At 65.0% G+C, this 55,433-nt stretch carries 57 protein-coding genes (2 of these 57 only partly in view); 34 read left to right on the top strand and 23 right to left on the bottom strand.

All coding sequences use genetic code 11. The features are described from left to right. Positions 1-112, top strand: the 3' end of a protein-coding gene (gene coaE, locus ABIA90_RS31605) for a dephospho-CoA kinase (protein ID WP_354119243.1). It extends 488 nt beyond the left edge of the window; 112 of the gene's 600 nt are visible here — the last part of the coding sequence; its start codon lies beyond the left edge, outside the window; its stop codon occupies positions 110-112. 27 nt (positions 113-139) lie between these two features. Continuing rightward, positions 140-856: a DNA polymerase III subunit epsilon gene (gene dnaQ / locus ABIA90_RS31600; RefSeq protein ID WP_354113559.1), complete on the top strand. Its 717-nt coding sequence runs from the start codon at positions 140-142 to the stop codon at positions 854-856. Here dnaQ and secB read toward each other — a convergent pair. Further along, positions 853-1,338: a protein-export chaperone SecB gene (gene secB / locus ABIA90_RS31595; protein ID WP_028150166.1), complete on the bottom strand. Its 486-nt coding sequence runs from the start codon at positions 1,336-1,338 to the stop codon at positions 853-855. The genes dnaQ and secB overlap by 4 nt on opposite strands. Positions 1,339-1,751: 413 nt before the next feature. On the opposite strand from secB, the gene ABIA90_RS31590 reads away from it, so the two are divergent. The 3 genes from ABIA90_RS31590 to ABIA90_RS31580 are packed head-to-tail and all read left to right on the top strand — an operon-like array spanning position 1,752 to position 4,577. Beyond that, on the top strand, positions 1,752-2,459 hold the full coding sequence (locus ABIA90_RS31590; RefSeq protein ID WP_063980275.1) for a Tim44/TimA family putative adaptor protein: 708 nt from the start codon (positions 1,752-1,754) through the stop codon (positions 2,457-2,459). Then, complete coding sequence (gene mltA, locus ABIA90_RS31585) at positions 2,437-3,990, top strand: murein transglycosylase A (RefSeq protein ID WP_354119221.1); 1,554 nt, start codon at positions 2,437-2,439, stop codon at positions 3,988-3,990. The genes ABIA90_RS31590 and mltA overlap by 23 nt, the downstream gene beginning before the upstream one ends. Continuing rightward, positions 3,987-4,577 (top strand): Smr/MutS family protein, encoded by a 591-nt coding sequence (locus tag ABIA90_RS31580; protein ID WP_354119220.1) that lies wholly within the window; start codon positions 3,987-3,989, stop codon positions 4,575-4,577. Before mltA ends, ABIA90_RS31580 begins: the two co-directional genes overlap by 4 nt. Here the strand turns inward: ABIA90_RS31580 and ABIA90_RS31575 are convergent. Beyond that, positions 4,574-5,707: a hypothetical protein gene (locus ABIA90_RS31575; RefSeq protein WP_354119219.1), complete on the bottom strand. Its 1,134-nt coding sequence runs from the start codon at positions 5,705-5,707 to the stop codon at positions 4,574-4,576. The genes ABIA90_RS31580 and ABIA90_RS31575 overlap by 4 nt on opposite strands. Before the next feature lie 279 nt (positions 5,708-5,986). On the opposite strand from ABIA90_RS31575, the gene ABIA90_RS31570 reads away from it, so the two are divergent. After that, a complete protein-coding gene (locus ABIA90_RS31570; RefSeq protein ID WP_166062285.1) occupies positions 5,987-6,292 on the top strand; it encodes a DUF3892 domain-containing protein in 306 nt (101 codons plus the stop codon). A 51-nt stretch (positions 6,293-6,343) separates the two neighbouring features. On the opposite strand, the gene hslU is transcribed toward ABIA90_RS31570, so the two are convergent. From hslU to hslV, 4 genes are read right to left on the bottom strand one after another with little or no spacing between them, the layout of a single operon-like run. Next, entirely contained in the window at positions 6,344-7,648 is a 1,305-nt protein-coding gene (hslU, locus tag ABIA90_RS31565) for an ATP-dependent protease ATPase subunit HslU (RefSeq protein WP_028150162.1), read from the bottom strand. A 49-nt stretch (positions 7,649-7,697) separates the two neighbouring features. Then, positions 7,698-8,315, bottom strand: coding sequence for a DUF2585 domain-containing protein (locus ABIA90_RS31560; RefSeq protein ID WP_354119218.1), 618 nt, complete (start codon positions 8,313-8,315; stop codon positions 7,698-7,700). Next, on the bottom strand, positions 8,312-8,797 hold the full coding sequence (locus ABIA90_RS31555; protein WP_354119217.1) for a GNAT family N-acetyltransferase: 486 nt from the start codon (positions 8,795-8,797) through the stop codon (positions 8,312-8,314). The genes ABIA90_RS31560 and ABIA90_RS31555 overlap by 4 nt, the downstream gene beginning before the upstream one ends. A 17-nt stretch (positions 8,798-8,814) precedes the next feature. Next, on the bottom strand, positions 8,815-9,375 hold the full coding sequence (hslV, locus tag ABIA90_RS31550) for an ATP-dependent protease subunit HslV (protein ID WP_028150159.1): 561 nt from the start codon (positions 9,373-9,375) through the stop codon (positions 8,815-8,817). A gap of 190 nt (positions 9,376-9,565) precedes the next feature. Here hslV and hisB point away from each other — a divergent pair, with 190 nt between their 5' ends. The 7 genes from hisB to coaA all read left to right on the top strand — a co-directional run bounded on the left by hisB (position 9,566) and on the right by coaA (position 14,299). Further along, complete coding sequence (hisB, locus tag ABIA90_RS31545) at positions 9,566-10,159, top strand: imidazoleglycerol-phosphate dehydratase HisB (RefSeq protein ID WP_028150158.1); 594 nt, start codon at positions 9,566-9,568, stop codon at positions 10,157-10,159. A 65-nt stretch (positions 10,160-10,224) separates the two neighbouring features. Beyond that, the gene (locus ABIA90_RS31540) at positions 10,225-10,755 is read left to right on the top strand and encodes a DUF2628 domain-containing protein (protein WP_028150157.1); all 531 of its coding nucleotides are present in this window, start codon (positions 10,225-10,227) and stop codon (positions 10,753-10,755) included. Further along, on the top strand, positions 10,752-11,402 hold the full coding sequence (gene hisH, locus ABIA90_RS31535; protein ID WP_354119216.1) for an imidazole glycerol phosphate synthase subunit HisH: 651 nt from the start codon (positions 10,752-10,754) through the stop codon (positions 11,400-11,402). The genes ABIA90_RS31540 and hisH overlap by 4 nt, the downstream gene beginning before the upstream one ends. Next, complete coding sequence (gene hisA, locus ABIA90_RS31530) at positions 11,399-12,133, top strand: 1-(5-phosphoribosyl)-5-[(5-phosphoribosylamino)methylideneamino]imidazole-4-carboxamide isomerase (RefSeq protein WP_354119242.1); 735 nt, start codon at positions 11,399-11,401, stop codon at positions 12,131-12,133. Before hisH ends, hisA begins: the two co-directional genes overlap by 4 nt. Before the next feature lie 10 nt (positions 12,134-12,143). Next, the gene (gene hisF, locus ABIA90_RS31525; RefSeq protein WP_028150154.1) at positions 12,144-12,917 is read left to right on the top strand and encodes an imidazole glycerol phosphate synthase subunit HisF; all 774 of its coding nucleotides are present in this window, start codon (positions 12,144-12,146) and stop codon (positions 12,915-12,917) included. Positions 12,918-12,996: 79 nt separating this feature from the next. Beyond that, positions 12,997-13,317 carry a phosphoribosyl-ATP diphosphatase gene (locus ABIA90_RS31520; RefSeq protein WP_354119241.1) on the top strand — a complete coding sequence of 107 codons (321 nt, stop codon included), beginning with the start codon at positions 12,997-12,999 and terminating at the stop codon, positions 13,315-13,317. Positions 13,318-13,342: 25 nt separating this feature from the next. Continuing rightward, complete coding sequence (gene coaA, locus ABIA90_RS31515) at positions 13,343-14,299, top strand: type I pantothenate kinase (protein WP_028150152.1); 957 nt, start codon at positions 13,343-13,345, stop codon at positions 14,297-14,299. Between the two features lie 119 nt (positions 14,300-14,418). Here coaA and ABIA90_RS31510 read toward each other — a convergent pair whose 3' ends face one another. The 3 genes from ABIA90_RS31510 to ABIA90_RS31500 form a co-directional block, all read right to left on the bottom strand. After that, on the bottom strand, positions 14,419-16,653 hold the full coding sequence (locus ABIA90_RS31510; protein WP_354119215.1) for a PAS domain-containing hybrid sensor histidine kinase/response regulator: 2,235 nt from the start codon (positions 16,651-16,653) through the stop codon (positions 14,419-14,421). A 119-nt stretch (positions 16,654-16,772) separates the two neighbouring features. Continuing rightward, positions 16,773-17,246 carry a hypothetical protein gene (locus ABIA90_RS31505; protein WP_085404962.1) on the bottom strand — a complete coding sequence of 158 codons (474 nt, stop codon included), beginning with the start codon at positions 17,244-17,246 and terminating at the stop codon, positions 16,773-16,775. A 109-nt stretch (positions 17,247-17,355) separates the two neighbouring features. After that, entirely contained in the window at positions 17,356-18,894 is a 1,539-nt protein-coding gene (locus ABIA90_RS31500) for a YifB family Mg chelatase-like AAA ATPase (protein WP_354119214.1), read from the bottom strand. Between the two features lie 225 nt (positions 18,895-19,119). Here ABIA90_RS31500 and ABIA90_RS31495 point away from each other — a divergent pair, with 225 nt between their 5' ends. Further along, complete coding sequence (locus tag ABIA90_RS31495) at positions 19,120-19,365, top strand: PilZ domain-containing protein (RefSeq protein WP_027534981.1); 246 nt, start codon at positions 19,120-19,122, stop codon at positions 19,363-19,365. Positions 19,366-19,444: 79 nt separating this feature from the next. Next, the gene (locus ABIA90_RS31490) at positions 19,445-20,218 is read left to right on the top strand and encodes a tetratricopeptide repeat protein (RefSeq protein ID WP_085404965.1); all 774 of its coding nucleotides are present in this window, start codon (positions 19,445-19,447) and stop codon (positions 20,216-20,218) included. Between the two features lie 30 nt (positions 20,219-20,248). Here ABIA90_RS31490 and ABIA90_RS31485 read toward each other — a convergent pair whose 3' ends face one another. The 7 genes from ABIA90_RS31485 to rsmI all read right to left on the bottom strand — a co-directional run bounded on the left by ABIA90_RS31485 (position 20,249) and on the right by rsmI (position 27,377). Then, positions 20,249-21,541 (bottom strand): CpaE/TadZ family protein, encoded by a 1,293-nt coding sequence (locus ABIA90_RS31485; RefSeq protein ID WP_063980258.1) that lies wholly within the window; start codon positions 21,539-21,541, stop codon positions 20,249-20,251. Beyond that, on the bottom strand, positions 21,538-22,272 hold the full coding sequence (locus ABIA90_RS31480; RefSeq protein WP_354119213.1) for a CpaD family pilus assembly protein: 735 nt from the start codon (positions 22,270-22,272) through the stop codon (positions 21,538-21,540). Before ABIA90_RS31480 ends, ABIA90_RS31485 begins: the two co-directional genes overlap by 4 nt. A gap of 52 nt (positions 22,273-22,324) precedes the next feature. After that, positions 22,325-23,842, bottom strand: a complete 1,518-nt coding sequence (locus ABIA90_RS31475; protein WP_247306389.1) for a type II and III secretion system protein family protein — start codon at positions 23,840-23,842, stop codon at positions 22,325-22,327. 13 nt (positions 23,843-23,855) lie between these two features. Next, entirely contained in the window at positions 23,856-24,671 is an 816-nt protein-coding gene (cpaB, locus tag ABIA90_RS31470; protein ID WP_063980255.1) for a Flp pilus assembly protein CpaB, read from the bottom strand. A 415-nt stretch (positions 24,672-25,086) separates the two neighbouring features. Continuing rightward, positions 25,087-26,031 (bottom strand): glutathione synthase, encoded by a 945-nt coding sequence (gene gshB, locus ABIA90_RS31465; RefSeq protein ID WP_071908791.1) that lies wholly within the window; start codon positions 26,029-26,031, stop codon positions 25,087-25,089. Between the two features lie 10 nt (positions 26,032-26,041). Beyond that, the gene (locus ABIA90_RS31460) at positions 26,042-26,440 is read right to left on the bottom strand and encodes a YraN family protein (RefSeq protein WP_028155515.1); all 399 of its coding nucleotides are present in this window, start codon (positions 26,438-26,440) and stop codon (positions 26,042-26,044) included. After that, entirely contained in the window at positions 26,427-27,377 is a 951-nt protein-coding gene (rsmI, locus tag ABIA90_RS31455) for a 16S rRNA (cytidine(1402)-2'-O)-methyltransferase (RefSeq protein WP_063980252.1), read from the bottom strand. The genes ABIA90_RS31460 and rsmI overlap by 14 nt, the downstream gene beginning before the upstream one ends. Positions 27,378-27,716: 339 nt before the next feature. On the opposite strand from rsmI, the gene ABIA90_RS31450 reads away from it, so the two are divergent. Further along, positions 27,717-28,952 (top strand): penicillin-binding protein activator, encoded by a 1,236-nt coding sequence (locus ABIA90_RS31450; RefSeq protein WP_354119212.1) that lies wholly within the window; start codon positions 27,717-27,719, stop codon positions 28,950-28,952. Positions 28,953-29,053: 101 nt separating this feature from the next. On the opposite strand, the gene hemW is transcribed toward ABIA90_RS31450, so the two are convergent. Genes hemW through rph form a run of 3 tightly spaced genes read right to left on the bottom strand, consistent with a single transcriptional unit; the run spans position 29,054 to position 31,555 of the window. Then, entirely contained in the window at positions 29,054-30,208 is a 1,155-nt protein-coding gene (gene hemW / locus ABIA90_RS31445; protein ID WP_354119211.1) for a radical SAM family heme chaperone HemW, read from the bottom strand. Further along, positions 30,195-30,830 (bottom strand): RdgB/HAM1 family non-canonical purine NTP pyrophosphatase, encoded by a 636-nt coding sequence (rdgB, locus tag ABIA90_RS31440; RefSeq protein WP_354119210.1) that lies wholly within the window; start codon positions 30,828-30,830, stop codon positions 30,195-30,197. The genes hemW and rdgB overlap by 14 nt, the downstream gene beginning before the upstream one ends. A gap of 11 nt (positions 30,831-30,841) precedes the next feature. After that, the gene (gene rph, locus ABIA90_RS31435; RefSeq protein ID WP_014490830.1) at positions 30,842-31,555 is read right to left on the bottom strand and encodes a ribonuclease PH; all 714 of its coding nucleotides are present in this window, start codon (positions 31,553-31,555) and stop codon (positions 30,842-30,844) included. 168 nt (positions 31,556-31,723) lie between these two features. On the opposite strand from rph, the gene hrcA reads away from it, so the two are divergent. Then, positions 31,724-32,812 (top strand): heat-inducible transcriptional repressor HrcA, encoded by a 1,089-nt coding sequence (gene hrcA, locus ABIA90_RS31430; RefSeq protein WP_063980248.1) that lies wholly within the window; start codon positions 31,724-31,726, stop codon positions 32,810-32,812. A gap of 96 nt (positions 32,813-32,908) precedes the next feature. Next, positions 32,909-33,514 (top strand): nucleotide exchange factor GrpE, encoded by a 606-nt coding sequence (grpE, locus tag ABIA90_RS31425; RefSeq protein WP_259260363.1) that lies wholly within the window; start codon positions 32,909-32,911, stop codon positions 33,512-33,514. A gap of 152 nt (positions 33,515-33,666) precedes the next feature. On the opposite strand, the gene pncA is transcribed toward grpE, so the two are convergent. Together pncA and ABIA90_RS31415 are read right to left on the bottom strand one after the other, a co-directional pair. Beyond that, a complete protein-coding gene (pncA, locus tag ABIA90_RS31420) occupies positions 33,667-34,389 on the bottom strand; it encodes a bifunctional nicotinamidase/pyrazinamidase (protein WP_259260364.1) in 723 nt (240 codons plus the stop codon). A 125-nt stretch (positions 34,390-34,514) separates the two neighbouring features. Then, positions 34,515-35,456 (bottom strand): hypothetical protein, encoded by a 942-nt coding sequence (locus ABIA90_RS31415; protein ID WP_259260367.1) that lies wholly within the window; start codon positions 35,454-35,456, stop codon positions 34,515-34,517. A 395-nt stretch (positions 35,457-35,851) separates the two neighbouring features. On the opposite strand from ABIA90_RS31415, the gene dnaK reads away from it, so the two are divergent. From dnaK to ABIA90_RS31350, 13 genes are all read left to right on the top strand, one after another. After that, a complete protein-coding gene (dnaK, locus tag ABIA90_RS31410; RefSeq protein WP_028148797.1) occupies positions 35,852-37,753 on the top strand; it encodes a molecular chaperone DnaK in 1,902 nt (633 codons plus the stop codon). A 245-nt stretch (positions 37,754-37,998) separates the two neighbouring features. Next, entirely contained in the window at positions 37,999-39,126 is a 1,128-nt protein-coding gene (gene dnaJ / locus ABIA90_RS31405; RefSeq protein WP_063980245.1) for a molecular chaperone DnaJ, read from the top strand. Positions 39,127-39,214: 88 nt separating this feature from the next. Beyond that, the gene (locus tag ABIA90_RS31400; RefSeq protein WP_028148799.1) at positions 39,215-39,814 is read left to right on the top strand and encodes a class I SAM-dependent methyltransferase; all 600 of its coding nucleotides are present in this window, start codon (positions 39,215-39,217) and stop codon (positions 39,812-39,814) included. Between the two features lie 57 nt (positions 39,815-39,871). Further along, entirely contained in the window at positions 39,872-40,450 is a 579-nt protein-coding gene (locus ABIA90_RS31395) for an NADPH-dependent FMN reductase (RefSeq protein ID WP_354119209.1), read from the top strand. A 6-nt stretch (positions 40,451-40,456) separates the two neighbouring features. Then, positions 40,457-41,170, top strand: a complete 714-nt coding sequence (gene pyrF / locus ABIA90_RS31390) for an orotidine-5'-phosphate decarboxylase (RefSeq protein ID WP_354119208.1) — start codon at positions 40,457-40,459, stop codon at positions 41,168-41,170. A gap of 73 nt (positions 41,171-41,243) precedes the next feature. Continuing rightward, entirely contained in the window at positions 41,244-41,546 is a 303-nt protein-coding gene (locus ABIA90_RS31385; RefSeq protein ID WP_063980243.1) for a DUF1330 domain-containing protein, read from the top strand. Between the two features lie 408 nt (positions 41,547-41,954). Beyond that, positions 41,955-43,256: a calcium-binding protein gene (locus tag ABIA90_RS31380; RefSeq protein WP_247306365.1), complete on the top strand. Its 1,302-nt coding sequence runs from the start codon at positions 41,955-41,957 to the stop codon at positions 43,254-43,256. Between the two features lie 122 nt (positions 43,257-43,378). Next, entirely contained in the window at positions 43,379-45,094 is a 1,716-nt protein-coding gene (locus ABIA90_RS31375; RefSeq protein ID WP_354119207.1) for a type I secretion system permease/ATPase, read from the top strand. Beyond that, entirely contained in the window at positions 45,091-46,452 is a 1,362-nt protein-coding gene (locus ABIA90_RS31370; RefSeq protein WP_354119206.1) for an HlyD family type I secretion periplasmic adaptor subunit, read from the top strand. The genes ABIA90_RS31375 and ABIA90_RS31370 overlap by 4 nt, the downstream gene beginning before the upstream one ends. A 178-nt stretch (positions 46,453-46,630) precedes the next feature. After that, positions 46,631-47,713 carry a helix-turn-helix transcriptional regulator gene (locus ABIA90_RS31365; protein ID WP_224580537.1) on the top strand — a complete coding sequence of 361 codons (1,083 nt, stop codon included), beginning with the start codon at positions 46,631-46,633 and terminating at the stop codon, positions 47,711-47,713. Between the two features lie 29 nt (positions 47,714-47,742). Next, the gene (locus tag ABIA90_RS31360) at positions 47,743-48,741 is read left to right on the top strand and encodes a M23 family metallopeptidase (RefSeq protein WP_166347197.1); all 999 of its coding nucleotides are present in this window, start codon (positions 47,743-47,745) and stop codon (positions 48,739-48,741) included. A 103-nt stretch (positions 48,742-48,844) separates the two neighbouring features. Beyond that, positions 48,845-49,660, top strand: coding sequence for a 4-hydroxy-tetrahydrodipicolinate reductase (gene dapB, locus ABIA90_RS31355; protein WP_028148808.1), 816 nt, complete (start codon positions 48,845-48,847; stop codon positions 49,658-49,660). A gap of 106 nt (positions 49,661-49,766) precedes the next feature. Then, positions 49,767-50,390, top strand: coding sequence for a 2,3-bisphosphoglycerate-dependent phosphoglycerate mutase (locus ABIA90_RS31350; RefSeq protein WP_014490847.1), 624 nt, complete (start codon positions 49,767-49,769; stop codon positions 50,388-50,390). Positions 50,391-50,513: 123 nt separating this feature from the next. On the opposite strand, the gene ABIA90_RS31345 is transcribed toward ABIA90_RS31350, so the two are convergent. Both ABIA90_RS31345 and ABIA90_RS31340 read right to left on the bottom strand, forming a co-directional pair. Then, on the bottom strand, positions 50,514-51,410 hold the full coding sequence (locus ABIA90_RS31345; RefSeq protein WP_038932694.1) for a methylated-DNA--[protein]-cysteine S-methyltransferase: 897 nt from the start codon (positions 51,408-51,410) through the stop codon (positions 50,514-50,516). 55 nt (positions 51,411-51,465) lie between these two features. Then, a complete protein-coding gene (locus ABIA90_RS31340; RefSeq protein WP_071908819.1) occupies positions 51,466-51,999 on the bottom strand; it encodes a DUF2244 domain-containing protein in 534 nt (177 codons plus the stop codon). 22 nt (positions 52,000-52,021) lie between these two features. On the opposite strand from ABIA90_RS31340, the gene nth reads away from it, so the two are divergent. The 3 genes in view from nth to ABIA90_RS31325 are tightly spaced (at most 56 nt apart) and all read left to right on the top strand, a layout consistent with a single transcriptional unit that may run on beyond the window. Further along, positions 52,022-52,789 carry an endonuclease III gene (gene nth, locus ABIA90_RS31335; RefSeq protein ID WP_354119205.1) on the top strand — a complete coding sequence of 256 codons (768 nt, stop codon included), beginning with the start codon at positions 52,022-52,024 and terminating at the stop codon, positions 52,787-52,789. Positions 52,790-52,845: 56 nt separating this feature from the next. Beyond that, positions 52,846-53,988, top strand: coding sequence for an HlyD family secretion protein (locus ABIA90_RS31330; RefSeq protein WP_354119204.1), 1,143 nt, complete (start codon positions 52,846-52,848; stop codon positions 53,986-53,988). Then, positions 53,975-55,433 carry the 5' portion of an MFS transporter gene (locus tag ABIA90_RS31325; protein WP_354119203.1) on the top strand. It continues 170 nt past the right edge of the window, so only the first 1,459 of its 1,629 coding nucleotides appear in the window; it begins with the start codon at positions 53,975-53,977; the stop codon falls past the right edge of the window. The genes ABIA90_RS31330 and ABIA90_RS31325 overlap by 14 nt, the downstream gene beginning before the upstream one ends.

Here is a 55,433-nt window from a genome sequence, read left to right as displayed (position 1 = left end):
GCGCAAGCGAGCCGATTTCGTAGTGGATACGTCACACGGACTTGAACCCGTGCGCGCCCAAATCACGCACATTCTGGCCGAGGTCGTTAAGATGCCGCAGCGGCGAGCCTGATTCGCCCGTTCACACGGCCTCTTGATCATGCGTGAAATCGTTCTCGACACCGAAACCACTGGCCTCGATCCGCTCCGCGGCGATCGCCTGGTCGAAATCGGCTGCGTCGAGATTTTCAACCGCATGCCGACGGGCCAGACGTATCACGTCTATATCAATCCAGAACGGGACATGCCGGCGGAAGCCTTTGCGGTGCACGGGCTGTCGGCCGAGTTCCTGTCGACCAAGCCGCTGTTCCACGAGGTCGTCGATGCGTTTCTGGAGTTCATCGGCGATGCGCCGCTGGTGATCCACAACGCTTCGTTCGACATCGGCTTCATCAACGCCGAGCTCGACAAGGTCAAACGTGTCGCGATCCCGCGCGAGCGGCTGGTCGATACGCTGCTGTTGGCGCGGCGCAAGCATCCGGGCGTGTCGAACCGGCTCGACGATCTCTGCTCGCGCTATTCGATCGACAATTCACACCGCACCAAGCACGGCGCGCTGCTCGACGCCGAACTCTTGGCCGAAGTTTATGTCGATCTGGTCGGGGCGCGGCAATCGCAATTGCTCCTCGCTTCGGAAGGCGAGGACATTCGCGCCAATGCGGCTGGCGATGTGCCGCGGCGGCAGCGGACCGTGCCGCTCGCGCCGCGGATTTCCGATGCCGAGCGCGAGGCCCATCGGGCCTTCATCGCAACGCTCGGCGACAAGGCGATCTGGAACGAGTTCCTGCCCGCTCCAGCCGCCCCTCCGGCTGTTTAGGCCTGACCGCTCGTCTGCTGAGCGGCCATTTGCCGCTCCATGTTCTGACGATAGAGACCGACGAAGTCGACCGGATCCAGCATCAGGGGCGGGAACCCGCCGTCGCGCACGGCGGTTGCGATGATCTCGCGGGCGAACGGGAACAGCAGACGCGGGCATTCGATCATGACCAGCGGATGCAAATTCTCCTTCGGCACGTTGGTGATGCGGAACACGCCGGCATAGGCGAGCTCGAACGAGAACATGATCTTACCGGCGGTCTCGGCCTTGCCCTCGACCGACAGCGTCACCTCGAACTCGGTTTCGCTGAGATTGATGGCGCTGACATTGATCTGGATGTTGATCTGGGGCGGCTGGCCCTGCTGCTGGAGCGAGGTCGGCGCGTTCGGATTCTCGAACGAAAGGTCCTTGATATACTGCGCCAGAACGTTGAGCTGGGCAGCCTGGGCCGCCTCGGGAGGGGTGCCGTTGCCGTTGGTCATGAGAGTCTCTCCTTACCCGATTTGGGCTGAATTTCGCGGCGGTTGGCTAACATAGGGCCGCCTCACTCCACAAGGACGAACGGCCCCGGATCGGGTATCCGCGCCGCCCCCGCAATTGTGACGTTCACCCGGCCCTCCTGACGAAATCGCGCGTTAAACGATTGAAGATGCGCGATTTCCGGGCAGGATCGGGTTTCCCCTTAAGCATAAAACGCGCTACACTCGGCGCTGTGCCAAAAGGCGCCATTGGCCGGGCAAGATTTCGTGCCTACATCCCCAGGACCAGACGCGCGGACCTAAAATGGTGATGTAGACTTGCCGTTCCCGTATGGAACGGTCTACTGGCCGGATTGATTTTCCCGGCGACGACCCGAGACGGCCCCTTTCAGCGAAGACCAGAAAGCGAATACGACGTGGACATCTACACCATCATCTTCCTGGCGCTGGCGGTCTTCATCTTTCTGAGGCTGCGCAGCGTGCTGGGACAGCGGACGGGTAACGAGCGGCCGCCGTTTGACCGCACCGCCGCCCGCAATGCGCTGGGGGGTGCCCAGGACAAGAACGTCGTGACCATGCCGGGCAAGGTGATCGATCAGGCCCCGCTGGCGCCGACCGCCGAGCCGGCCCCGCCCTCCGATCGCTGGAAGGGCCTGACCGAGCCGGGCACCGCGCTCGCCCAGGGTCTCGACGCCATCGTCGACAAGGATTCCACCTTCGATCCGCGCCATTTCATCTCCGGCGCCCGCGGCGCTTATGAGATGATCGTGCTGGCCTTTGCCAATGGCGACCGCCGCGCGTTGCGCGACCTGCTGTCGTCGGAGGTCTATGACAGCTTCGACGCCGCCATCAAGGAACGCGAGAAGTATGAGCAGAAGACCGAGACGCGTTTCGTCTCGATCGACAAGGCCGAGCTCGTCGGCGCCGAGCTGCGGGACCGCACGGCTCAGCTCACCATACGATTCGTCTCGCAGATGATCTCGGCCACCCGCGACAAGAGCGGCAATATCGTCGACGGTAGTGCGGACACGGTCGCCGACATCACCGACATCTGGACCTTCGCCCGCGATATCACCTCTCGCGATCCAAACTGGAAGCTGGTTGGCACCGGAAGCGCGAATTAAGAATTTCTTCAAGAACAGCGCGACGGCGCTTTGCGCAGGTGCCGTCGTGCTGTCGTCGTTTTCGCTCGGCGCCGAGGCGGCGCGGCGTCACTATCGCAGCCATCACCATCATCTCCCGGCACTTGCCGCCGCACCACCGCGCGCCTTGCCCTATCCGCAGCTCCCTTTGCCGTTCGAAATCCCCGGTGCGCAATATCTGCCGCTGACCTGGACGGACGTGAAAGGCTGGAGCGACGACGACCATCTGGCCGCCTACAAGACGTTCCGCGCGAGCTGCCGGACGATCAACGCGCAGACCGGTGCGGCCGAACCGAAGGCGCTTGGCGGCTCGCTGAGCGAGCCCTGCCGGGCCGCCAAGTCGCTCGAGCTCACCGACGACGGCAAAGCCAGGACTTTCTTCGAGGAGAATTTTGCGCCGCTGCGGATCTCGCGCCTCGGCGAGCCCGACGGCTTCGTCACCGGCTATTACGAGCCGGTGCTGGAGGGATCGCGGACGCAGACCGAAATCTTCAACGTGCCGGTCTATCGTCGCCCGTCGAACCTGTTCGTGCGCGGCTACAAGCAGGACTCGGTCAGCCTGCCCAACAAGGGCCCGGTCTATCGCAAGATCGGCCGCCGCAAGCTGGTGCCCTATTACGATCGCGGCGAGATCGAGGACGGCAAGATCGCCGGCCGCGGGCTGGAGATCGCCTGGCTGAAGGACCCGACCGATCTGCTGTTCGCCCAGATCCAGGGCTCGGCGCGGATCAAGTTCGACGACGGCGGCACGGTCCGGCTGAATTACGACGCCTATAACGGCTATCCCTACACGGCCGTCGGTCGTGTCCTGATCGAGCGCGGCATCATTCCGAAGGAGGAGATGTCGATGCAGAAGATCAGGGAGTGGATGGCGCAGAACCCCGACGGCGCCAAGGATCTGCGCCGCCAGAACCGCTCCTACATCTTCTTCCGCGAGGTCAACCTGTCCGACAAGGAAGAAGCAGTAGGTGCGCAGGGCATTCCGCTGACCGCCGGCCGCTCGATCGCGGTCGACAAGGCGCTGCACGTCTACGGCACGCCGTTCTTCATCGAGGGCGAGCTGCCGATCGATTCCGAACGCTCCAAGACGCCGTTCCACCGGCTGATGATCGCGCAGGACACCGGCTCGGCCATCATCGGCCCCGCGCGCGCCGATCTCTATTTCGGCGCCGGCGCGGATGCCGGCCGCGTCTCGGGACGGCTGCGCCATCCCATGCACTTCGTCATGTTGGTGCCGAAGGGCCTCGATCCCACGGTGCGCGCCGCGAAGTTGCCGGTGCCGGATCCGCGTCCCTCGGAGAAGATCGCAAAGCTGTTTCCGCAGACCGATCCTGCCAAGGATTCGACCAAGGATCAGACCAAGCCGGCGGCTCCGGCCGCAGCCGTGGCACAAGGTAAGGGTGAGACAGTCGCCGTTGCCAATCCGGTCCCGTTGCCGGTGCCGCGCCCCGTGATAGAGCCCGTTCAGGAGCCGCGGCGGCCGGTCAAGAATCGTCCCCATCGGCAGCAATGAAGCGATCGTCCCGTCCGCCCGTGCTGGAGCCTCGTCCCTCGCCGCGCCGCCGTGCGTTGAGCGAGGAGGAGCGTGCGCTGTGGGATGCGGTCGCAAAACAGGTCAAGCCGCTGCGGAAGCATCGCGTGGCAAAGACACACGCCCCGCCGCGCACTGAGCCTTCACCGGCAGCGCCGGCCACGCGATCTACGCCATCGCCACGGCCGATCGCTGCTGCGCCGGCTGTGCGCGTGGCAAAGCCGGCCATGCCGCCGCTGGCACCGCTGGGCAAGCGCGAGCGCACAAAATTGTCGCGCGGCCGCAGCGAGATCGAGGCGCGGCTCGATCTGCACGGCATGACCCAGATACGCGCCCACCGGGCCCTGACCGGCTTCCTACACCGCGCCCATCACGACGGCCTGACCTTCGTGCTCGTCATCACCGGCAAGGGACGGAGCGGCGGCGAAAGCGGTGTGCTCCGCCGCCAGGTGCCGGAATGGCTGAGCCTGCCGGAATTCCGCGGCTTCGTCGTCGGCTTCGAGGAGGCGCATATCGGCCATGGCGGCGAGGGTGCGCTCTATGTGCGGATACGCCGGGCGAGGTATTAGAACGGCCGGACGATTCCGACGCGCGGGATCAGCGTGAGGATCAGGCCGAAGATATTTGTCCTCTGATCCTCCGACGCGATCGGCGGTGCATTGTATTTGGCCGGCAGCATCTTCACCGCATGCAGGATCAGGAACAGGCAGACGGCCCAGTTCGAGATCCAGCGCGAATAGTCGAACACCATCGCGAACATCACGAGATAGGCGAGGCTGATGCCGATCAGCGCCGCGACGACGAGGCGCCGGTGCATGTCATCCGCGAGCGCGCCGATCAGGTCGGCAAAATAGCGCCAGAGTGGCGTGTGCAGCCAGATCAGCAGGGCAAACACCGGCACGCCGAGGATGTTGTGCGGCAGGCGGCCCCAGGTATCCGAAACCTCCTTCGCCAGCGGCTGGTACCAGATGTAGGCGAACTGCAGCAGGTCGGTCCGCGCCGGATCGGCCATCCGGGTCTTCAGGTAGGCAACGAAATCCGCTTCCGGGATCGGCATCGTTCCCAGGAACTGCGCCGCGAAGAACAGCGCGCTCACGCAAAGCAGCGCGACAAAGCCGAACACGACATTCGTCCTGGTGACGCCATGCGCGAGATAGTGCCTGATCACGACGATGGTGACGATCGTCGGTACATACATCAGCAGATGAATGTGGTGGATCAGCACGAGGACGATCGCGAACAGCGCGGCCGTTGCGACGAACAGCAGCGAGCCCGCCGGCATCAGCAGCAGGATGATCGCCAGCGCACAGCCATAGATGTCGAAATGGCCGAGCGTGTGCATGAAGTTCTTGAGAAAGAACGGCGAGCCCGCGATGAAGACGAACAGCGGCAGCGTCCTCGCGGTGAAGCCGAACGTTTTCTGGAAAAGCCTGACGTACAGCCCAAGCGTCACCAGCCACGTCGCTCCGGCGAGCGCGAACACCAGCCACACCGGCACCTTGTCCGTGAACAGCGCGACGATGGCGCCGATCAGTGCCCGCTTGATGAAACCGAAATGGTAGTCGACGAGGAGGTGGATGTAGGGGACGTAAGGCGGCAGCTGGATCTTGTGGACGAACACGCCGACGATGACCGCCGCGTTGATCGCGAGCAGGAGACGCCAGGGATTCTGGCGCAGGTTTGCAAGAACCGCGCTCAAGTGGCGCTCCGAGGGAATCGGCGCGATCGGACTCCGAAAGGGTTTGGAGTCAATATGTGGTTCACAGGATTCTTTTCACCACTACATATTGACGATACGGCGCTCACCGATACCATTCCCGCGACCCTCAGAAGCGGCGAAGCCGTCGGGTGGCTAGACCCAACGGCTTCAAAGCTTCTGACCCGCATCCCGAGCTGGGCGCGGAACAGGCTGTCTAAGCACTTCATGGAATCATGGGTGGAGTCGGTGGTCAAGCCCAGCTCTCGATAGGAGAGAAGAATGACCAGTCCGCAAACCAGACCCCAGACGGCGCAAATCCGCTGTGTGAATAAACGCGATCGCCCGAATCCGTTCGAGCGGATCACCCACGTTGGTGGCTACGGCTCAAGCCAGTGGAAGATCACACAAGAGCAGGCGATCGCTATGATCGAGCGCAGAGAGTGGAGCTTTTACGTTTCGCTTCCTGGTTCGACAAAGGCTGTTTTGGTCGAAGTCGGTGTCAGCCGGTTCGGCAACAAGTATTTGCGCACCGAAGGCGATGACGACACGCGCAACAATCTCTTGAGCCTGCCTGAGTGTCCCTGACGCTCTGTCTGTAACAACGAAAGGCCCGACAGAAGTGCCGGGCCTTTCTGCTTACAAAATGAACCGGCTCAAATCCGCGTTCTTGGCGAGGTCGCCGACGTGCTTCTGGACGAAATCCGCATCGACCTTGACGGTCTCGCCGCTGCGGTCGGGGGCGGTGAAGGAGATTTCGTCCAGCACCCGTTCCATCACGGTCTGAAGTCGCCGCGCGCCGATGTTCTCGACCGTCGAATTGACGGCGACCGCGACGTCGGCGAGCGCGTCGACGGCGTCGGCGGTGATGTCGAGCGTCACGCCCTCGGTCTGCAGCAACGCGATATATTGCTTGATCAGCGAGGCCTCGGGCTCGGTCAGGATGCGGCGCATGTCGTCGCGGGTCAGGGCCTGCAGTTCGACGCGGATCGGCAGGCGGCCCTGCAATTCCGGCAACAGGTCGGACGGCTTAGCGACGTGGAAGGCGCCGGACGCAATGAACAGGATGTGATCGGTCTTCACCGCGCCGTGCTTGGTCGAGACCGTGGTGCCTTCGATCAGCGGCAACAGGTCACGCTGCACGCCCTCGCGCGAGACGTCGCCGCCGACCCGGCCGTCGCGTGCGCAGATCTTGTCGATCTCGTCCAGGAACACGATGCCGTTGTTCTCGACCGCGCTGATCGCCTCCAGCGTGAGCTGGTCGGTATCCAGCAGCTTGTCGGACTCTTCATTGACGAGGATCTCGTGCGAGTTCTCCACCGTCAGGCGCCGCGTCTTGCTGCGGCCACCCAGCTTGCCGAAGATGTCGCCGAGCGACACCGCGCCCATCTGTGCGCCCGGCATGCCCGGGATCTCGAACATCGGCATGCCGCCGCCCGAGGACTGCGTCTCGATCTCGATTTCCTTGTCGTTGAGCTCGCCGGCGCGCAGTTTCTTGCGGAACGATTCGCGCGTTGCCTGGCTGGAATTGGCGCCGACCAGCGCGTCGAGCACACGCTCCTCGGCGGCGAGCTGCGCGCGGGCCTGCACGTCCTTGCGCTTGCGCTCACGCACCTGGGCGATCGCGACCTCGACGAGATCGCGCACGATCTGCTCGACGTCGCGGCCGACATAGCCGACCTCGGTGAATTTCGTCGCTTCCACCTTCAGGAACGGCGCATTTGCGAGCTTGGCGAGCCGTCGCGCGATCTCCGTCTTGCCGACGCCGGTGGGGCCGATCATCAAGATGTTCTTCGGGAGTACCTCTTCGCGCAAGGAGCCGGAGAGCTGCTGCCGCCGCCAGCGGTTGCGCAGCGCGATCGAGACCGCGCGCTTGGCATCGGCCTGGCCGACGATGAAACGGTCGAGTTCGGAGACGATTTCGCGGGGAGAGAAGTCTGTCATGGGACCTTAGCTAGGATCAGATGCGGGTCGGGACAAGCCGCATTTTACGTCAGATGATGGGCGGACCCGATTGCCACTGTTTCACGGCGTCGATCGGATGGATCAGCATCAGGATATTGAGCGTCAGATTGTCGCGAATGTGAAGCGCGAGCATGATCTCGAAGGCGAGCCCGAGCAGGACGGTCACCGAGACTGGCAGCACGCGCGCGGCGAGGAACCCCATCATCATGGCCAGATTGTCAGAAATCGAATTGACGATGCTGTCGCCGTAATAATCCAGCGAGATCGTGCCGGCGCGGTAGCGCTCGATGATGAAGGGCGAGTTCTCGACGATCTCCCAGGCGCCTTCGATCAGCATGGCGACGATCAGCCGTGCCGGCCAGGACAGTTGCAGGAAGGGCAGGCGCGCGAACAGCAGCCAGGTCAAGCCGTAGAACAGGAAGCCATGCAGGATGTGAGAGAAGGTGTACCAGTCGGTGATGTGCTGCGAATTTTCGGAGCTGTTCACCACGCCGTGCCAGAGCTTTACATAGCCGCAGGTGCAGATCGGCACCCGCCCCATCGCGAACAGGATCGAGGCCTGCAGCGCCAGCAGCAGCAGGGCGATGCCGACCCAGGCGAACGGCGGTACGGCGACCTTGCTCTCGTGCGTGCTGGTCAGCGTCACGGCTCGCGCACCATCAGCAGCGCCGTCCCGTCCGGCGTCTCGACCATGCGGTCGCGGACGAAGCCGGCCTTCTCATAGGCGCGCACGGCGCGTGCGTTGAGCGGATCGGGATCGGTGACGATGCGTGGCAGGCCCTGCCGCAACTGGCCGTCGACGAACTGGCGGATGAACGCAGAGCCGTGGCCGCGCGCGATCATGTCGCTTTCGCCGATGAACTGGTCGATCCCACGGGTGCCCTCCGGTTGCGGCCCAAAGCCGGTATTCCAGGCTGTCAGGCGATAGCATTGAAGATAGCCGAACGCGTGGGTGCCAGCCAACACGATGAACTGGTCCATCGCCGGCTCATCGAGATCGCCGCCTACGAGCGCAAACTGCTCGTCCGGATCGCCCCACCATTCCCGCACATGCGCCTCGCCCAGCCACCGCCGGATCAGCGGCAAATCGGCCGTGCTCATCGGGCGGAAGGTGTAGGCGGGCGCCATGTCCTGTTCGGTCTGGCCTAGCCGGTCGCCAGGCTTTCGATGGTCAGATTGCGGTTGGTGTAGACGCAGATGTCGGCGGCGATATCGAGGGAGCGGCGGACGATGGTCTCGGCATCCTTGTCGGTGTCGATCAAGGCCCGCGCGGCGGCCAGGGCGTAATTGCCGCCGGAGCCGATCGCCATGACCCCGGCCTCGGGCTCCAGCACGTCGCCGGTGCCTGTTAGCACCAGGGAGACGTCCTTGTCGGCCACGATCATCATGGCCTCCAGGCGGCGCAGATAGCGGTCGGTCCGCCAGTCCTTGGCGAGCTCCACCGCGGCCCGGGTCAGCTGCCCCGGATACTGCTCGAGCTTGGATTCGAGCCGCTCAAACAGCGTGAAGGCGTCAGCCGTGGCGCCGGCAAAGCCGCCGATGACGTCGCCCTTGCCGAGTTTTCGCACCTTCTTGGCGTTGGACTTGATCACGGTCTGGCCGATCGAGACCTGGCCGTCGCCGCCGATCACCACCTTGCCGCCCTTGCGGACCGTCAAAATCGTGGTGCCGTGCCAGCCCGGTGCGCTGTTCTGGGAGTCCTGCATCAAATACCTCGTTGTCGGACCTGATTTAGGCGGTCGGGACCGACCATACAACGGGCCGCTCCGGGCCCATTTCGCTCACCATAGGCAGAAGTAGAGGCCCGGCCAGCCGTTCCCGCAGTAGCGAAGGCGTCATTTGACTGTTAAAAGACCGCCGTTTTCGGTCCAAAACCAGAATGGAAACCGCTTTTCAATGCGCACCGCGACGATCAAGCGCAAGACCAAGGAAACCGACATCGAGGTCACCGTGAACCTCGATGGCACCGGCGTGTCCAATATCGCGACCGGCATCGGCTTTTTCGACCATATGCTCGATCTCCTCGCCCGCCATTCCCGCATCGACCTCACGGTCAAGGCGGTTGGCGATTTGCACATTGATCATCACCATACCACCGAAGACACCGGCATCGCGCTCGGCCAGGCGGTCAAGCAGGCGCTCGGCAACATGGCGGGCATCACCCGCTATGCCGGCGTGCACATGCCCATGGACGAGACGCTGTCGCGCGTGGTCATCGACATCTCGGGCCGTCCGTTCCTGGTGTTCAAGGCCGACTTCCCCCGCGACAAGATCGGCGAGTTCGATACCGAGCTGGTGCGCGAGTGGTTCCAGGCCTTCGCCATGAACGCCGGCGTGACTCTCCACGTCGAGACCCTATATGGCGATAACAGCCACCATATCGCCGAGTCCTGCTTCAAGGGCCTGGCGCGGGCGCTGCGCACTGCCGTCGCGATCGATCCGAAGGCCGTGGGCGAAATCCCGTCCACCAAGGGTTCGCTCGGCGGCTGACGTCTTTCGGCCCGCGGCACGCGCGGCTTGCGGTATCACTGAATTCCTAGGAACGGGGCATCACCATGCCTGTCTACACAGTTCATGCTCCCTCCCCTGCCGGAGCCGATCTGCGCGCGACCGACAAGTTCGTGTTCGTGCGCGACGGTTTTCATTTCTGGGCGATGGTTCTCGGCCCGTTCTGGCTGCTCTGGAACAGGCTCTGGCTGGCGCTGATCGGCTGGGTGATTTTCCTGGCTGCATTCGATGCAGGGCTGCATAGCCTCGGCGTTGGCCGCAGCTCGATCTTCCTGGCCAATATGATCATCGCGGTGCTGATGGGTTTCGAGGCCTCGAGCCTGCGCCGCTGGACGCTGTCGCGCGGCAAGTGGCGCCAGCTCGACGTCGTCATCTCCGACGACGAGGACACCGCCGAGCGGCGGTTCTTCGAGCGCTGGAGCCAGAAGCAGCGCGGCATCGTCAACGATCAATGGGCCGTCGATCGCGGCGGCCCGCCGCCAACCCGCAACGTGCCGGGTCAGCAATTCTCAAATCCGCCACCGCTGCCGTCGGGCGGCATCATTGGATTGTTTCCGGAACCGGGAGGGTCAAGATGAGCGTCGCGATCATCGATTACGGTTCAGGCAATCTGCATTCCGCCGCCAAGGCATTCGAGCGCGCCGCACGCAGCCTGGAGATTCCGCAAAAGGTCTTCGTCACCAGCGATCCGGATCAGGCCTACGGCGCCGACCGTCTGGTGCTGCCCGGTGTCGGCGCCTTCGCCGATTGCCGGCGCGGGCTCGATGCCGTCAACGGCATGGTCGAGGCGATCACCGAAGCGGTGCGCGTCAAGGCACGGCCCTTCTTTGGTATTTGCGTCGGCATGCAGCTGATGGCGAGCCGCGGCAAGGAACACGTCATCACCGAGGGCCTGAACTGGGTCGGCGGCGACGTCGAGAAGATCATGCCGCGCGACGAGAGCCTGAAGATCCCGCACATGGGATGGAACACGCTCGACATGCTGCGCGAGCATCCGGTGCTGGATAGGCTGCCGCTTGGCCCCAAGGGCCAGCACGCCTATTTCGTGCACTCCTACCACCTCAACGCCGCCAACGAGGCGGACGTGCTCGCGCGCGCCGATTACGGTGGACCCGTCACCGCGATCGTCGCGAAGGACACCGCCATCGGCACCCAATTCCACCCCGAGAAGAGCCAGCGTTTCGGCTTGGCCCTGATCTCGAACTTTTTGCGATGGAAACCGTGATTCTCTTTCCCGCGATCGACCTCAAGAACGGTCAGTGCGTGCGCCTCGAGCAAGGCGACATGGCGCGCGCGACCGTGTTCAACCTCAATCCCGCAGCGCAGGCGCAGAGCTTTGTCGAACAGGGCTTCGAGTATCTCCACGTCGTCGATCTCGACGGCGCCTTCGCCGGCAAGCCGGTGAATGCGCAGGCGGTCGAGGCGATGCTCAAGACGATCAAGATCCCGGTGCAGCTCGGCGGCGGCATTCGTGATCTCGCAACCGTCGAAGCCTGGCTCGACAAGGGCATCACCCGTGTCATCATCGGCACCGCCGCGGTACGCGACCCCGAACTGGTGAAGGCGGCTGCAAGGAAATACCCCGGCCGCGTCGCGGTCGGGCTCGATGCCCGCGACGGCAAGGTCGCCGTCGAAGGCTGGGCCGAGACCTCGCAGGTGACGGTTCTGGAAATCGCGCAGCGTTTCGAGGATGCAGGCGTCGCTGCCATCATCTTCACCGACATCGCGCGCGATGGCCTGCTCAAGGGCCTGAATCTCGATGCGACCATCGCGCTGGCGGATGCGATCTCGATTCCCGTGATCGCCTCCGGCGGCCTCGCCTCGATCGAGGACGTCAAGGCGATGCTGACACCGCGCGCCAGGAAGCTCGCCGGCGCGATCGCCGGACGCGCGCTTTACGACGGCCGGCTCGATCCCGCCGCCGCCCTCACCCTGATCCGCAACGCGCGCGCCTAGGAGAGCAAAAATGTTCAAGGTGCGCGTGATCCCTTGCCTCGACGTCAAGGACGGGCGGGTCGTCAAGGGCGTCAACTTCGTCGACCTGCGCGATGCCGGCGATCCGGTCGAAGCCGCAATCGCCTATGACGCCGCCGGTGCCGACGAGCTCACCTTCCTCGACATCACCGCGACCCACGAGAACCGCGGCATCATGCTGGACGTGGTCCGGCGTACGGCGGAGGCCTGCTTCATGCCCGTGACCGTCGGTGGCGGCGTGCGCAAGGTTGACGACATCAAGACGCTCCTGCGCGCCGGCGCCGACAAGGTCTCGATCAACAGCGCCGCGGTGTCGCGGCGCGAGTTCGTCAAGGAAGCCGCCGAGAAATTCGGCGAACAGTGCGTGGTGGTCGCGATCGACGCCAAGCGGGTCAAGCGTCCGGGCGGCGATCGCTGGGAGATCTTCACCCATGGCGGGCGCAACTCGACCGGCATCGATGCCATCGAATATGCCCAGGAAGTGGTCTCGCTCGGTGCTGGTGAAATCCTGCTTACCTCCATGGACCGCGACGGCACCCGGCAGGGCTTCGACATCCCGCTGACCCGGGCGATCGCCGACAGCGTTCCCGTTCCCGTGATCGCCTCGGGCGGCGTCGGCAATCTCGATCATCTCGTCGACGGTATCCGCGACGGCCACGCCACGGCCGTGCTGGCCGCCTCGATCTTCCATTTCGGGGAATTCACCATCCGCGAAGCCAAGGAGCACATGGCCCGGCGCGGACTGGCCATGCGCCTCGATGCCTGACGACTCCCGATCATAAAAATGCTACATAGGCCTGCGGGGAATGGCCTCCGTGGCCTTGTGTGTTTTTCGAGTAATTCCGATGTCGCGTTTCACGATCCACGATCTGGCCGACACCATCGACGCCCGCGCGGCGGCCGGCGGCGAGGCGTCCTATACCCGCAAGCTCCTGGACAAGGGCGCCGAGCATTGCGCCAAGAAGTTCGGCGAGGAGGCAGTCGAAACCGTAATCGCAGCAGTCGAAAACGATCGCGCGCATCTGATCGTTGAAAGTGCCGACCTGCTCTATCACTTCCTTGTGCTGCTCAAGGCCCGCGGCGTAAAGCTGGAGGAGGTCGAGGCCGCGCTGGACAAGCGGACGAATATGTCCGGATTGGAAGAAAAGGCGTCCCGCAAGGGTTAGTAGATCCCAACGGAAAGGTCGCGTCATGGATATCCGCGCACCCGAGCAGCAGTATAATCCGTACCGCGTCTATACGCGCGAGCAGTGGTCGCGACTGCGCGACGACACGCCGATGACGCTGGAGCCCGGCGAGTTCGACCGGCTGCGCTCACTGCACGATCGCCTGGACTTGCAGGAGGTCGAGGACATCTACCTGCCGCTGTCGCGCCTTCTGTCGATCTATGTCGATGCGATGCAGCGCCTGTATTACGCAGAGCGCCAGTTCCTCAACATCCGCGACCGCAAGATGCCCTACATCATCGGCGTCGCCGGTTCGGTCGCGGTCGGAAAATCCACCACGGCCCGCGTGCTCCAGGCCCTGCTGGCGCGCTGGTCGCCGCGTCCGAAGGTCGAACTGATCACCACCGACGGATTTCTGTATCCCAACGCCGTGCTGGAGCGGCAGGGCATCATGCAGAAGAAGGGTTTTCCGGAGAGCTACGACCTGCCGCTGCTGCTCAGCTTCCTCTCCGACATCAAGGCCGGCCGCCGCCACGTGCGCGCGCCGGTCTATTCGCATCTGACCTACGACATCGTGCCGAACCAGTGGGCCGAGATCGACCAGCCCGACATCCTGATCGTCGAGGGCGTCAACGTGCTGCAGACCGGCAAGCTGCCGCGCGACGGCAAGGCGGTGCCCGTCGTCTCCGACTTCTTCGACTTCTCGGTCTATATCGACGCCGACGAGGCGGCGCTGCGGCAATGGTACATCAAGCGCTTCCTGGCGCTGCGTGACACCGCGTTCACCAATCCAAAATCCTACTTCAACCGCTACGCGCTGTTGTCGGACGAGGAAGCCACCGCCACCGCGATCGCGATCTGGGAACGCACCAACCTCGCCAATCTCGAGGATAACATCCTGCCGACCCGCCCCCGCGCGACGCTGATCCTGAAGAAGGGCGCCGACCACACCGTGGCGAGCGTGGCGCTGCGACGGCTATAGGCCGCGGTGCCGTAGGGTGGGCAAAGGCGCAAAGCGCCGTGCCCACCATCCATCGGCACTGTCGGACATGATGGTGGGCACGCTACGCTTTGCCCACCCTACCGCAGCGTCGACTGTCGCTACACCGCCAGATGCCGCGCCGCCGCCAGCCCGGCCAACGCCTCGTCCAGCTTGTCACGGTCGAGCGGCTTGATCAGAAACCCGTTCATGCCCGCCTCGAAACAGGCATAGCGATCCTCCACCAACGTATTGGCGGTGAGCGCGAGGATCGGCGTGTGGTGGCCGCCTTTGGCTGCCTCATGCGTGCGGATGCGTTTTGTCGCCTCGATGCCGTCGAGCTGCGGCATCTGGATATCCATCAGCACGAGATCGTAGGGCGTGCCGGCGGATGACGCGGCGAGCCAGGATTCCAGCGCCGCCTCGCCATGAACGGCGATGACGACGCGGTGGCCGAGCTTGGTCAGCAGCGAGCGCATCAGCAGCGCGTTGATCTCGTTGTCTTCGGCGACGAGGATCGACAGGCCCGTTGCCGTTACGACGCCGGCGGGGGAGGCGGCCGGCGGCTCCGGCGCCAGTTCGGGCGATGCGACCTCCGGCGTCAGCGCGAGACGTGCCGCGAGCGAAGCCGCGCGCAGCGGCTTGATCAGGAAGCCGGTGAAGGAAGCTGAAAATGTCTCGTGACGCGAGCTCGACGTCAGCAGCACCAGCCGCTGCGTCGCATGCTTGCGCGCGACCTCGCCGAGATGGTCGGCAATGGCGGCGCCGATCGCACGATCGACCAGCACCGCATGCCATGAGCGCTCCGGCAGCAGCGCCTCTGCGACGGCTCCATCCGAGACGAGGCAGATCTGTCCGCCCCAGCGCTCCAGCCGCCGCGCGATCAGCGAGGCCTCGATGCCGTCGGCGATCAGAAGGATCGACTTGCCGGTGAGATCAGGGCTTGGGAACGCCGTCTGTCCCGCGCCGGATTGCGATGGCGCAAGCGGAATCGCGACCTCGAAGGTCGAGCCCTTGCCCGGCTCGCTCTCCAGGGTGATGCGGCCGCCCATGCGCTTGACGATGCGCTCGCTGATGGCAAGGCCGAGCCCGGTGCCGCCATAGGTGCGGGCGACGCGCTCGTCGGCCTGCTCGAACTCGCGGAAGATGCGCGTTCGCGCCTCGGGGGCGATGCCGATGCCGGTGTCGCGCACCAGAAAACTGATCTCGTTCGGCCTGATGCCGGGTTCGACGATCAGCGCGACACCGCCGGTCGCGGTGAATTTGATGGCGTTGCCGGCGAGGTTGAGCAGCACCTGGCGCAAACGCGCGGCATCGCCGACGACCTCGAGCGGCAGGCGCTCGTCGACATAGGCGGCGATCTCGAGCGTCTTTGCCTGCGCGCGCGGCGCGAGCAGCTCGGTGATCTCCTCGATCATGGTCGAGAGCGCGAACGGGCGCTGGTCGAGATCGAGCTTGCCGGCCTCGATCTTGGAATAGTCGAGCAGTTCCTCGATCAGCGCCATCAAGGCTTCGCCGGAGGTTTTCACCGCCCTGGCATAGGTCGTCTGCTCCGGCGTCAGCGTGGTGTCGAGCAACAGGCCGCCCATGCCGATGATGCCGTTGAGCGGCGTGCGGATCTCATGCGAGGCCATCGCCAGGAAGCGCGACTTGGCGCGGTTGGCGGCATCGGCCTGGTCGCGCGCGTCCGACAGCGCGCGCTCGGTCTCGGTGCGGTCGGTGACGTCGCGTCCGACGCTCTGCAGTTCGGCGGGCTGGCCGGCATCGAGACGGACATAGCCCTCGCGCCAGGCGATCCAGCGCGCGCCGTGCGGGGTGGTGATCCTCTGGTCGTGAATGCGCGTGCCGTTGCTTTCGCGGGCGCTGTCGCCCTGCTCGAGCACGTCGAAATCGAAACGCGTGCCGACCAGCACGTTGCGCGCCTGTCCTGCGAGCGCGCAATAGGCGTCGTTGGCGAAGGTGATGCGGCCCTGGTGGTCGCGCAGCACGATCAGGTCGCCCTGCTGTTCGAACAGGCTGCGCGCGCGTTCTTCCGCCTCTTTCAGTTCCCAATTGCGGTCGATCAGCGTCTCGTTGTGGGCGGCCAGCTTACGCATCCGCTTGTTGACGAAGCGTAGCCGCATGCTGAGCGTGGCAAGGCCGAGGCAGGCGAGCGCGAACAGGAAGCTTGCTCCGACCGCAAACGTATTGGGGTCGTAGCCGGAGTTCTCGGAGCGGCTGCCGGAGACGAAGCCATAGGCGCCGCCGAACGTCGCCGAGAAGATTATGAAGGAGCGGATCGCGAACGCGATGCGGGGATGCTGTCGCCTGAAGCGGCGCATGCGCACCTTGATCCGGAACGTCCGATCCATCGCCATCGACCCCGACTCTTGCTCCGAAACTCCGCGTCGCCAATTGCGACGATGTCTCGCCGACCTTGCGAACAGCTTGAGGCTTTGGTTCGGCCTCCAAACAGGGTTGACGAGGTGTTAACGCTTCAGAGCGAGGCGGCCTGGAGCGGGAGCGGGCGGTGGCCGCCATTGGCGCCGACGATCAGCGCCGCGGCCTCGCGCTGCGAAAAGGTCTTCGAACGCACATAGATGCGGTAATCGGCCGGCCCGTCGGTTGACAGGTAAATCACCGGGCCGCCGTCGACCGGCTCCGTGGCAATCGTGACGAGGCGCGTCGCCGGATTGGCCTGACAGGAATCCGTTTCGGAACCGAGACCGTCGTCCACGACCGCGAAGTCCGCCGCGTCCGGATCGTCGGTGATCTGAACCCGCACCGTGGCCCGCGACAGATCGTCGGTGAAGGCGACGTGGACGCCGGCCGTCCAGAACAGGGATGTCAGCTCGACTGAAGTCTCGCCCAGCGCGATGCAGGGATGCGAGACCGATCCGATCTCGCCGCGGGCGAACACCGCGGCCGCCAGCAGGGGAACAACCGAGGCCAGGATCTTGAAACGCAACATGACACTCTACTCGCCCGGCCCTGTGTGGAACTCATACGGGAACGGTTGGGCCTTATGGTTTGCAGAGCGTAAAGGAAAGTCGTTACCGCCGGGTTGATGCGCGGAATGATCAGGCCATCTGCCGCACATCCTCCGCGAGTGCGCGGTAGGACAGCGCCTCGGCGAGATGCAGCCGGCCGATCTTGTCGGCGCCATCGAGGTCGGCGAGCGTGCGCGCCACCCGCAGCACGCGATGATAGCCGCGCGCCGACAGCCGCATGGTCTCGGCGGCGTCGCGCAGCAACTTGGCGCCTTGCGCATCGGGCTTGGCGATGTCCTCCAACACCGAGGCCGGCGCCTCGGCATTGGTGCGAACATGCGGCAGGCCCGCATCCGCGTAACGCGCGAGCTGGATGTCGCGCGCGGCTGCGACGCGCGCGGCGACTTCCGCCGAGCCCTCGGCCGGCGGCGGCAGGATCAGATCCGCGGCGGTCACCGCGGGAACCTCGATGCGCAAATCGATGCGGTCCATCAGCGGACCGGAGATGCGCGCCTGGTAGTCGCCGGTGCAGCGGTCGATGCGGCCGCGCTTGCAGGCATAGCCGGGCTCGAACGCATGGCCGCAGCGGCATGGATTCATCGCCGCGACCAGCATGAAGCGCGCAGGATAAGTCACGCGATGATTGGCGCGGGAGACGGAGACCTCGCCGTTCTCCAGCGGCTGGCGCAGCGAATCCAGCACGCGCGGATCGAATTCGGGCAGCTCGTCGAGGAACAGCACGCCCTGATGCGCAAGCGAGATCTCGCCGGGTTTTGCGCGGATGCCGCCGCCGGTGAGTGCGGCCATGCTGGCGGAATGATGCGGCGAGCGGAACGGCCGCCGCGCGGTCAGCGCGCCACCCTCGATCTCGCCGGCGACGGAAGCGATCATGGAGACTTCGAGCAATTCGCCCGGCGACAGCGGCGGCAGGATCGAGGGCAGGCGCGCCGCCAGCATCGACTTGCCGGCACCGGGCGCGCCGATCATGAGCAGGTGATGTCCGCCGGCGGCCGCGATCTCCAGCGCGCGCTTCGCGCTCTCCTGGCCCTTGATGTCGCGCAGGTCGAGCGGGGAGGCGGCGACCTCGTGCACGCGCGGCGTGGGCCGCGACAGCACCTGCGTGCCCTTGAAATGGTTGGCGATCTGGATCAGCGATTGTGCCGCGATGATCTGGATGTCCGGGCTCGCCCACGCCGCTTCCGAGCCGCAGGCCGCCGGACAGATCAAGCCTTCTTCGCGCACATTGGCGCCGATCGCGGCGGGAAGCACGCCGGCCACCGGCGCGATCGAGCCGTCGAGGCCGAGCTCGCCGAGAACGGTAAAACCGGTCAGCGCATCCGGCGGGATCGCGCCGATCGCGGCCATCAGCCCGAGCGCGATCGGCAGGTCGTAATGGCTGCCCTCCTTGGGCAGGTCTGCGGGCGCCAGATTGACGATGATCCGCCGCGCCGGCAGCGCCAGCCCCGAGGCAATCAGCGCCGAGCGAACGCGCTCCCGTGCCTCCGACACCGCCTTGTCGGGCAGGCCGACGATCGCGAAAGCCGGCAGGCCGGGCGCGACCTGCACCTGCACGTCGACCGCGCGGGCCTCGATCCCCTCAAAGGCGACGGTAGAAACCCGCTGAACCATGCCCGAACCAGCCTGCCCTCTCGTACAATTAGGGGTAGCAGAGCCCGATCATTCTTGCAAGAACAATACGAGAACAGCCGAGGGCCCGGAAAACCCTAACCGGTCGTAAACATCACGCAGACACTACGCCTCGAATGCGAGCGGCTCTCATCAGCACATCCCAACGAATGTTCGCTACTCCTAGAGCTGCGGGATGGGCCGTGATCTAACGGGTGAACAATTCAAATGCTTGCAAATCGCCGCAGAAGCGAACGACGGGTGTGCACTCGGCTCGCCAAGATTCACTTTGGCGCGGGCTCGCTGCCGAGGGATTGCACGATCACGGATATCTCGGATGGGGGCGTGAAAGTGGTGGCGGAGTTTCTGGAAGTGCCGCCGCAATTCACCATCATCTTCGCGCCCGATTATTCCCGCCAATGCCGCCTGCGCTGGCGCATCGGCTGCGAATTCGGCGCCGAGTTCACCGATTGAGCCGGACCGGCCAGGTTCCTTAACTGGACTTTAGCGTTAATCGGTAAGCATCACTGATCAGTCGCCGAGTGATCAGAGTATGCCCAAGCGTTCGTCCCTTGCCTCTCCGCCGGCGAGATTCCTGCTTTCCGCGCTCGTGATGCTTGCCCTCGGCGGCTGCCAGACCACGAGTCTGGAGGACATCACCGGCGCGCTCGGTGGCAAGTCGGAAACGGCTGGCAGGGCCGATCCGAAGCCGGACATGGACGCGCTTCGCGAACGCTATCGCGCCAAGCCTTCCGATCCCAACGTCGCGCTCGAATATGGCATGGCGCTGCGCGAGACCGGCCAGCGCGCCCAGGCCGTGGCGGTGATGGAGCAGGCCGTGCTCGCCCATCCGAGCAACAAGGCGCTGCTCGCCGGCTACGGCCGCGCGCTCGCCGACAGCGGCAATTTCCAGCAGGCTTTCGATGTGCTCAGCCGCGCGCATACGCCTGAGGATCCCGACTGGCGCATCCTGTCGGCGCAAGGCGCGGCGCTCGATCAGCTCGGCCGGAACGAAGAGGCGCAGCAATATTATTCGGCGGCGCTGAAGATCGTGCCCGAGGAGCCGCAGGTTCTGTCCAATCTCGGCCTGTCCTACATGCTCCAGAACAATCTGCCGCGGGCCGAGGAAACGTTGCGCCGCGCCTATGAGCGCAATCGCGCCGATTCCCGCGTGCGCGCCAATCTGGCGCTCGTCGTGGGACTGCAGGGAAAGCAGGCCGAGGCCGAGACCATCGTGAAGGCCGACCTGCCGCCGGATCAGGCCGCGGCAAAGGTCACGGCGCTACGGCAGTTGCTGGCGAAGAAGCAGCAGCGGGCGGACAAGTAGCCCGCCCTCGTTTCTCGTTCGCGTTGGTGCTTACGACACCTTGCGATGCGGGGCTGACCCGCGACCCGCCCTGCCCTTGAGCCTCTTGAGGAGCGGCCCGAGCAGCGAGCGCTTCGGCTTCTTCACCTCGCCACGCCCGGCGAGGCGGTTCGCCATGTTCTGGAACAGAAGGGTGGTGCGGTGGTTCTTGGAGACCTCCGCGATCATCTGGCCGTTATTGGCCGCGGTCGAGAACAATTTCGAGTCGAACGGGATCGCCGCGATCGGCTGGCTCTCCATGGTCTTGGCGAACGCCTTGACGTCGATCTCCGCGCGCTTGTGCATGCCGACCTGGTTGATGCAGTACAGCGGCGGACGGTCGTTGGGCCGTGCCGCCTTGAGCACGCTCAGCATGTTCCTGGTGTTGCGCAAATTGGCGAGATCTGGCTCGGCCACGATCACGATGTCGTCGGCATTGACGAGCGCGCGGCGCGTCCAGCCCGACCATTGGTGGGGAACGTCGAGCACGATGCAGGGTGTGGTCATGCGCAGCGTGTCGAAGATCGCATCAAAAGCTTCGGCGCCGAAATCGTAGACGCGGTCGAGCGTCGCGGGCGCCGCGAGGAGGCTGAGGCGCTCGGTGCATTTGGCGAGCAGACGCTCCATCAGCGCCGTGTCCGGCCGGTCCTGCGAGAGCACCGCGTTGGCGATGCCCTGCGCCGGGTCCTGGTTGTAGTCGAGGCCGGCGGTGCCGAAGGCGAGGTCGAGATCGATCACGACGGAATCAAGTGCGAGGTCGCGCGCGATGGTCCAGGCCACGTTGTGCGCGACCGTGGACGCACCGACGCCGCCCTTGGCGCCAACCACCGCGATGACGCGGCCGGTGATGATGGCTTCCGACGCCGAGAACAGGCTGCAGATCGAACGGACGACGTCGAGGGTTTCGACCGGTCCCACCACGTAGTCGTTGACACCGCGGCGGACCAGCTCGCGATAGGGCGCGGTGTCGTTGGGGTTGCCGATCACGACCACGCGGGTGCCGGGATCACAGACGCCGGCGAGATCGTCGAGGCCCTCGAGGATATCGCGTGTGCCGTCGGATTCGATCACGATGACGTTCGGCGTCGGCATCGTGTCATAGACTTCGATGGCCGCGGCAAGGCCGCCGCCTTTGGCGGTGAGATGCGCCTTGGCGAGACGGCGATCCTGCCCGGCCGCGGTGATCGCGGCGAGCGTCTGCTCGGTCTCGCAAAAGGCCTGTACCGAGATGCGAGGAACCGGCGCAATGTGGTCCTCGGGGTGCCGCGGGTCGTCCGCTTCTTCGTCGTCGTGAAAACTTGTCATTTGCCGGTGTCGCTGAGTTTGGCCTTTTCGGCCTCGGGATACATGGTCGTGGTCGCCATGCCCTTGCGGTAGCGCTCGAAGGCGATCTCGCGCCGTGCGGTGTAGGCAGGCGTCTCCGCCCTCGGCTGCTCGAGGTCGGCGGGGTTGTCGATCATGGCCGCGAGGTTGCGCTGGCTGGCGCAGCCCAGATTGAAGTACGGCCGGTTCTCGTTGTAGCCGGGGTCGAGGATGTTCGGACCGACGTCTTCCGGCCACAGCCCGCAGGGGCCGGCGACCGCGGCGATCTTCGAATAGCTCAGGCGGATGGTTGGCAGCAGTCCGGGATCCTCGGGGCGATAAGGATGCTGGACGATGGCACGCGACGGCACGCCGCCGGATGTGAGCACCGACCGGATTTCGTGATAGGTCGCCGCCGCGGCGCGCGAATTCGCAGCGTCGCTCGGCACGTCGACGATCACTGAACCGGTGCCTTCGCGGACCCAGTCCCTGGCAATGCCCGCGACGTCCGCGTGCTGCGCGGTGGAGAGGCCCCCGCGCGCCTTGCCGACGAAGATCACGATCGACTTCTTGGCTTCCTGCACCGCGATCGGGTGGCGCTGGCGATAGTCGGTCGGCACCGTCTGGGTGACGATGTCACCGGTGGTGTTGCAGGCGCCGAGCATGACGGAAAGCCCCGTCAGCGCCAGCGCGATCCGCAGCTTGCGACGTCGATCGGCAATCGTCTTCGTCATCGCTTTGTCCCCTCTTGCCCCGTTTCCTGTCCCGGTCCCCAAACCGTCCGTCTCAGTCGATGATGAAGCCGAAATCGCCGCGGCTGCCTTCGATCGGATCGACGCTGCGCGCGATGCCATAGAGGCGGTTCATGCGGCCGAGCAGCGCCGTCTGCGCGTCCGAGGCCGGCGCAAAGCCGTCGTCGGGCCGCGACAATTCCTTCTGGGCGACCGCGCGCACCACATAGGGCGTCACGATCACCATCAGCTCGGTCTCGTTGTTGACGAAGTCCTGGCTGCGGAACAGCGCGCCGATGATCGGCACCTGGTCGACGCCGGGCAGGCCGTTGATCGCCTGCTTGGTCTTCTGCTGGATCAGGCCGGCCATCGCCATCGAGCCCCCGGAGGGAATTTCCAGCGTGGTCTCGGCGCGGCGGGTCTGGACCGAGGGGATGGTGATCGAGTTGCTCGAGGTCGAGGACACCGCCTGCGTCAGCGTGATCGCGTTCGTGTTCGACAGCTCGGAGACCTCGGTCATCACGCGCAGGCTGATACGGCCTTCGCTGAGCACGAGCGGGGTGAAGTTCAGCGAGATGCCGAACTTCTTATAGGTGACCTGGGTGGTACAGACGTGGGTGACCGGATCGCAGGAATAGCCTGCAGGGATCGGGAATTCACCGCCGGCGATGAAGGTGGCGGATTCGCCCGAGATCGCGGTCAGGCTCGGTTCGGCCAGCGTGCGCATGACGCCGGCGCTTTCCATCGCGCGCATCGTGGCGCTGACGGTGGCGACACCCTTGGCGAGGCCGGCCACGCCGAGCCCGTTGCTGCCGACGATCGGTCCGCCGCTGACCGAGAACGGGTTGGAATTGTTGAAGTTCACGACCGCGGTGCCGGCATTCAGGCTGGCGCTGAGGTCGACGCCCAGCTGCTTGACGATGTCGCGGCGGACTTCGCCGACGACGACCTTGAGCATCACCTGGTCGCGGCCGCGCACGACGATGTTGTTGACGACCTTGTCCGCGCCGCCAACGAGTTTTGCGGCGACGTCGCCGGCCTGCTGGGCCTCGATCGGGCTCGACACCGAGCCGGTCAGCATCACGCTGTCGCCGACGCCTTCGATCTGCACGCCCGGCAGCGATTGGCGCAGCGCCGTGCGCATGCCGTTGAGATCGCGCTTCACCGCGATGTCGTAGGCGGCAACCTGCTGGCCGTCGGCGGTGAAGAACACGACGTTGGTCTGGCCGACCTGGCCGCCGATGATATAGGCGCGCTGCGACGAGCGGATTACTGCATTGGCGATCTTGGGATCGGCCACCAGCACGTCCTTGACCTCGCGCGGCAGATCGATGACGACGGACTTGCCGACGCCGAGCGACAGCGAGCGCGTGCGTGCAGGCGCGATGGTCGAAACCGGCGACACGCCGAGATCCGGCGCCTGCATCGGCGCCTGGTCGCCGACCGGCGCATCCGCCGCGCTGACGAAGTCGGGGGCTGCGATCAGCCCCAGCATCAGCACCGCCCCCGTCCAGAACGAGCGCGCGCGCTTCCCCCGAATGCGCAGGCCCGTCCGATCATCCCCGTAGTTCATGGTGTCCCCATCATCACTTCTGTGACGTCAGTTGCCGTGCCTGCACCCCGTAGCGGATCACGTTCACGCCGCCGGGCCGCTTGGCCGTCAGGTCTTCGATCGAAATCTCCGACGCGTTGGCATCGGCGATGCTTCGCAACGCGAGCGTCAGCGTGCCGCCCTGGCGCGAGGCCGACAGCGTCGCAACCTGGTCCGGCTTGAGCTCGAGCGTGACGGTCTTGCCGAGCACGGCGTTCTGGCCGTCTTTTTCTTTCGGCGCCTGGTCGATCGCGAGCACGCGGATGTTGCTCAGGATGACCTCGGACAGGATCAGGTCGTTGCCGCCGGTCGCGCCGTTGGCGCCATCGGGATTCTTCAGGCGCCGCGTCAGAACGATGTCGACGCGGTCGTTCGGCAGGATGAAGCCGCCGGCGCCGGTCTCGGCTGAAATCTCGGTGGAGACGGCCCGCATGCCGGAGGGCAGGATCGCGGCCATGAAGCCCGAGCCCTCGGCCCGCACCAGCTTCTGCTCGCGGATCGGCTCGCCCTGCATCAACGGCACGCGCGCGATCGAGCCTGCGATCTGGGTCTGGGCGTCGGGCCTGCTGTCGCGGCGGATGAAGGCGCTGCTCGCGGTCGCCGCCGGCCAGGACTGCCATTGCAGATCCTCGGGCTTGACGGCCTGGCCGAGCTGAATGTCGTTCTTCGCGATCAGCACCTCGACCGTCGGCAGCTTCTCGGCGACGGGAAGGGCGGGCGCGGGCTTGTTGTCAAAGCCGCTCGCCAGATACGCAGCGACGCCGCCGGCGCCCAGCGCGATGACGAGAACGACAATGCGTGCGGTGTTCATACGCTTCTACTCTTACGCGGGGCACTCGAACCGCACGTGGCGGGTTCCCCTGCGTCGATGAGTAGGGAGTAAAGGTATAAGGGGTGTTGCGAGGCCGAGTGTGATGGCCCGTGACGATGCGCGTTCTGGGCAGATGGTGAACGTCGCGTTATCCGCTCGGCCAATGGCCCCGTAGATTCACGCAGGGCGGGACGTTCGTTCGAACGATGCGCGCGGCGTCATGGTGAATGGGTGGTTTAGTCATGGGCGCTTCGCGCAGCGTGCGCGGTCGTCGCTCCTCTGGGTGAGGAGCGTACTTCCTCGTGTTTCAATTGATGTCCGTAGCCCGGATGGAGCGAAGCGCAATCCGGGCTCGTGCAGCGCGTTGTGAGATCCCGGATTTCGCTGCGCTCCATCCGGGCTACGAGTGAGCGCCCTACTTCGCCCGCTTCTGCTCGATCGTGTCCCAGACCTTCGCCGCGACATCAGGTCCGCCGAGCCGCGCGATGGCGCGGATGCCCGTCGGTGATGTCACGTTGATCTCGGTGAGGTTGCCGTTGATGACGTCGATGCCGACGAACAGCAGGCCGTGCTCGCGCAGCGCCGGGCCGACCGTCGCGCAGATCTCGCGCTCGCGTGGCGTGAGCTCGGTCTCCTGCGCGGCGCCGCCACGCACCATGTTGGAGCGGAGGTCGTCGGCGGCCGGCACGCGGTTCACCGCGCCGGCGAACTCGCCGTTGACCAGGATGATGCGCTTGTCGCCGTGCTTCACCTCGGGGATGAACTGCTGGATCACCCAGGGCTCCTTGAACGTCACCGAGAACATGTCGAATAGCGAGCCGAAATTCATGTCCTGCGGCATCACGCGGAACACCGCCGCGCCGCCATGGCCGTGCAGCGGCTTCATGACGACGGCGCCGTGCTTATCCCGGAACGCGTTGATCTCGTCGAGGTCGCGCGAGATCAGCGTCGGCGGCATCAGCTGCGGAAAGTTCATCACGAACAGCTTTTCCGGCGCGTTGCGCACCGAGGCCGGATCGTTGACCACCAGCGTCTTCGGATGGATGCGCTCAAGAAAGTGCGTCGAGGTGATGTAGGCGAGATCGAACGGCGGATCCTGGCGCAGCAGCACCACGTCGAAGCCGTTGAGCACTTCGCGCCTGGGCTCGCCCAGCGTGAAGTGATTGCCGGGCTCGTCGCGCACGGTCAGGAGTTGGATGGGCGCGACAATCTCCTCGCCGACCATCGAGAGCTTGTCGGGCGTGTAATAAGACAGGCCGTGGCCGCGCTTCTGCGCCTCCAGGAGCAGTGCAAAGGTGGAATCGCCCTTGATGTTGATACGGGCGATGGGGTCCATCTGGACGGCGACGTTCAGTTTCATGGTCTGCCTTTCAGGTCGAGGCGTCGAATGCCGCCAACACATGGCGCGGAAGTGAGCGCGGCGCAATCAGCATGGCGTCGAATCGCAGTTCGAATTCGGCATGCTCGGGATGCGCCACGAGCCAGCCTTGCGCGGCGTCGATGATGCGCTGCTGCTGGCGCGGGGTCACGGCGAAGGCGGCGTCATCCAGCGTCGCGCGGGCCTTGACCTCGACGAAGGCGATCAGGTTGCGGCGGCGCGCCACGATGTCGATCTCGCCATGTGGGGTGCGGTAGCGCCTGGCGAGGATGCGGTAGCCCTTGGCCATGAGATAGGCGGCGGCGCGGCTCTCCGCGGAGATGCCGGTGCGGAACGCGGCGACGCGCTCGGGCGAGGCGACCTTCGGTTCCGCGCCCTCAGTCTTCGCCATCGCCGTCCCTCAGGTCCTTTGCGAGCTCGAGCGCGCGGGCATAGACCTCGCGGCGTGGCCGGCCCGAGAGCGCGACCGCATGCGCGACGGCATCCTTGACGCTGTGCGCGGCGAGCTGCTCGCGCAGCAGTCCGTCGAGCGCATCCGAGGTCAGCAGCTCCGCGTCCGCCGCAGGCGGCGCGATCACCAGCACGAATTCGCCGCGCGTCTCCAGCGTGTCCGCCCCGCGTGCCAGCTCCTGCAGCGGCGCGCGCGAAATCTCCTCGTGCAGTTTCGTCAATTCGCGGCAGATCGCGGCTTCGCGCGTCCCCATGATCTCGGCAAGCTCGGCGAGAGTGTCCTGGACGCGGTTGCCGGAGTCGAACATCACCAGCGTCGCATCGATGCGGGCGAGCTCCGCAAGGCGCGACTTTCGCGCGGCGGATTTCGCCGGCAGAAAGCCCTCGAAGAAGAAGCGGTCGGTCGGCAATGCGGCGACCGACAGCGCGGCCAGCACCGAGGACGGGCCGGGCAGCGCGTAGACCGCATGGCCGGCTGCGCAGACCTCGCGCACCAGCTTGAAACCGGGGTCGGAGATCAGCGGCGTGCCGGCATCCGACACCAGCGCGATCGAGCCGCCCTGCCCCAGCGCCTCCAGAATCCTCGGACGCGCCGCTTCCGCGTTGTGCTCGTGATATTGCTTGAGCTGCGCCGTGATCGCGTAGCGCTCGGTCAGGCGCCGCGTGATGCGGGTGTCCTCGCAGGCGATGACGTCGACGCCGGCGAGCGTCTGAAGCGCGCGCAGCGTGATGTCGCCGAGATTGCCGATGGGGGTGGCGACCAGATGGAGGCCCGGCGCCGCCTTCGGCGCCGTCAGCCGATGGGCGTCGATGGAGAAACCGCGCGAGGCGGGATCCGTCGCTTCAGGTGTATTTATCGGGCTCGGCTTTACGCGCATAATGAATCGAACTTAGGCATGATCCCGGGGGCTGGGAACCGGTCCTCGGAAAAAGATCGCGCCAGGTCAGGGGTGAGGAAGGACTGGAATGTGATCCATCCGGCATCACATTGCAGAGGGAATGAAGCGTCGGCGCCATATTCGCGGCGGAAACGCCGCCTTGATGCGGGTGACGAATGGTGGACAGTTAGCCAAGGCTTGAGGTGCGGCCGCGTTAAGTGGTCATTATCCTTTTGTTTTAGTTAACTATTTGCCGACAATATGCCTGAATCCGCGACTTGTGTCGTGGAAAGAATGTTGTGACCGGCCGGCCGACGGCCGATCAGAAGAGAAGTTGTGATGCTGGGCCCGCGCGATCCAAAATCTCCCGTTCAGGGCTCCCGATTATCGGGGGCGACCCGGCGGAGCGCACTCGGCCTGTTGCTCGGCGCCCCCTTGCTGTCGGCCTGCGCCGGCGTGCAGCAGAGTCTCAGCCAGTTTTCCAACCCGTTCAGCAGCTCCTCCCCGGCCCCGGCTCAGCCGGCCGGCCCGCCGCAACAGGCCACCACCGCCGGCAGCGGCGGGGTGAAGGTTGCCGTGATCCTGCCGCTCTCGGCCGCCGGCAATGCCGGCCTTGCCGCGCAGTCGATGCGCAACGCCGCCGAGATGGCTCTGGCCGAGTTCCAGAATCCCAACATCCAGCTCCTGATCAAGGACGACAACGGCAGCCCGCAAGGCGCGCAGGCGGGCGCGCAGCAGGCGGTCGACGAAGGCGCCGAGATCATCCTGGGCCCGCTGTTCGCGCAGTCGGTGCCGGCGGTGGCGCAGGTCGCGCGTACGCGCGGCATCTCGGTGATGGCGTTCTCGACCGATTCCAGCATCGCCGGCCGCGGCGTCTTTCTGCTGAGCTTCCTGCCGGAGTCCGACGTCAACCGCATCGTCGAATATTCCGCCAGCATCGGAAAGCGCTCCATTGCCGTGCTGGTGCCCGACAATGCCTATGGCAATGTCGTCGAGGCCGCGGTGAAGGCGGCGGTGCCGCGGCGCGGCGGCCGCATTGTCGCCTTCGAGAAATACGGCGCCGATCGCGCGACGCCGGCACGCACCGTGGCGCAGCAGCTCGGCAGCGCGGATGCGCTGTTCATCGCCGATGACGGCGATGCCGTCGTCGCGGTGGCCGACGCGATGACGGCCGCGGGCGCGAATTTGCGCAACATCCAGCTGCTCGGCACCGGCCTGTGGGACAATCCGCGCGTCTATGCCAATTCGAACTTGCAAGGCGGTCTCTACGCCGCGCCGGACCCGGCCGGCTTCCGCGCCTTCTCCGGCCGCTACCGCACCAAATACGGCGCCGAGCCGATCCGCACCGCGACGCTCGCCTATGACGCGGTCGCCCTCGTCGCCGCGCTCGCGCGCACGCAAGGCCCGACGCGCTTCTCGCCGGATGTGCTCACCAACCCTTCCGGCTTCGCCGGCATCGACGGCCTGTTCCGCTTCCGCGCCGATGGGACCAACGAGCGCGGCCTCGCCGTGATGAAGGTGACGACGGGTGGCGGTGTGGCGGTCGCGGGCTCGCCGAAGAGTTTTGGGGCTTGATGGCTTCGTAGCCCGGATGGAGCGCAGCGCAATCCGGGTTCTATCCGAGTGGCGAAAGCGTCCCGGATTACGCTGCGCTCCATCCGGGCTACGGCAGCTCGCTATGCCGCCAGATCCGCGACCACTGCGTCAAGCACCGGGAATCCGCTACTCGTCACGCGCAGCCGCCCCGTCGGATCCACGATGATCGCGCCTTCCTCGCGCAACAGCGCGATGCGCTTGGGATCGAGCGGGCGGCCCGACAGCGCGCTGTAGCGCTCGGGGTCGATGCCCTCGGCGAGACGCAATCCCATCAGCAAAAATTCGTCGGCGCGCTCCTCGCTGTTGAGGAGATCGTCGGTGACGTTGCCGTGGCCGTTGGTCTCGACGCGCATCAGCCAGGCCTCGGGACGCTTCTCGGTGGCGGTGGCGTGCCTGATACCGTCGATGTCGAGGCGACCATGGGCACCGGGGCCGATGCCGGCATATTCATCGCCGCGCCAGTACACCAGATTGTGCCGGCACTCGGCGCCGCGCCGCGCGTGATTTGAAATCTCGTAGGCGGGCAGGCCGAGCTTGTCGCAGGTCTCTTGCGTCACGTCATAGAGCGCGCGCGAGACCGCTTCGTCCGGCGTCTTCAATTTGCCGGCCTGGTGCAGGCCGAAGAACGGCGTGCCTTCCTCGATCGTCAATTGATAGAGCGACAGATGCTCCGCCGCTTCGTCGATCGCCAGACGCAGCTCGTCGGCCCACATCGCCGGCGTCTGGTCGGGGCGGGCGTAGATCAGGTCGAACGAATAACGGTCGAACGAGCGGCGCGCGATGGCGACCGCATCGAGCGCCTCGCGCGCGCTGTGCATGCGGCCGAGCGCTTTCAGCGAGGCATCGTCGAGGGCCTGCACGCCGAGCGAGACGCGGTTGACGCCGGCGGCGCGATAGCCGGCAAAGCGCGTGGCCTCGACGCTGGTCGGGTTTGCCTCGAGCGTGACCTCGACATCGCTGGCGACGTGCCAGTGCTTGCCGATGGCATCGAGCACCGCGCCGACGGTCGCGGGCTGCATCAGTGAAGGCGTGCCGCCGCCGAGGAAGATCGAGGTGACTTCACGCCCGGGCGCACGCTGTGCGGTCGTTTCGATTTCACGCGCGAAAGCTGAAGCGAAGCGCGTCTCGTCGATCGCGGCGTGGCGGACGTGGCTGTTGAAGTCGCAATAGGGGCACTTCGACAGGCAGAACGGCCAGTGCACATAGACGCCGAAAGCTTGCTTAGCGCGGCTCAAGGCAGATCTCCGCCAGTTTCACGAAGGCGCGGGCGCGATGCGACAGGCCGAGGCCAAGCGGCGGCAGGCCGTGCTTCTCGATGCTGGTCATCTCGCCAAACGTGCGATCGTGGCCATTGGGCAGGAACATCGGATCATAGCCGAAGCCGGCGGTGCCGCGCGGCGGCCAGGCCAAGGTGCCGTCGACGCGCGCCTCGACCTCTTCGAGATGATCGTCGGGCCAGGCGACGCAGAGCGCGGATACGAAATGCGCGGTGCGCTTGTCGGGCGTGGTGGCGCCGCGCTCCTGCAACAGGCGCTCGATCTGCGCCATCGCGGCGGCAAAATCCTTGGCTGGACCGGCCCAGCGCGCGCTGTAGATGCCGGGCGCGCCGTCGAGCGCGTCGACCACGATGCCGGAATCGTCGGCGAAGGCGGGAAGCTTGGTCGCCTGCGCCGCCGCGATCGCCTTGATCGCGGCATTGCTGCGGAAATCGTTGCCGGTCTCGTCGGGCTCGGGCAGGCCGAGCTCACCGGCCGACACCGCCTCGATGCCGCAAGGCGCGAGCAACTCCTTCATCTCGGCGAGCTTGCCGGGATTGTGGGTCGCGATGACGAGCTTTCCGGTGATTCGGCGGTGCATGGGCCTATTGACTACGCGACGGCCAGTTTCTGCAAGTCCACGAGCCGCGCGATACCCTTCTGGGCCAGCGCCATCAGCGCGAGGAATTCGTCCTGTGTGAACGGTTCGCGTTCCGCGGTGCCCTGCACCTCGATGATGCGGCCATCGCCGGTCAGGACGAAATTGGCGTCGGTCTGGGCCTCCGAATCCTCGGCATAGTCGAGGTCGAGCACGGGCGTGCCGTTGTAGATGCCGCAGGAGATCGCGGCGACGTTGTCGCGCAGCACCTTGGCCTTGATCATGTTGCGCGCCTTCATCCAGTTGATGCAATCGGCGAGCGCGACCCAGGCACCGGTGATCGAGGCCGTGCGCGTGCCACCGTCGGCCTGGAGCACGTCGCAATCGACCGTGATCTGGCGCTCACCGAGCGCTTCGAGATCGACGATGGTGCGAAGCGAGCGGCCGATCAGGCGCTGAATCTCGACGGTGCGGCCGCTTTGCTTGCCGGCGGAGGCCTCGCGGCGGGTGCGTTCGGAGGTCGCGCGGGGCAGCATGCCGTATTCGGCGGTGACCCAGCCGCGGCCCTGGCCCTTCAGCCACGGCGGCAGGCGGTCTTCCAGCGTGGCGGTGACCAGCACATGGGTGTCGCCGAATTTCACCAGGCAGGAGCCTTCCGCATATTTGACCACGCCGCGCTCCAGCGTCACGGGGCGCAATTCGTCGGGCGCACGGCGGCTTGGCCGCATGGGAAATCCTCCAAAACTCTCGGAAAAGGGCTATTCGCGGTGCTTGTAGGTGGGGTGAGGGTGGGCGGCAAGGCTTTTTCACCCCGGGTTTTCCACCCCGCAAACGCCACGCTTGTCAGAACCCTCCGGGATGGACAAATTATAAGCGTCTGAGAGGAGTTACCGTCCGTGGCCCATCACGATCCGATCCATCTGATCGCGCCGCGCGCAGGCCTCGCCCAGCTCAACGAGCGCTCCCGCGACATCTTTCGTCAAATTGTCGAAAGCTATCTCGCGACCGGCGAGCCGGTCGGCTCGCGCAATATTTCGCGGCTGATCGCGATGCCGCTTTCCCCGGCCTCGGTCCGCAACGTCATGGCCGACCTGGAACAGCTCGGCCTGATCTATGCGCCCCACACCTCCGCCGGCCGTTTGCCGACGGAACTGGGCTTACGCTTCTTCGTCGACGCCCTGATGCAGGTCGGCGACCTCAATGACGCCGAGCGGCAGTCGATCCAGAGCCAGTTGACGTCGGTGGGTCACGCCCAATCGGTCGAGGCGGCGCTGTCGGAGGCGCTGACGCGGCTGTCCGGTCTCACCCGCGCCGCAGCGGTCGTGTTGACCCCGAAATCCAATGCGCGGCTGAAACACATCGAATTCGTCCGGCTGGAACCCGAAAAGGCGCTGGTGATCCTGGTCGGCGAGGACGGTCAGGTCGAAAACCGCGTGCTGTCGCTGCCGCCGGGAGTTCCCTCCTCGGCGCTCACGGAAGCCGGTAATTTCCTCAATGCGCGGATCCGCGGCCGCACGCTGGCCGAGGCGCGGCTCGAGCTCGAAACCGCGCTCGGCGAAGCCCGCGCCGAGCTCGATCAGCTGACGCAGAAGGTGATTTCGGCCGGTATTGCGAGCTGGTCCGGCGGCGAGAACGAGGACCGCCAGCTGATCGTTCGCGGCCACGCCAATCTGCTCGAGGATCTGCACGCGCTGGAGGATCTGGAGCGCGTTCGCCTGCTGTTCGACGATCTCGAGACCAAGCGCGGCGTGATCGACCTTCTGGGGCGCGCCGAGACCGCCGAGGGCGTGCGGATCTTCATCGGTTCGGAGAACAAACTGTTTTCCTTGTCGGGCTCCTCCACCATCATCTCGCCCTATCGGGATGCCGCCGGCCACATCGTCGGTGTTTTGGGCGTGATCGGGCCGACGCGGCTGAATTATGCCCGCGTAATCCCGACCGTGGACTACGCCGCGCGCATCGTCAGCCGCCTCCTGGGGGGCTGATCGGCGTTTCCTCCGATCACGGGCGCTTGATTTTCGTGAGCTTAGGCACGATATCCGGGCCAACAATCCCTTGAGACGAGTTCGAGAAGAGAGCCGATGACCGATCGAGACCGGCAGCCCGATGACACGACCCCACCGACCGACGAGCCCGTGGCGTCAAAACCCTACATCATGCCCGACGATCCGGAGCCCGGCTCGGTCGAGCTGTTGCAGAAGGAAGCCGCCGAAGCGCGCGACCGCATGCTGCGGACGCTGGCCGAGATGGAAAATCTGCGCAAGCGCACCACCAAGGAGGTCGCCGACGCCCGCCTCTACGGCATCACCGGCTTCGCCCGCGACGTGCTCGACATCGCCGACAATCTCCAGCGTGCGCTCGATGCCGTTCCGGCCGAGGCCCGTGCCGCGGCCGATCCCGGCCTGACCTCGCTGATCGAGGGCGTCGAGCTCACCGAGCGCTCGCTGCTCAACGCGCTGGAAAAGCACGGCGTCAAGAAGTTCGATCCGCAGGGCCAGAAGTTCGACCCGAACTTCCAGCAGGCGATGTACGAGGTGCCGGATGCGTCGGTGCCCGCGGGCACCGTCGTGCAGGTCATGCAGGCCGGCTACACCATCGGCGAGCGCGTGCTGCGCCCGGCGCTGGTCGGTGTCGCCAAGGGCGGCACGAAGGCTGCGCCGGCGGCGAACAGCAACGAAGTGAACTGAGCGGCGAACTGGTTGATCCTCATGGTGAGGAGGCGCGTCAGCGCCGTCTCGAACCATGCAGGCCCGGCTGTTGCAGCTCGGCCTTCATCCTTCGAGACGCGTGCTAAGGAGCACGCTCCTCAGGATGAGGGTTTGGCAGCTTTTCGCGCCGCTTACGCGCTCACCGCGATATCCGCGGACTGAATCCGCTTCACGCCGGCCTTGGCCATGTCGGCCCAGGCTTTTGCGAGCGAGCCCTGCGTGTCGATGCCGCGGCAGGCGTCCTCCACCACATAGACCTCGAGGCCCGCCTTGCGCGCATCGAGCGCGGTCCAGGCGACGCAGAAGTCTGTCGCGAGGCCGGCGACGAAGACGCGCTTGATCTTGCGGCCCTTGAGGTAACCGGCGAGGCCCGTCGAGGTCTTGCCGTCGGCTTCCAGGAAGGCCGAATAGCTGTCGACGTCCTTGTGAAAACCCTTGCGGATGATGAGCTCGGCATGCGGGATCGCAAGATCCTTCGACAGCGCGGCGCCATCGGTGCCCTGCACGCAATGGTCGGGCCACAGCACCTGCTTGCCGTAAGGGAGATCGACGGTCTCGAACGGCTTCTTGCCGGAGTGCACCGACGCAAACGAAATGTGGCCCGGCGTGTGCCAGTCCTGGGTCATCACCACGTTCGCAAAGGCTTTCGCCATCTTGTTGATGACCGGAACGACCTGCTCGCCTTCCTTCACGGCGAGGCTGCCGCCGGGCAGGAAACAGTTTTGCACGTCGATCACGAGCAGCGCGGAGGCATCGTCCGGCTTGATCGATGCGGCCGCAAAGAGCGCAGTTGGAGCAAGGGCTACGAGAGCGCTTGTCCCAAGCGCCGCGAGGATTTGTCGTCGATCAAGCATCGTTCGCCTCCCTCCAGGATGATCCAATGGAAGGAAGCCTAGTTCCGTTCGTATACGAACAGAAGCCCGAAAATGCAGCCGGTTCTGTCCAGCGCTTGGGCTAACCCTTGAGACTAACCCTTGAGCTAGCCCTTGGGCTGGATGCCGTCGCGCACGGCGCGGAAGCGGGTGAAGGCGGCCGACCACTGGTCGCGCGGGGCGCTGGCGATGATGCGCAGCGAGGCACCGCCGCTCGAGAAGCGGATCCACTGCACCACGGTCACGGGCGTCTTGTCCTTGCCGCTGACGCCGTCGATCCGGGTCTCAAAACCCTGCTGGCCGTTGATGCGGATCGGCTCCGACATGGTGACGCGGGATTCGCGCACGCCGGGAATCTGCAACGCGGCCTCCTGGGCAAAGCGGGCGCGATCGTCGGCCTGCTGCGGGGTGGCGCCGATCAGGCCGAGGATCATGAACGGCTTGGATTCATAGCCCGAGCTCTCATTGCCGTCGGCCAGGATGATGCTGGAGCCCGGCGCCAGGGTGCGGATGTCCTTGAAATCGGCGAGATCGGTGATCTTGAACGGCATCAGCCCGATCTGCTCTTCGGCCGAGACCTGCTTGCGGGTGACGGCGCTCGCAAACATCTGCCGCACCGCCTCGTCGGTGTAGATCTTGGTCGCGTTCTCCGGGATCTGCACCGCGACATAGCCGGAGAAGCCGGCGCCCGGCACGATCATCGAGTAGCGCTTCACCGGCGTCTCGCCGGCCTTGCCGCTTTCCGTGGTGAAATAGGCAAGACCCGCGGGGGTCTCGATCTTGTCCTGCTTGACGCCGGCGGTGCCGGCTGGATTGGAATTGAAGGCGCTCACGACCTCGCCATAGGCCGCCGGCGGCAGCTCGGTGATCAGCACCTTGACGCTGCCGTCCTCGCTCTCGAAGCCCGGAAACGTCTTGGCCGTGCTCAGGCCGACCAGCGGCACCATGCCGAGACGCAGGCCGGGCGGGAAAACGGCATCGGCCGCAAGGGCCGGAAGCGCCGTGGCGACGAGGACGGCGAGCGCGGCGAGGGGGCGAATGAGCTTCATGGGCACTCTGATTGGTTCACATTGAGGCCGTTCGATGGTCGGCCATTGGGCCGCTTTGTCGCGCAAAGCCGCCTTGATGGCGGCGGTCCGGCCGCCCGCCTTTTAACGGGTTTGGCCCGCCGGTAACAGGGCGGGGCAGATCACGGTGGCGGGGGCCGGCTGACGCCTGAACCTGTTAATAATTCCTCACCCGCAAGGGCGGTTGAGCCCGGATATGATCTTCCAAAACCCAATGTTTTCATGGCCGAAACTTGCGTTCGGTCCTTGCGGGCCCCTCCCCCCCTCCTATATGAGCGTCAACCATCGCAATATCGCGGATGTTTGATCTTAGGGGGTTTGGAGCGGGTGCCTCTTGGGCCCAGCCAACCTGCCGCAAAAACAAGGATATCAGGACCATGGGAAAGGTCATTGGGATCGACCTCGGCACCACGAATTCGTGCGTCGCCGTGATGGATGGCAAGAACGCCAAAGTCATCGAGAATTCCGAAGGCATGCGCACGACGCCTTCGATCGTCGCCGTGACGGACGACGGTGAGCGCCTCGTCGGCCAGCCTGCCAAGCGCCAGGCCGTTACAAATCCCGAGCGTACGTTCTTCGCAGTGAAGCGCCTCATCGGCCGCCGCTACGACGACCCGATGGTCGAGAAGGACAAGAAGCTCGTTCCGTACAAGATCGTGAAGGCTTCCAACGGCGACGCCTGGGTCGAGGCCGACGGCCAGACCTACTCGCCCTCGCAGGTGTCTGCCTTCATCCTGCAGAAGATGAAGGAGACCGCGGAAGCCCATCTCGGCCAGAAGGTCGACCAGGCCGTCATCACCGTTCCCGCTTACTTCAACGACGCCCAGCGCCAGGCGACCAAGGACGCCGGCAAGATCGCGGGCCTTGAAGTGCTGCGCATCATCAACGAGCCGACCGCGGCCGCGCTCGCCTATGGTCTGGACAAGACCAAGACCGGCACGATCGCCGTGTACGATCTCGGCGGTGGCACGTTCGATATCTCCATTCTCGAAATCGGCGACGGCGTGTTCGAGGTGAAGTCGACCAACGGCGACACCTTCCTCGGCGGCGAAGACTTCGACATGCGCCTCGTGGGTTATCTGGCCGACGAGTTCCAGAAGGAGCAGGGGATCAACCTGCGCAACGACAAGCTCGCGTTGCAGCGCCTGAAGGAAGCCGCTGAAAAGGCCAAGATCGAGCTGTCGTCGACGACGCAGACCGAGATCAACCTGCCCTTCATCACCGCGGACCAGACCGGCCCCAAGCATCTGACGATGAAGCTCACCCGCGCCAAGTTCGAGGCGCTGGTCGACGACCTCGTCCAGAAGACGGTCGAGCCCTGCCGCAAGGCGCTGAAGGACGCCGGCGTCACCGCCGGTGAGATCGGCGAAGTCGTTCTGGTCGGCGGCATGTCGCGCATGCCGAAGGTCCAGGAAGTCGTGAAGCAGCTGTTCGGCAAGGAGCCGCACAAGGGCGTCAACCCGGACGAAGTCGTGGCGATCGGTGCCGCGATCCAGGCCGGCGTGCTCCAGGGCGACGTCAAGGACGTGCTGCTGCTCGACGTGACCCCGCTGTCGCTGGGCATCGAGACGCTGGGCGGCGTGTTCACCCGCATCATCGACCGCAACACCACGATCCCGACCAAGAAGAGCCAGGTGTTCTCGACCGCCGAGGACAACCAGAACGCGGTCACCATCCGCGTCTTCCAGGGCGAGCGTGAAATGGCGGCCGACAACAAGATGCTCGGCCAGTTCGATCTGATGGGCATTCCGCCGGCTCCGCGCGGCATGCCGCAGATCGAGGTGACCTTCGACATCGACGCCAACGGCATCGTCAACGTCTCGGCCAAGGACAAGGCCACGGCCAAGGAGCAGCAGATCCGCATCCAGGCCTCCGGCGGCCTGTCGGAAGCCGACATCGAGAAGATGGTCAAGGACGCCGAGGCCAACGCCGAGGCGGACAAGAAGCGCCGCGAGGCCGTCACCGCCAAGAACGAGGCGGATGGCCTGGTGCACTCCACCGAGAAGGCCCTGGCCGAGCACGGTTCGAAGGTCGCCGAGCCCGAGCGCCGCGCCATCGAGGATGCCGTCAGCGACCTCAAGGAAGCGCTGAAGGGCGACGATGCCGAGGCGATCAAGGCCAAGACCCAGACGCTGGCCCAGGCTTCGATGAAGCTCGGCGAGGCCATGTACAAGCAGCAGGCCGAGGCCGACGCCAAGAAGGATGCGGCCAAGGACGACGTCGTCGACGCGGAATTCACCGAAGTCGACGACGACAAGAACAACAAGAAGTCCGCCTGATCCCCAAGAGGGTGATGATGCGGACGGCTTGGACCCCACACGCGCTACCGGCCTCCCCCCTCACGGGGGAGGCCGTCGTGTCGGGCTCGGCGGGGCGTGTCCCCGTTACGATCGATCAATTCCCAGCCGTTATGATGAACGTCGCCGTGCCGCCCTCTGCCGCGAAGCAAAGGGCTGCCTATATCGTCTCCTGGCGACGTTGTTCCGCTCCGACTTGAATCGCGATTGGATAGACCGAGTTCAACATGTCCACGTCCACCAAGCGCTGCTATTACGAAACGCTCGAAGTCGAACGCACTGCCGACGATTCCGTCCTGAAATCGTCCTTCCGCAAGCTTGCGATGAAATTCCACCCGGACCGCAACCCCGGGGACGACACCAGCGAAGTCAAGTTCAAGGAAATCAACGAGGCCTACGAGGTCCTCAAGGACAAGGACAAGCGCGCGGCCTATGACCGCTTCGGCCATGCGGCCTTCGAGCAGGGCGGCGGCGGCGCCGGTTTCGGCGCGGGCTTCGCCTCCTCCTTCTCCGACATCTTCGAAGACCTGTTCGGCATGGCCGGGCAGCGCGGCCGTGGCGGCCGCGAGCGTGGCGCCGACCTGCGCTACAACATGGAAATCACGCTCGAGGAAGCCTTTGGCGGCAAGACCGCGCAGATCGAGATTCCGGTCTCGGTCACCTGCGAGGCCTGCTCGGGCATCGGCGCCAAGGCCGGCACCAAGCCGAAGACCTGCTCGAGCTGCGGCGGCGCCGGCCGCGTGCGGCAGTCGCAGGGCTTCTTCACGCTGGAGCGCACCTGTCCGAGCTGCCAGGGCCGCGGCCAGATGATCGAGGATGCCTGCCCGTCCTGCTCCGGCCAGGGTCGGGTCACCCGCGAGCGGACGCTTTCGGTCAACATTCCCCCGGGGGTCGAGGACGGCACCCGGATCAGGCTCGCGGGCGAAGGCGAGGCCGGGGTTCGCGGCGGCCCGCCCGGCGACCTCTACATCTTCCTGTCGCTGGCCCAGCACCAGCTCTTCCAGCGCGACGGCGCCGATTTGCACTGCCGGGTGCCGATCTCGATGGTAACGGCCGCCCTCGGCGGCGAATTCGAGGTGCCGACCATCGACAGCGGCAAAACCAAGGTGAAGGTGCCGGCCGGAACCCAGTCGGGCCGCCGATTCCGCATTGCATCAAAAGGCATGCCGGTGCTGCGCTCGCGTCAGATGGGCGACATGTACGTCCAGGTCGCCGTCGAGACCCCGCAGAATCTCACTAAGAAGCAGCAGGAATTGCTGGCGGAATTCGAAAAGCTCTCCTCCGGCAATACCCAGCCGGAATCGGTCGGCTTCTTCGCCAAGGTCAAGGATCTATTCAGTAATCGGGCAACCTGACTCGTCTTGACCGTATCGCCTTCGGCCTATACCTGTTTATGACCATTTTCTGACACGCCGCGGTCCCGCGGTCCCGTCCGGTCCCGACATGCCATTGCCATCGTCCGCGCGTGCGTTGAAGAAGCCCCGTCTCGACGACGAGGTGCGCTTTCTAAGGTCGTGGATCGAAAAGCCGCTGCACATGGGTGCAGTGATGCCTTCGGGCAAGCTGCTCGCCCGGACCATGGCGCATTACGTCGACGTCAATTCGGACGCACCCGTGGTCGAGCTCGGGCCCGGCACCGGCGCCATCACCTCGGCCCTGGTCGAGCGCGGCGTCGACCAGAAGCGCCTCGTCCTCGTCGAATACAATCCCGGCTTCTGCGCCTTGCTGCGCGACCGCTATCCGCAAGCCAAGGTGGTGCAGGGCGATGCCTATCGCCTGCGCGACACGCTCTGGAACGTGCTCAGCGCGCCGGCCTCCGCCGTCGTCTCCGGCCTGCCGCTCGTGACAAAGCCGATGCTGACGCGGCTCCGGCTGGTCCGCGACGCCTTCGCGGCGCTGACCCCGGGCGCGCCCTTCGTGCAGTTCACCTATGCGGTGGTGCCGCCGATCCCGAAATCGCTGCCCGGCGTGTCCACAGAGGCCTCGGAACGGATCTGGATGAACCTTCCGCCGGCCCGCGTCTGGGTGTATCGCAAGGACTAATTCCGCCGGCATTCCCCTTTGCGCGGCGGACTCGTTTCGCCGAATGCATGGAAGCGGATGCCCGCACCCAAAATCCTGATCATTCCCGGCTCGCTGCGCACCGGCTCGCACAATGCGAAGCTGGCGGCGGTCGCCGCCTATGAATTCGCCCAGGCCGGTGTCGACGTCACCCGCATCTCGCTCGCCGATTTTCCGCTGCCGATCTACGACGGCGATCTCCAGGCCAAGTCCGGCGTGCCCAAGCACGCGATCAATCTCAAGCGCATGATCGGCGCGCATCATGGCGTGCTGATCGTTTCGCCCGAATACAACGCCTCGGTGCCGCCGCTGCTCAAGAACGCGATCGACTGGATCAGCCGCGTACATGAGCTGCACGAGACGCGCGGCGACGTGTTTCGCAACCGCGCCTTCGCGCTCGCCGGCGCATCGCAGAGCCGGCTCGGTGCGGCCCGTGCGCTCCAGGCATTGCGGCTGATCCTGACCTCCTGCCACGCCAATGTGATTGCCAGCCAGCTCACGCTCGCCTTTGCCGACCAGGCCTATGACGATATGGACAGGCTGAAAAACGAGGGCGACATCGCCGCGTTGAAGGAGCTGGCGCGGCAATTGATCGACATTTCCCAACGCATGATGTGAGGTGACATGACGCCAGCCGAGATCGCCCCGAAGGACCGCCTGATCGTAGCGCTCGACCTGCCCAGCGTTGACGCCGCGGAGGCGATGATCGCAAGGCTCGGCGACAGCGTCACCTTCTACAAGATCGGCTATCAGCTCGCTTATGCCGGCGGCCTGCCGCTGATCGGCAAGCTCGCCGACAAGGGCAAGAAGGTGTTCGCCGATCTCAAGATGCACGACATCGGCAACACCGTCACGCGTGGTGTGGAGAGCGTGGCCAGGCTGGGCGCGACTTTCCTCACTGTGCACGCCTATCCGCAGACCATGAAGGGCGCGGTCGAAGGCCGCGGCAGCGCGAGCCTGAAGATTCTCGCCGTCACGGTGCTGACGTCCTACAACGACGACGATCTCCACGCGGCCGGCTATCGGCTCAGCGTCGCCGAGCTGGTCGAAGCGCGCGCGCAGCAGGCGCAGGTGCTCGGCGTCGACGGGCTGGTGTCATCGCCCGAGGAGGTCGGCGCTTTGCGCAAGATCGTCGGCCACCAGATGCATCTCGTCACGCCTGGCATCCGGCCGGCGGGTTCTGCGAGCGGCGACCAGAAGCGCATCATGACGCCCGGCCGCGCAATTGCCGCGGGCGCCGATTATCTCGTCGTCGGACGGCCGGTGGTTGAAGCCACCGACCCCAAGGCGATCGCGGAAGCCATCCAGGCCGAAATCGCGCAGGCGCTCAGCGCATGATCCGGAAAAAGCGTGCAGCGGTTTTCCGGTCGGATCATGCTTAGATAGACATCAACAAACAGGGAGAAGAACAATGGCAAAGGGCTACTGGATCGGGCGGGTGGATGTGAGCAGTGACGAGGGCTACAAGCCCTATGCTGTCGCCAACGGTCCGATCTTCAAGAAATGGGGTGGCCGCTTCGTCGTTCGCGCCGGCAAGTTCACCACCGTCGAAGGCGCCAGCCGCTCGCGCAACGTCGTGATCGAATTTCCCGACTACGAGACCGCGATCGCCTGCTACAACTCGCCGGAATACCAAGCCAACATCAAGGTGCGCCAGCCGCACTCCATCGCCGACCTCATCATCATCGAGGGCTATGACGGCCCGCAGCCCTGAAGACGGATCGTCGCGAGAGCCGATTCCTGATTGACGCGAGCATCACCGGCTCTCGCGGACAGTACGCGCGTACGATCATCGCACGCGATCGGGAGAGCGTCGTAGACATCTCCGCTCGCACTCACGCCGACATCATCTTGCATCACCTTGACGGACTCATTCGCTTGAACGCCTGAGGGTCGTTCGCGCCTGAGACGAAGACCGTGGCCGTCATTGGGTCCACCAGCTTGCCGTATTCTTTTGTCCCCAAATGGGGATTGCTGGATCGCTCTCCTTTCATCCAAGGTTGCTTGATCGGAGCCCACATCGATCGGTGATGGGCATCAAGCCAACCCGAAATCTGCGACGTCCGTGACGGGCCGCGAGGCGACCCGCATCGCGCATTTCCATGCAAAGGGAGTGAAGATCATGGCACTGATCATCGGAACAGCAGGCGACGATGTGTTGCCTGGCACGAATGTAGACGATCAGATCTTTGGCCTTCAAGGCAACGACACCATTACTGGCCTGGACGGCAATGATGACGTAAGCGGCGGCGCGGGCAATGATTCCATCGATGGCGGTGCCGGCAACGACATCCTTGATGGAAATGCCGGTATCGATACGATCACCGGTGGCGCCGGCGACGACACGATCAACGGCGGCGCGGGCGACGACACGCTGAACGGAAATGCCGGCGCCGACATCATCCACGGCGACCAAGGTAACGACACCATCGATGGCGGAACCGGCGCTGATCAGCTCTTTGGTGACGCCGGCGACGACGGCATCCACGGCGGCGACGGCAATGATGACATTCATGGCGGCGCGGGTGCCGACACCCTGTGGGGCGACGCCGGCGACGATACGTTGAGCGGCGACGCCGGCGATGACGTCTTGAATGGCGGCGCCGGTAACGACCTACTCAACGGTGGATTCGGAGATGACACTCTGAATGGCGATGCCGGCAACGACACGCTGAACGGCGGACTTGGCAATGACCTGTTGAACGGCGGTACCGGTGATGACATCCTGAACGGCGGTTTGGGCGCCGATACACTCGACGGTGGCGATGGCAACGACACCATGCACGGCGACGCGGGCGACGACATCATGGACGGCGGCGCCGGTAACGATACGATGTTCGGCGATGCCGGAGACGACGAGATGGCCGGCGGCGCGGGCAACGATGCCATGAGCGGCGGCGCCGGTGATGACGAAATGAGCGGCGGAACCGGCAACGACACGCTCGACGGCGACGCCGGAGATGACACGCTCGATGGCGGCGACGGCACCGATGTCCTGAACGGCGGAGCTGGGGCTGACATCCTGTCGGGCGGCGCCGGCAATGACACCCTGAACGGCGGTAACGGCGATGACGAGTTGTCCGGCGGCAATGGCGCCGACGTCCTCAACGGTGGACTCGGCGATGATGTGCTGACGGGCGGTGCTGGTACCGATACGCACAATTTCGGCGACAACACAGCTACGAACTTCGGCAACGATGAAGTCACCGATCTCAGCTTTGCCGATGGCGATGCCGTTGTTGTCGACGCTCCCCCAGGCTTTGACCCGGCTACAGTGGTAGTGGACGACGACGGCACCAACACCGTGCTGGATTTCGGCTTCGGCGCCATCCAGCTCGATGGCATCACGGGCGGCGCGACACCGTTCGAGTCGATCGCCGAAATCAACACTGCCGCCGGTTATACGGCCGTTGACGTTGTCTAGCGCCGACTAGTAGCGGGGCGGCTGTCAGGCCGCCCCGCCCTCATTTCAGTCAGTGATAGTGCCGGCAAGTTATGTATTCGCGTAACCGTGGTGTGATCCCAGCATCTGGTCAGAGATTGCTGGTGGCCTTGATTCCGGGACGATTCGCATTGGTGTGGATCGTCTGTTTCAGCGTGTCCGTAAACCTGCTGCTGCTGGTCGTACCTTTCTATTCCATCGAAGTGTTCGACCGCGTGCTCAGCAGCGGAAGCGTCGAGACGCTTGTCGGCCTGACCGTCATCGCCGTCGGCGCTCTCGCCTTCAGCGCCGCCTTCGACACGTTTCGTAACCGCCTGTTGAGCCGGTTCGCGGTTGGGTTCGAGCACTGCCTCGCTCCGATCATCCTTGAAGGCAGCATCACCGGCGCGGCGCCGGGCGACGGCCGGCAGCACGATCTGGTCAAGCTTCGCGAGTTGAGAACTTTCCTGTCGAGCGGAACGGTCACATCGCTGATAGATGCTCCGTTCCTCCCGGTGTTTATTCTCATCCTGTTCTTCCTGCACCCCTGGTATGGCGTCATAGCCCTGATCGGGGTGGGGGTCCTGCTGGCGATGGGTGTTGCAAGCCACTGGATCGCGCGCGGCGAAATTGCGCAGGCTTCGCAGGCCGCGTTGAAGACGCAGGCGTTGCTCGATGGAATCGTCCGGCACTCCAGCGTGGTGCGGGCGATGGGCTGGACCCGGGGCGCCATCCGCGCGTTCATGAGCCTCAATGACGAAGCCCTGTCTCCGGTGGTGCGGGCCAGCGAACGCATCTACACGATTAGCGCCGCCGCGCGAATGGTCAGGACCATCCTGCAGATTGCCGCGATCGGCTGCGGTGCCTGGCTCGTGCTCCAGAACGAGGTGCTGTCCGGCAGTCTGATCGCGAGCTCGATCCTGATAGCGCGCACGTTGCAGCCCATGGAAGGATTGGTCTCGGCGTGGCGCGCGCTGGCATCTGCGCAGGACGCCTGGACGCAAGTCTGCAACGCCGCGTTGCCGGTGCTTGCGCGTCCGCGGAAGACGTTGCTTCCGCCGCCAGCCGGCATCCTCCAGGTCGAGCGGGTGACATTCCGGATTGGCGGGACGCAGCGTCCCATCCTCGCGGGCACATCCTTTCAATGCCGGCCGTCCGAGCTTGTCGTCGTGATCGGACCGACCGGCGCCGGAAAATCCACATTGCTGCGCTTGATGGCAGGCCTCGAGCGGCCGACCAGCGGTACGATCCGGTTGGACCACGCAGCACTCCATACCTGGGATCCCGACCAGCTTGGGCAATTCGTCGGCTATCTCCCCCAGGACGTGCAGCTCCTGGAAGGAACGGTGGCCGAAGCCATTGCCGGGTTTGATGAATACGCACGGGACGAGGCCATCGTCGCCGCGGCCATGCTCGCGCAGGCGCATGAGATGATCCTGTCCCTTCCGGCCGGCTACCAGACCGAGATCGGCCGCGACGGCTGCAGGCTATCCGGTGGCCAGCGTCAGCGCATTGGTCTTGCACGCGCCTTCTTCGGCGATCGCAAATTGATCCTGCTGGATGAGCCCAATGCCAATCTCGACCCGGACGGCGAAGAAGCGTTGTGCTCCGCCATTCAATCGGCCAAAGCGCGCGGCGCGGCGTCGGTGATCGTCACCCACCGGCCGCGGCTGTTGACCATCGCCGATGCCGTGCTGCTGTTGAGGGACGGCAACCAGGTCGCCTTCGGACCGCCATATGATGTTCTTCGCGCCCAGCGGCCGGCACCGGTACCGGGTTCGCCAGGGCTCCCGCGCAATGTCGAACCTCAGAGGTTGCCAGGCAGGAGGGTCATTCCATGACGCAGACCGGTCATGCCTCCGCGATGTCCGCGCCTGTTGCAGGTCCGTCGAAGACCTGGCCGACGGAGCAACCGCGATCCGACATGCGACGGATCATCGCATGGGGCTGTGTATTGCTCGTCCTGCAATTTTGCGGCTTCGGCTTGTGGGCAACCACGGTTCCGCTCCGCGGCGCTGTCGTGGCACCAGGATTCATCAAGGTCCATTCGAAGCGCAAGGCTGTGCAACATCTGGAAGGCGGAATCATCAAATCGATCTATGTCCGGGAGAACGATCACGTCGAAGCCGGTCAACTCATTGCACGGCTCGACACCGCGCAGATCGAAGGGAGCCTTGGTTCCCTCGAAACGAAGTTCTTTGCTGATCTGGCGATGGAGGCCCGGCTGACGGCGGAGCAGGACGGCGCGAAGTCAATCCGGTTTCCGGACGAATTGCGGGAAAGTGCGACGCGTCTCTCCGCACGTATCGCCATTCAAACCCAGGAGGCCGAATTTGCCGCGCGACTGGCCGCGATTGAGAACGAGCGCAAGGTGATCGATCAGCAGATGCTGCAAAACGCGGACACCATCCGCGGCCTGCAGAGCAACACCCAAGGACTTGAACAGCAACTCAAGCTGTTGCGGGAAGAGATCGCCGACACGAGTTATCTCCTCGCAAAGGGCCTCGCCCGGAAACCACGTTTGCTGGCCTTGCAACGCGCCGAAGCCGAGGCCACCGGACAGGTCGATCGCAATGCCGCGTCAATCTCGGAGATGCAGGGCAAGATCGCGGAGTTGCAGGACAGACGCAGGCAACTGGGGTTCAACCAAAATCAGGATATCGCCAAGCAACGGCATGCGACGAGCGAGGAGATCGGCGACCTCAGACATCGAATTGCCGCGTTGCGTGCCCAGCTTGTCCGGTCTGAATTGCGTGCCCCGGAAAGTGGAAGGATCGTCGGCCTCAACAGCAGGGACCTCAATGCCGTGCTTGGACCTCGGGAAACCCTTTTGGAAATCGTTCCGATGCAAGATCGGCTTGTCATCGAGGCGACATTGAAGCCTGCCGATCGGGAAGAGGTCTATGTCGGACAGATGGCGCGGGTGCGGGTTCACGCGCTGAACATTCGCCGCCGGCCGATGCTCGAGGGAAGGGTGGTCGGCGTTGCGGCAGACGCACTGACCGACACCCATTCCGGCGACAGCTCCTATTTGGCCGAGGTTGAGCTCGACCCCAACGCGCCGACGGCCTCCTACATCTCCACATTGATGCCTGGAATGCCTGTCGAGATATTTGTCGAGACGGGGGAACGAACCTTTGCGGAATATCTTTTGCAGCCGATGACGTTACGGATCAACCGTGCGTTCAGGGAGAATTAAGCGCTGGTAAGGGGTGGGCCGGCCTATGAGGGAGGCGACCGTGCATGAGTGCAGTAAGGCACTACCTTCCGCACAGGATGATTTTCGTTCCGATTGCGTCGAGCGCGCCTCGAAGCAAGGCAATGACGGATGCGGTCCGTCTGGGTCTTGTCCGGAGCCACGCCCGCAACAGGCCGCAATGGAATATTTCGCGAAGGCCATGGCGGAATTGCTCGGCTGCCGGAGCTGCTACGTAGCCATGCTATCCGCCTCCGGGCTGGAAGAAGCCAGGATCGGAGATGCTCCTGCCGATCCGTCATGCGCGGCGATGGTTGAGCGATTTGCGCGCAAGGGCACGGCCGAGGACGTCGCCTCGCTCGAGCCGATCAATTCCCGGACCTCCTTCGTCCGCAAGTTGATCGGCGCGGAACCCCCGGTAAAGAGTCATTCAGTCATTGGCAGGTTTGCTTCCGATGAGCGAACCACGGTCGTGTTCGTGGCCGGATGGCGACCGGCCGCGCTCGCGGCATCGGAGATTCCCGGCTTGGCGCATACCGTGCGCCCGTTATGGAAGGCTGCTCATTCACTTGCCCGGCAAGCGCCGGGGCAGGTCGATGCGCAACTCTGGCTCGAAGAGCTGACCTTTCCCGCCATCGTCGTGGACCAGGGCCTGCACATTTACGCAGTCAATCGTGGTGGACGCGTGCTGCTTGCCAAGCGCGAGTTGCTCAGGATGGAAGGAGGCAGGCTTGCTGGCTCATGCGCTTCCGTGACCGAGAGCTTGCGGGGGGCAATCGGGAAAGTGCTCATCGAGAGCGGGACTCATGGATGGTTCAACACTACGGTACCGCTTTCGACGGATCGTCAGCAATTCGCCTTCGCCAAGATCGGCGCTGTTCCAACGCATGACAAGCTGGGACAGGCCCTCATCGTCGTGCCGCAATTCGATGACGTGCAGGGCGCGCACTGCATCGCATCTGCCTTCGGCTTGAACTGGGCTGAGGAAAGAATCGTCGCCCGGATTCTTCAATTCCAGTGCCCTCGCGATATTGGAGCCGAGCTTGGGCTGACCGAGGCAACGGTGCGAACCTACACCAAGAGGATCATGCTCAAACTGGGGATCAACCGACAGTCGGAGTTCTTTCTTCTGTATCATCTCACCCAATCGCCTTTTGGCGCTGGCAGGCGCGAGAACTGGGTGAGCCGGCCGGCCTCCGAGGGTCGATTGGACGAAGAGGGTCCGATGAGATTGCGGACGGCTGGCAAGCATTCGCCTGACTGAGTACGGGGTTCTCCGCGATGTCGAGGCGCATGAGCTGCGCAGGTTTTCTCTACCGGATGTTCGCTGCCCTGGCATTGGCCGGGGCCGGCTTCCCGGCTCATGCCCAGAGCATTCAATTGGCGCTGCCGATTGCCTGCGAGCCTGGCCGTACCTGTTACATCCAGAATTACACGGATCTCGATCCGTCGCGGTCGGCGCGAGATTACAAATGCGGCACGCTGACTTATGACGACCACAACGGCACCGATTTTCGTTTGCCCTCACAGGCAGTGCAAAAGGCCGGCGTGAACGTGCGCGCGGCGGCAGGCGGTCGCGTTCTTCGTACACGCAATGACGCGCCGGACGGCGCTTTCACAAAATCGGGACGCGAAGCGGTGCGCGAGGCCGAATGTGGAAATGGCGTCGTCATCGAACATCCGGAGCAGTGGGAAACCCAGTACTGCCACCTCGCCGCCGGCAGTGTGTTGGTCAAGCCTGGAGACAAGGTCGAGCTCGGACAGCCGATCGGCCGTGTCGGGCTCTCCGGCCTCACGGAGTATCCTCACCTGCATTTCACCGTGAGGCACAATGGCGCGGTCGTCGATCCCTTTGCGTACGGCGTTCGTCCCGAGTCTTGCGAGGGCGGTCAATCGCTCTGGCTTGCTGCCCTCCGCCCGAAACTCGAGTACCAGGAACGAGCCATCCTCAATGCGGGCTTTACGACGGGGCCGGTCACGATGGAACTCATCGAGGACGGTAGTGCCGAGAGCCAAATGCCGTCCGCCAGTTCGATGGCGATCGTCGCGTTCGTGCGGGCTATCGGGCTGAAGGCGGGCGATGCGCAATGGCTGGTCATCAAGGATCCCCTCGACAACGTCATCGCGGAAAATCGGTCTGCACCACTTCAGGCCAACAAGGCGCAATTCATGCTCTTTGCGGGGAAGAAGCGGCCTCCCGGGGGGTGGGAACGCGGCTCCTACAAGGCCACTTATGTTGTCGAGCGCGATGGCCAGATCGTGCTCAGGAAAGACCTGGAGCTCATGCTCTAGCGTTGCGTCTGTGCGCGGGGAGACCCGCGCCAAGGGCCTTTTGAAGGTCTGATCGGTTGCCGGAACGGCCCGCTCCCGCTATAGGGCGTGGAGAGGGTGAACCATGTCCGATATGCGTTTGATTGTTGCCGGGGCAGGCGGCCGGATGGGCCGGGCGCTGGCACGAGCCATTGCCGACACCGAAGGCGCGGTGCTGGCGGGAGCCCTGGAGGCGCCCGGCTCGGAGCTGCTCGGCAAGGATGCCGGCGTGCTCGCGGGCCTGCCTGCCAACGGCGTCAAACTCTCGGCCGACCTCTGGGCGATGTCGAAAGATGCCGACGGCATCCTGGATTTCACCGTGCCGGCGGCGACCATCGCCAATGTCGCGATCGCGGCCGAGCGCGGCATCGTGCACGTCATCGGCACCACCGGACTGTCGGCCTCCGACAACGCCGTGATCAAGAGCGTCACCAACCGCGCGGTCGTGGTGCAGTCGGGCAATATGAGCCTGGGCGTCAATCTGCTCGCCGCGGTGGTCAAGCGCGTCGCCAAGGCACTCGACGAGAGCTTCGATATCGAGGTCGTGGAAACCCACCACCGCATGAAGATCGATGCGCCCTCGGGCACTGCGCTGATGCTGGGCCAGGCCGCTGCCGCCGGCCGCGGCATCTCGCTCGATGAGCATTCGGATCGCGGCCGCGACGGCATCACCGGCGCGCGCAAGCCGGGCGACATCGGCTTTGCCTCCTTGCGCGGCGGCACCGTCGCCGGCGAGCACAGCGTGACCTTCCTCGGTCCGTTCGAACGCCTGACGCTGTCGCATCTCGCCGAAGACCGCATGCTGTTCGCACACGGCGCGCTCAAGGCGGCGCTGTGGGCGCATGGCAAGAAGCCGGGGCACTACTCCATGGCCGACGTGCTCGGTCTCGCAGACATCTGAGCGAGCCGGAGCATGAACCGGACCCGAAGGGCCGCGTTAGCGCAAGATGTGAAGCGGCTTTCCGCCAAGATCATTCCTCAACAATAACCTGAATGGAAAGCAGTCAATGAGCGAACGTCTCCTCGTGCTCGTGCGCCACGGTCAGAGCGAGTGGAATCTGAAGAACCTGTTCACGGGCTGGAAGGATCCTGATCTCACCGAGCTCGGCGTGAAGGAAGCCACGGAAGCCGGCCGCAAGCTGAAGGCACAGGGCCTCGTGTTCGACGTCGCCTACACTTCGGTCTTGACGCGCGCGCAGCACACGCTCGATCTCATTCTCGGCGAGCTCGACCAGAAGGGCCTGCCGACCTCCAAAGACCTCGCGCTGAACGAGCGCGACTATGGCGATCTCTCCGGCCTCAACAAGGACGACGCCCGTAAGAAGTGGGGCGAGGACCAGGTGCTGATCTGGCGCCGCTCCTACGATGTGCCGCCGCCCGGCGGCGAAAGCCTGAAGGATACGCTGGCGCGCGCGCTGCCCTATTACGTGCAGGAGATCCTGCCCGGCGTGCTCAACGGCAAGCGCACGCTGGTCGCCGCCCACGGCAACTCGCTGCGCGCGCTGATCATGGTGCTGGAAAAGCTCTCGCCCGAAGGCATTTTGAAGCGCGAGCTCGCGACCGGTGTGCCGATCATCTACCGGCTCAACGCGGATTCGACGGTGGCGTCGAAGCTGGATCTGGCGGGCTGAGCTTCGCCACAAGCGCGGAGTCGTAGGGTGGGCAAAGCGTAGCGTGCCCACCATGTGTCAGCGATCGCGGAAGAATGGTGGGCACGGCGCTATGCGCCTTTGCCCACCCTACGGAAGCGGGGCCTACTGCATCCCCAGCTGCCCGGCTTCCCAGCCCAGCATCGCCTGCTTGCGGGTGATGCCCCAGTGATAACCGGTGAGCGTGCCGCTTTTGCCGAGCGCGCGGTGGCAGGGCACGACGAACGAGACCGGGTTCTTGCCGACGGCGGCGCCGACCGCGCGCGAGGCCTTCGGGCTGTTGATGTTGCAGGCGATGTCGGAATAGGACACCGCGCGACCCATCGGGATCTTCAGCAGCGTCTCCCACACCCGTACCTCGAAATCGGTGCCGATCATCACCACGCGCAACGGCTGGTCCGGCCGCCACAGCTTGGTGTCGAAGATGCGCTGTGCGAGCGGCGCGGTGCCTTCGTGATCCTCGACGTAAGTTGCGTTGCGCCATCGCCGCGTCATGTCGGCGAGCGCGACCTTCTCCTCACCGGGATCGGCGAACGCAAGGCCTGACAGGCCGCGGTCGGTGGCGATCACGATCGCCGTGCCGAACGGCGAGGGATGGAAGCCGTAGCGCAGCGTCAGGCCCGCGCCGCCGTTCTTCCATTCGCCGGGCGACATCGCTTCGTGGGTGACGAACAGATCGTGCAGTCGGCCCGGTCCTGAAAGACCCGAGTCGAGCGCGGCATCGAGAATGCTCGCAGAATCTCGCAGGAGACCCTTGGCGTGATCGAGCGTCAGCGCCTGCATGAACGCCTTCGGCGTGATCGAGGCCCAGCGACGGAACAGGTGGTGCAGCTCATCCGGCGTGACGCCCGCCGCATCCGCCATCGCTTCGATGGCCGGCTGGGTGCGCCAGTTCTCCGAGATGAACGCGATCGCCCGGCGCACGGAATCGTAATCGCGCAACGCGGCGTTCTGGGAGCCCGGCTTGGCCAGGCGCTGGTCATTTATGGCGAGTGTCATCATGGGTGGAAATGTAGGCGCGGCGCCGGGCCGAAACCACCCGATTTCCGATCCGGACTCAGGAGACCGGGTTGTAGGTCGGGCCGCGCTTGGCAGCGTTCAGGGCCTGAACCAAGCCTTTGTAAAAACTTGCCTTTTCGTCCGGGCCGAGGAAGCGGGCGATCTGGATCTGGTGGCCGCGCGAGATCAGATAGAGATGCTCGATGCCAAAATCCTCGTCGACCTCCATGTCGAGGCGGACCCAGAGCGGATTGAACGTCCATTCGGCGACCTGGCCGCGATGACTGACGCGCCGCACCCGCAGCTCGGACGTCGTGACCGAAATCTCCTCGCGCGCCCGCGCGGTGCGGAAATTGGCCTTGAAGGCCCACCAGATCACCAGCACGTCGAGGCCGAAGAAGCCGAACACCGGCCACGCACCCATCATCAGGAAGGCGAGGCCGGTGGCAAAGCTCACCACGCTCAGGAACAGCATCACGGCGAGGAAGCCGGTGCGGTTCAGCGAGCGGTGCGGCGTCAGGAGCGCGGAGAAGATCTGAGGGTCCGTCTCGCTTTCAGATCGCCCGCGCTCAATTTCGTTGCCTGTGCTCATCGTCCCTCAGTATATCCGGATCATGGCGAAAATCACCCGCAAGCCGGCCCCGCGCAAAGCGTCCGTGCCGAAGAAAAAGGCAAAGGCGATAGTTGCGAAGCCGAAGGCTCCCGCCAGGAAATCGCTCGAGGCCACAAGACCCAATTCTACCAGACCTTGGACGCCGGCCGAGATCCACGAAGTCTTCAGCCGTTTCCGCAAGGCCAATCCGGAGCCGAAGGGCGAGCTCGAGCACGTCAATCCGTTCACGCTGCTGGTCGCGGTGGTGCTGTCGGCGCAGGCCACCGATGCCGGGGTCAACAAGGCGACGCGCGCATTGTTCGAGATCGCCGACACGCCGCAGAAGATGCTCGACCTCGGCGAAGAACGCTTGCGCGAATACATCAAGACCATCGGCCTTTATCGCACCAAGGCGAAGAACGTCATTGCGCTCTCGGCAAAAGTGCTCAGCGATTTCGGCGGCGAGGTGCCGCGCACGCGAGCCGAGATCGAGTCGCTGCCCGGCGCCGGGCGCAAGACCGCAAATGTCGTGCTCAACATGGCCTTCGGCGAGCACACCATGGCGGTCGACACGCATGTCTTCCGCGTCGGCAACCGCACCGGGCTCGCGCCCGGCAAGACGCCACTCGAAGTTGAGCTTGGTCTCGAAAAGGTGATCCCGGCCGAGTTCATGCTGCACGCCCATCATTGGCTGATTCTGCACGGCCGCTATACTTGCCTCGCGCGCAAGCCGCGCTGCGAGGTTTGCCTGATCAACGATCTCTGCCGATGGCCGGAGAAGACGGTTTGAGGTGGCACCGTCGTTTCGGGGGGCGATGTGAAGCAAGCCGGGTTTGGGGGCATGTCGTGAGTCAGCAGGAACAAGTCTCGTCGCCACCGCCACCGCCGGCCGCGGCACCGGCTCCGCCGCCGAAGCCGACGCAGCGGCCGGCGAGCTCGCTCTGGGGCCGGCTCGCGATCCCCCTGTTCGCCGTGATCGTCGCGCTCGCCTTCGTGGCACTGGCGACGCTCCGCTTCGACGAATGGGTCGGCAACGCCGTGGTCCAGACCACCAACGACGCCTATGTGCGCGCCGACCTGACGCGGCTTGCAAGCCGTGTCTCCGGCGAAGTGCTGACCGTCGGGGTGAGCGACTTCCAGCGCGTCAAGGCCGGCGATCTCCTGATCCAGATCGATCCCGCCGACTACCAGGCCCAGGTCGCGCAGTCCGAGGCCGCTGTCGCCGCCGCGCAGGCCGTGCTCGACAATCTGAGCAACCAGGTCGAGCTGCAATATGCGACCATCGCGCAGGCGCAGGCCGCGCAGCTGTCCGCGGAAGCGTTGGAAGTCGAGGCCCGGCAGGAGCAGGATCGGCAGAAGTCGCTGACGCAGACGGAGGCCGGCACGCGGCAGCGGCTGGAACAGGCCGTCGCGGGCTATGCAAAGGCGCAGGCCGACGTGCGTGCCAGTCGCGCCGTCATCGCCGCGCAGCAGCATCAACTCGAAGTTCTGCAGGGCACCAAGAAGCAGCGCGCCGCCGATGTCGCGGCGGCCAAGGCGACGCTGGCGAGCGCGAAGCTGAAGCTCGGCTATACCAGGATCACCGCGCCGTTCGACGGCGTCGTCGGCGAGCGCCAGGTGCTGCCCGGCGACTACGTCAACATCGGCACCAACCTCATCAACGTGGTGCCGCTGCCGAAGGTCTATGTGATCGCGAATTACAAGGAAACCCAGCTCACTCATGTCGCACCGGGCCAGCCGGTCGAGATCACTGTCGATGGCTTCCCGCGCGAGAAGCTGCGCGGCAAGGTCGAGCGCATTGCGCCCGCGACCGGCGCGCAAGTGGCCCTGCTGCCGCCGGACAATGCGACCGGCAATTTCACCAAGGTCGTGCAGCGCATTCCCGTGCGCATCCAGTTCGACGACAACCAGCCGCTGCTGGCGCGGCTGGTGCCGGGCATGTCGGTCGTCACCAGCATCGACACGAAGGCCGCGAATGGCGGAAAATGACGATGCCGGTCGCGGGCCTCTCTCGCGCGGCGGCATCGCGCCACAGCCCTTGTTTGCCGTGGCGGCGGTGCTGCTCGGCTCGTTCCTCGCCAATTTCGACAGCCGGCTGACCACGGTCGGCCTGCCGGACCTGCGCGGTGCGTTCTCGCTCTCGTTCGACGAGGGCGCCTGGCTTTCGACCGCCGGCATCGGCTCGCAGATCCTGATTGCGCCGGCGGTGGCGTGGCTCGCGACGGTGTTCGGCCTGCGCCGCGTGCTCGGCATCCCGAGCCTCGTCTACGCCGTGGTGTCGCTGATCATTCCCTTCGTGCACGATTATCCGACGCTGCTCGCGCTCAGCGTTGTGCATGGCCTGCTGCTCGGCACCTTCGTGCCTGCGACGCTCATGATCGTGCTACGAAACCTGCCGATCCGATGGTGGGTGCCGGCGATCTCGCTCTATTCGATCCGGGTCGGCTTTGCGCTGGATACGTCGAGCTCCCTGGTCGGCTTCTATGTCGACCATCTCGGCTGGCAATGGATGTATTGGCAGGGCGTCGTGGTCGCGCCGCTGATGGGTCTGATGGTTTATCTGGGCACGCCGAGCGAGCCGGTGAACCGCACGCTGCTGCGCGAGGCCGATTGGGGCGGCATGCTGCTGCTCGGCGCCGCGGTCTCGATGATCTATGCCGGCCTCGACCAGGGCAATCGCCTGGACTGGCTCGGCTCGGGGACGGTGATGGCGCTGCTCGTCAGCGGTGTGGTGCTGTTCGCAGGCTTCCTCGTCAACGAGTCGCTGGTGCGACAGCCCTGGGCGCATGTCAACGTGCTGTTCTCGCGCAATGTCGGGTTGGGGCTGATCTTGATCCTGCTCTACACGCTGACCAGCCTCTCCAACTCGTCGCTGGTGCCGAATTTCCTCGGCAATGTCGTTCTGCTCCGGCCGGAGCAGAGCGGGATGCTGCTGCTCACCTATGGCGCGCTGCCGATGTTCGTGCTGGTGCCGATCTCGATCTGGCTGCTGCGGCATTTCGATACGCGGCTCGTCGTGGTGCTGGGTTTTGCCTGCTTTGCCGCGGCCAATCTCTGGGGCACGCAGCTCAGCCATGTCTGGGCGCGCGAGGATTTTGTCGGCATCGTGCTGCTCCAGGCGATCGGGCAGTCGCTGCTCCTGCTGCCGATCATCATCACGCTGCTGTCGAACGCCGATCCGAGCCGCGCCACCTCCTTTGCCGCCTACATCCAGATCATGCGGCTCGGCGGCGCGGAGATCGGCATCGCGCTGATGGGAACCTGGCTGCGCGTGCGCGAGCAAGTCCATTCCTTCTATCTCGGCCAGAACCTTGTGGTCGGCGATGCCGACGTGGTGGGTAGGCTCAAGCAGCTCGCCGATTACTTCGCGGCGCATGGTACCGGCATGGCGCAGGCGCGCGCGGTCGGCACGCTCGCAGGCCTCGTGCAGCGCG

Origin of the sequence: Bradyrhizobium sp. LA6.8 (genome assembly GCF_040547935.1) — a bacterium.
In the GTDB taxonomy this organism is placed as follows: domain Bacteria; phylum Pseudomonadota; class Alphaproteobacteria; order Rhizobiales; family Xanthobacteraceae; genus Bradyrhizobium; species Bradyrhizobium barranii.
Note: the sequence above shows the minus strand (reverse complement) of the source record. Positions and strands in the feature narration are given on the sequence as shown.

What these genes read in the sequence shown, in the direction of transcription:
- ABIA90_RS31450 (WP_354119212.1), top strand. Translation starts at nt 27,717, where the DNA reads ATGCTGGGCCCGCGCGATCCAAAATCTCCCGTTCAGGGCTCCCGATTA.
- ABIA90_RS31380 (WP_247306365.1), top strand. Translation starts at nt 41,955, where the DNA reads ATGGCACTGATCATCGGAACAGCAGGCGACGATGTGTTGCCTGGCACG.
- ABIA90_RS31495 (WP_027534981.1), top strand. Translation starts at nt 19,120, where the DNA reads ATGCTTGCAAATCGCCGCAGAAGCGAACGACGGGTGTGCACTCGGCTC.
- coaA (WP_028150152.1), top strand. Translation starts at nt 13,343, where the DNA reads ATGGATATCCGCGCACCCGAGCAGCAGTATAATCCGTACCGCGTCTAT.
- ABIA90_RS31480 (WP_354119213.1), bottom strand. Translation starts at nt 22,272, where the DNA reads ATGACGAAGACGATTGCCGATCGACGTCGCAAGCTGCGGATCGCGCTG.
- ABIA90_RS31365 (WP_224580537.1), top strand. Translation starts at nt 46,631, where the DNA reads ATGGAATATTTCGCGAAGGCCATGGCGGAATTGCTCGGCTGCCGGAGC.
- pncA (WP_259260364.1), bottom strand. Translation starts at nt 34,389, where the DNA reads ATGCTTGATCGACGACAAATCCTCGCGGCGCTTGGGACAAGCGCTCTC.
- ABIA90_RS31500 (WP_354119214.1), bottom strand. Translation starts at nt 18,894, where the DNA reads ATGGTTCAGCGGGTTTCTACCGTCGCCTTTGAGGGGATCGAGGCCCGC.
- ABIA90_RS31540 (WP_028150157.1), top strand. Translation starts at nt 10,225, where the DNA reads ATGCCTGTCTACACAGTTCATGCTCCCTCCCCTGCCGGAGCCGATCTG.
- ABIA90_RS31415 (WP_259260367.1), bottom strand. Translation starts at nt 35,456, where the DNA reads ATGAAGCTCATTCGCCCCCTCGCCGCGCTCGCCGTCCTCGTCGCCACG.
- ABIA90_RS31485 (WP_063980258.1), bottom strand. Translation starts at nt 21,541, where the DNA reads ATGACAAGTTTTCACGACGACGAAGAAGCGGACGACCCGCGGCACCCC.
- ABIA90_RS31395 (WP_354119209.1), top strand. Translation starts at nt 39,872, where the DNA reads ATGCCCGCACCCAAAATCCTGATCATTCCCGGCTCGCTGCGCACCGGC.
- ABIA90_RS31340 (WP_071908819.1), bottom strand. Translation starts at nt 51,999, where the DNA reads ATGAGCACAGGCAACGAAATTGAGCGCGGGCGATCTGAAAGCGAGACG.
- ABIA90_RS31475 (WP_247306389.1), bottom strand. Translation starts at nt 23,842, where the DNA reads ATGAACTACGGGGATGATCGGACGGGCCTGCGCATTCGGGGGAAGCGC.
- nth (WP_354119205.1), top strand. Translation starts at nt 52,022, where the DNA reads ATGGCGAAAATCACCCGCAAGCCGGCCCCGCGCAAAGCGTCCGTGCCG.
- dnaQ (WP_354113559.1), top strand. Translation starts at nt 140, where the DNA reads ATGCGTGAAATCGTTCTCGACACCGAAACCACTGGCCTCGATCCGCTC.
- ABIA90_RS31580 (WP_354119220.1), top strand. Translation starts at nt 3,987, where the DNA reads ATGAAGCGATCGTCCCGTCCGCCCGTGCTGGAGCCTCGTCCCTCGCCG.
- hisH (WP_354119216.1), top strand. Translation starts at nt 10,752, where the DNA reads ATGAGCGTCGCGATCATCGATTACGGTTCAGGCAATCTGCATTCCGCC.
- hslV (WP_028150159.1), bottom strand. Translation starts at nt 9,375, where the DNA reads ATGCAGGACTCCCAGAACAGCGCACCGGGCTGGCACGGCACCACGATT.
- dnaK (WP_028148797.1), top strand. Translation starts at nt 35,852, where the DNA reads ATGGGAAAGGTCATTGGGATCGACCTCGGCACCACGAATTCGTGCGTC.
- rdgB (WP_354119210.1), bottom strand. Translation starts at nt 30,830, where the DNA reads ATGCACCGCCGAATCACCGGAAAGCTCGTCATCGCGACCCACAATCCC.
- hisF (WP_028150154.1), top strand. Translation starts at nt 12,144, where the DNA reads ATGTTCAAGGTGCGCGTGATCCCTTGCCTCGACGTCAAGGACGGGCGG.
- ABIA90_RS31555 (WP_354119217.1), bottom strand. Translation starts at nt 8,797, where the DNA reads ATGGCGCCCGCCTACACCTTCCGCCCGATGAGCACGGCCGATTTGCCG.
- ABIA90_RS31460 (WP_028155515.1), bottom strand. Translation starts at nt 26,440, where the DNA reads ATGGCGAAGACTGAGGGCGCGGAACCGAAGGTCGCCTCGCCCGAGCGC.
- cpaB (WP_063980255.1), bottom strand. Translation starts at nt 24,671, where the DNA reads ATGAACACCGCACGCATTGTCGTTCTCGTCATCGCGCTGGGCGCCGGC.
- dapB (WP_028148808.1), top strand. Translation starts at nt 48,845, where the DNA reads ATGTCCGATATGCGTTTGATTGTTGCCGGGGCAGGCGGCCGGATGGGC.
- rph (WP_014490830.1), bottom strand. Translation starts at nt 31,555, where the DNA reads ATGCGGCCAAGCCGCCGTGCGCCCGACGAATTGCGCCCCGTGACGCTG.
- ABIA90_RS31360 (WP_166347197.1), top strand. Translation starts at nt 47,743, where the DNA reads ATGAGCTGCGCAGGTTTTCTCTACCGGATGTTCGCTGCCCTGGCATTG.
- ABIA90_RS31490 (WP_085404965.1), top strand. Translation starts at nt 19,445, where the DNA reads ATGCCCAAGCGTTCGTCCCTTGCCTCTCCGCCGGCGAGATTCCTGCTT.
- gshB (WP_071908791.1), bottom strand. Translation starts at nt 26,031, where the DNA reads ATGAAACTGAACGTCGCCGTCCAGATGGACCCCATCGCCCGTATCAAC.
- grpE (WP_259260363.1), top strand. Translation starts at nt 32,909, where the DNA reads ATGACCGATCGAGACCGGCAGCCCGATGACACGACCCCACCGACCGAC.
- pyrF (WP_354119208.1), top strand. Translation starts at nt 40,457, where the DNA reads ATGACGCCAGCCGAGATCGCCCCGAAGGACCGCCTGATCGTAGCGCTC.
- ABIA90_RS31350 (WP_014490847.1), top strand. Translation starts at nt 49,767, where the DNA reads ATGAGCGAACGTCTCCTCGTGCTCGTGCGCCACGGTCAGAGCGAGTGG.
- ABIA90_RS31345 (WP_038932694.1), bottom strand. Translation starts at nt 51,410, where the DNA reads ATGATGACACTCGCCATAAATGACCAGCGCCTGGCCAAGCCGGGCTCC.
- ABIA90_RS31505 (WP_085404962.1), bottom strand. Translation starts at nt 17,246, where the DNA reads ATGTTGCGTTTCAAGATCCTGGCCTCGGTTGTTCCCCTGCTGGCGGCC.
- dnaJ (WP_063980245.1), top strand. Translation starts at nt 37,999, where the DNA reads ATGTCCACGTCCACCAAGCGCTGCTATTACGAAACGCTCGAAGTCGAA.
- ABIA90_RS31520 (WP_354119241.1), top strand. Translation starts at nt 12,997, where the DNA reads ATGTCGCGTTTCACGATCCACGATCTGGCCGACACCATCGACGCCCGC.
- secB (WP_028150166.1), bottom strand. Translation starts at nt 1,338, where the DNA reads ATGACCAACGGCAACGGCACCCCTCCCGAGGCGGCCCAGGCTGCCCAG.
- hslU (WP_028150162.1), bottom strand. Translation starts at nt 7,648, where the DNA reads ATGACAGACTTCTCTCCCCGCGAAATCGTCTCCGAACTCGACCGTTTC.
- ABIA90_RS31570 (WP_166062285.1), top strand. Translation starts at nt 5,987, where the DNA reads ATGACCAGTCCGCAAACCAGACCCCAGACGGCGCAAATCCGCTGTGTG.
- ABIA90_RS31510 (WP_354119215.1), bottom strand. Translation starts at nt 16,653, where the DNA reads ATGGCGATGGATCGGACGTTCCGGATCAAGGTGCGCATGCGCCGCTTC.
- ABIA90_RS31400 (WP_028148799.1), top strand. Translation starts at nt 39,215, where the DNA reads ATGCCATTGCCATCGTCCGCGCGTGCGTTGAAGAAGCCCCGTCTCGAC.
- hisB (WP_028150158.1), top strand. Translation starts at nt 9,566, where the DNA reads ATGCGCACCGCGACGATCAAGCGCAAGACCAAGGAAACCGACATCGAG.
- ABIA90_RS31370 (WP_354119206.1), top strand. Translation starts at nt 45,091, where the DNA reads ATGACGCAGACCGGTCATGCCTCCGCGATGTCCGCGCCTGTTGCAGGT.
- rsmI (WP_063980252.1), bottom strand. Translation starts at nt 27,377, where the DNA reads ATGCGCGTAAAGCCGAGCCCGATAAATACACCTGAAGCGACGGATCCC.
- ABIA90_RS31385 (WP_063980243.1), top strand. Translation starts at nt 41,244, where the DNA reads ATGGCAAAGGGCTACTGGATCGGGCGGGTGGATGTGAGCAGTGACGAG.